The organism is Sphingobacterium sp. UBA5996 (genome assembly GCF_002429765.1).
Taxonomy (GTDB): Bacteria; Bacteroidota; Bacteroidia; order Sphingobacteriales; family Sphingobacteriaceae; genus Sphingobacterium.
In genome coordinates this window covers 1-57,671 of record NZ_DJAS01000001.1, presented here as the reverse complement: position 1 = coordinate 57,671, position 57,671 = coordinate 1, and the positions used below count along the sequence as shown (strand labels likewise).

Genomic DNA, 57,671 nt, shown 5'->3' with positions numbered 1-57,671 from the left:
GATAAAAGCCTACGGATTGGCGAAAGCAGCTGGACCTATTTTGAATTGCTGATCAAATACCTTATACCACTGAGTATGCTGAGCGTCGGTCTTATTATCTGGATCAGAAGAAGGGGGCGTTAATTATGGGATTATTAATAGACAAACAAACCCGGGACGATCTATCGATTTTTGCAGCCAGGGGTACCGCATCCATCTTTGGCCTCTATAACAAAACGGCTACCTCCGGCGGAGCCGAACTGCTGGAAGAATGGTTTCACTATCCGCTTTCAGATGCGCAGGCCATTGGCAGACGTACGGCTACCATTCAGCATTTTATGGATCAGCCCATGCTATTTCCCTTCCAGTCCAGCTGGTTTGACCAGGCTTTATTTTATTTGGACATGGCCGATGAACGTAGCCGCCTGCGGACAGGAAGTCTGACTTTGAAAGAACGCTTTCAGCAATTTGTTGGTGGCGATACCGATTACAAAAAAGTGGTTGCCGGCATCATTGCCTGCAGTAAAATTATGCACGCCTGGAAAGCGCTTATCCATTCCAGCGCAGGCCCCGAAGGTAGCTACCAGGAAGAATTAAAGCAATGGGCGCTCAAATTTGAGAACAGTGGATTAGAGCAGATTCCTTTGCTTCAAGAAAAAGAGCCGCTCAAGCGTGAGACAGTTATCCAGTACGACAATATCCTCCGCTTTGAGGAAAAAGATCTTTTGTTAGCTATTCTACGTGATATTTATACCTTCGATGTTTACCTCAGTGTCGCCCAGGTTGCCAATGAGCAGCATTTCGTCCTTCCAACAGTCGACAGCAGTATGGATCAACGCCTCATCTACGAAGGTGTTTTTCATCCACTGGTCAGGAATGCCAAAGGCAACGACCACTACATGGATCGTTTAAACAATATCACCTTCCTGACGGGCGCCAATATGGCAGGAAAGTCGACCTTTATGAAGTCTTTGGGTATTGCACTTTACTTGGCCCATGTGGGCTTCCCGGTGCCCGCAAAGCGTTTATTATTCAGTCCCCGGGACGGGATTTTTACCTCGATCAATCTGCCCGACAATATTGCAATGGGCTATAGCCATTTTTTTGCCGAGGTCTTACGGATTAAAAAGGTGGCGCAGCAGCTTGCCGAAGGTCGCAGGCTCTTCGTCATTTTCGATGAGATGTTTCGGGGCACCAATGTTAAGGATGCTTTCGAGGGCACCGTTGAAGTGGTCTCAAGGCTATACCATCACCCCAGATGTCAGTTTGTGCTATCCACCCATATTCTCGAAGCCGGAGAGCAGCTGATGCAATCGTATCCCGATATCAAATTTGTTTTTCTACCCACAAACATGGTACAAGGCAAACCGCATTACAGCTATGCGCTGCAACAGGGAATTTCGGCAGATAGGCATGGCATGATCATCATCGAAAACGAAGGCATCATTGATTTATTAACTTCTCAAAAACACAAGGGCGCATGAGTTTCATTATTGATAAACAAACACTTCAGGATCTCAATATTTCCGGAAAATATAAACGCGATTCCATCTTTTCACTTTATAACAAAACCGAGACTTTTGGCGGCGAGTTGCTGCTCGAAAAACTTTTCCTGCAGCCTTTTACCGACCCTGCGGCCATTGATAGACAGGCAGCGCTGATTTCATTTTTCAGAAGTTCGCAGCAGACATTCCAGATCAACCCCGATGATCTCGATATTGTGCAAAATTTTACCAATAGTTATTCCGATCAGCACTTTGCCCTGGCCCTTGCCCATGCGGGACGCCGCAAACTGCTGGCCGCGCTGGGTTTAAAAGAAGAAAAGAAATACCTGGAATCCGGCATTCGAGCCACCCTTCGAATCATGCTGCAATTAGCCAGTTACCTATCCGAACTTCAGCAGCAAGACAAAATAGGGCTGCTTCGGGGAAGCATCTTTGATCAAGCCTGGCTGCGCGAGGAATACACCCAACTCTCGCAGTTACAGCATAAAATCGAGTCGCATGCGGACAGCATCCCGCTTGGTCTAGCGGCAAGCTGTGATTATCAATTGCGGCACAAGTGGTCAAAAGAAATTCAGCAGAGTCTCTCAGCCATCTATCACATCGATCTTTATCAGTCCATTGCTTCTGTGGCCAACGCCAGAGGGTTTGTCAGGGCAGAAGTACTTGCAGCAGAACGACAACATATTCTACTTGAAAATGTTTACCATCCTACTATTCCCAACGCCGTGGGCAATGACCTCACGTTTGATGAAGGGCAGAATCTTCTCTTTCTGACTGGGGCAAATATGGCTGGAAAATCGACCTACATGAAGAGCTTTGGCATCGCCATCTATCTTGCCCATATTGGCCTTCCGGTACCGGCCAACCGCATGTCATTTTCTGTAAAAGATGGTTTATATAGCTCCATCAACGTGTCGGACGACATCGATATGGGACACAGCCACTATTATGCGGAAGTGCTCCGCGTCAAAAAGGTGGCCGAGTATGTCAACCAAGGTAAAAATATGGTGGTTATTTTTGATGAACTCTTCAAAGGTACCAATGTCAAGGATGCCTTTGAAGCCACCCTTACCGTCACACGCGCCTTCCAGCAGCACCACAATTGCCAGTATCTGATTTCTACACACATTGTTGAAGTAGGCCAGCAGCTGCAGCAAGAAGATCGTTCGGTTCAGTTTATCTATATGCCTACCGAAATGCGCGGCCAAGTGCCCTACTACTCTTATCGCTCGGCGGAAGGAATCAGCAGTGACAAACATGGTATGGTACTGATCCAAAAAGAAAACGTACTTGAATTATTAGAACACAACAGCAAATAGTTAAACATGCGAAACACCACCCTATTTTTTACACTTCTGGCCCTATCCATTGGAGCAGCAGCACCAACATTCAGCTATGCCCAAAAAGCAAAGCCAGTAAATTCCGTCAGTTTAAATAAGCCTATACCCCTTGACCCCGCTATTAAGGTAGGAAAACTGCCCAACGGTTTTCACTATTTTATCCTGCGGAACAGCGAGCCCAAAGAACGCGTGCTTTTTTACCTGGCCAACAAGGTCGGCTCGCTACAGGAAACCGACAAACAGCAAGGACTAGCCCACTTTTTGGAACATATGAACTTCAATGGGACAACCCATTTTCCGAAGAATGACCTTGTAGACTACTTACAAAAATCAGGAATACGCTTTGGTGCTGACCTCAATGCCTATACTGGCTTCGAAGAGACCGTATATCAGTTGCCTTTACCGACCACAGATCCGGTACTTTTGCGCCAAGGTATCCTGATCATGCGCGACTGGGCGAATGGTGCTTTACTTGAAGATGACGAAATTGATCAGGAGCGCGGTGTCATTCTTGAGGAGAAACGGCAGCGCGGTGGTCTTTCGCACCGCCTACAGGAAAAAACGTTTCCTTTATTGACGAATCAATCGCGTTATGCATTCCGAATGCCAATCGGAACCGATGAAGTGCTCAACAATTTCAAGCACCAAGAGATCCGGCAGTTTCATAAAGACTGGTATCGTCCCGAACTACAAGCGCTAATCGTCGTAGGCGATATCGACGTCAATGCAATCGAAAAAGAGATTGTCGCTCAATTTTCCGGATTAAAAAATCCAAAGAACGCCCCACGATCCAAAAGCTATCCAATTGCGCTAACCGGCAAGAACCAATTTTTAGCCTTTACCGATCCCGAAGTCACACAAAGCTCCCTGCAGATTTTATATAAACAAGAAGCGCGGAAAACGAGGCAGTTAAGCGACTATAAAAACGCATTGGCTAAAGATTTCTTTATTCAGCTCTGTAATATGCGTCTTGCCGAGCAAACGCGGAAATCGGCGACCCCTTATCTGGCAGCATCGCTGAGCAACAGTGCACTTGTGGGCAATATCGAAACCAACGGCATCCAGATTACACCGAAGCCCGATAGTCTGCAATCCAGTATCAATGCCGTATATTACACACTGGCCCAGATTGCCAAACACGGTTTTACCAACGATGAACTCGATCGGTTGAAGTCCGACTACCGCAGCATGCTCATACAGAGCCTCAAAGAATACGACAAAACAGACTCCAAATCCTTTATGGATCAGATTCTGGCTTACTACCTCAAAGGAGATCCCGCTCCTTCCTTCCAATTTCTGCAGCCTATCCTGCTCAATGCCCTGGAGGAAATCCGTATGAACGATATCCTGACCTATGGTAAAGAATTCGAAGTTCATCAGAACCGCGACATGGTGTTGGTTTATAATGACGATGTTAAGGTAGTGCCCAACGAGTCTACATTGAATGACTGGATCATCAACGCATCAAAACAGGAGGTAAGCGCCTATCAAGAAGAACGACTTGCAGAACAATTGTTACCCACTTTACCACAGCCTGGACAGATTGTCAGCGAACAGGATGATCAGAAAGTAGGCACGCAGACGCTTTTGCTCAGCAATGGTGCCAAGGTTATCCTCAAGCCTACCAATTTAAAAAACGATGAAATCCTGTTGACCTCTTATAGTCCTGGCGGATATTCCCAGTATGCACTTAAAGATTTTCAGTCCGCAACCAATGCTGTCGCTATTGTGACCAACAGCGGACTAGGTCCTTTTAATTCACTTCAGCTCTCGCGCTACCTCAACGGCAAGCATGCCACGGCCAGCCCTTTTATCAATGAAATCGGCGAAGGCATTAAAGCACAAGCTAACCGTGAAGATCTACAGACCGCATTTGAGCTCGTGTACGGTTATTTCACCGTGCCGCGTTTAGATCGGGAAATTAATAAGACCAATCTCGAAAAAACCAAGTTGTCCCTCAAAAACAGGCAGCAGCAGGCTAGTACCTTCTTTAGCGATTCTATTGCTGCAGTTTTGTACAACAACGATCCACGTAAGACTGCCCCCACCTTAAAAAAAATCGAGGAGATTGATTTTGACCGCTCTTTTGAAATCTATAAAGACCGATTTGCGGATGCGTCAGATTTCACCTTTGTAATCGTCGGCAATTTTGACCGTGCTTTTATAGATCCCTATATCAAGCAATATTTGGCCACCTTGCCCAGCATACACCGCAAAGAATCCTTTGTAGACAACGGCGTTTATCCGCCAAAGGTGGGTATCCAACGCGCCATCCATAAGGGAAAAGAAGAGAAGTCCACCGTGGCAATGGCTTATCTCGGTACTTACGAAGATTATAGCGAATTCAATAATCTGTTGATGGACGCCTTATCAAGCAGCCTAACCATCAAACTGACCGAACGACTACGGGAAAAAGAAGGCGGTATTTATTCGATCAGCGTATCTCCTTCCCTTGCGAAGAATCCAAGAAAGCGGTTTGGCATGAATATATCTTTCACCACGGCCCCCGGACAAGTGGATAAACTTGTGGCGGCAGCTCTCGAAGAGATTGAACTGATCCGTAAACATGGGCCATCGCAGGAAGATATTGATAAATACATTGCCGAAAAACTGCTGAGTAGCAGTCAGCAGCTGCAATACAATGGTTTTTGGTTGTCATACCTATTGAGCAGTTCCGTTGATCAGCTTGATGCGGCGCGTATTTTTAATGAGCGTGAGCAGATAAAGTCGATTACTCCCGCAAATGTGCAAGAACTCGCGCAGAAATACCTGGAGCCAAGCCATCTGTTTCAGTTTACACTTTATCCTGAGCAATAATTCGCTGTTGTTTGTTTCATTATATCAGTCATCGTAAGGTGACAGAGAGCCGTTTGAGAAATCTCAAACGGCTTTATTATACCATGGGGGTTAACTTATCCCCTTGTTATCCGCATAAGCCATGAGCATACTACCCTACTGCTGGTACCGCCCTGAGATTTGTATTCGAACTGTCCGTTTTCGAACAAATACCGTTCGCGTCCGAACAAGCCCTCTATTCAAAACCAACATGAACACCTCATTTACAGCGCATTAAAATATTGGCAGATAAATTGGTTAGCATAAATGCACAGCACGTTATTATGCTTTCAAATTATCTCAAAATTGCCTTTCGCCATCTTTCAAAGAATAGTGGTTTTACCGCAATAAATAGTATCGGACTAGCTTCTGGAATGACAGCTGCCCTGCTGATCATGCTATGGGTAAAGAGCGAATTTAGCTTTGACCGATTTTATACCGACAACGATCAGATCTACGCTGTAGGGATGAACGATGTGTGGGAAGGTGAAGCCGTGGAGCATTTTTATACCCCTAAACCGATGGCTCGGGCTTTAAAAACTGACTTTCCAGAAATACATACCATTACACGAGTGGATAAGGGCACTGGATTTCTGTTAACCCATCAAGAAACCAAACTCGCGAAAGAACCCGGTGTTTTCGTCGATAGCACATTCTTGAAAATATTTGATTATCAAGTGATCGCGGGCAATCCGCTCGAGGCATTAAAAAATCCCAATCAGATCGTCTTGACAAAATCTTTGGCGGAAAGATTATTTGGGCAGTCAGACCCTATCAATCAAACGATCCAATTGGACAGCACCCAGATTTCCACCGTATCTGCCGTCATTGAAGACATTCCAGACCATTCGTTTATGAAAGGAAGCACCTATCTAGTCCCTTGGACATTAATGGAGAAGATAGGCTATTCAGATGATTATTGGGGAAATAATTCCATCCAGACCTACATCAAGCTGAATAAAAATGTAAACGTCGATCAATTCCAAAAGAATATTAAGTATTTCCTGAGAAAGCACACAGACACCAAAGCTGTCAATTTTATTCAACCTATTGGCGATAAGTGGCTATACAGCAATTTTACCGAGAAAGGAAATCCAACCTCGCCACGCATTGTGCTGGTTCGTTCATTTATTGCCATTGCCTGTTTGATCCTGATCATTGCCTGCATTAATTTTATGAATTTAAGTACGGCCCAGAGTGAAAAAAGGGCGAAGGAAGTAGGTGTCCGAAAAGTTGTGGGTGCAAGTAAGAAACTGCTGATCGGACAGTTCCTTACAGAATCAATGGTGATTTCCTTTATTTCGGGCCTATTATCGCTATTGATTACGCTAATCACACTTCCCTATTTTAATGAATTGGTTTCGAGAGAACTCGTTATTCCTTTTGACGATCTTCTTTTCTGGGCCGCTTTTGCAGGTTTTATTTTCGTTTCCGGAATTCTTTCAGGAAGCTATCCCGCATTTTATTTGTCTTCCTTCCTCCCAACAAAAGTACTCAAAGGTAAATACCTCCATATTCAACAGACATTCAACCCGCGCAAAATCCTTGTTGTTTCCCAATTCTGTATTGCAATCATACTGATCGTCACAACGTTATCAATTCAGCACCAAATCAAACACGCTCAAAATAGGGAAACCGGATACAACAAAGATAGATTGGTGAGTATTGTCGATCAGGGAGACATCCGCAAAAATAGCTTACTGATAAAAAATGAATTGCTGTCATCCGGTATTGCCAAGCAGGTTTCAAGGACATCCGCACCACTCACGAAAACGATGAGTTTCAACTACATGGAATGGGATGGTAAGCCCAAAGACGACAACACTATTTTTGCCCGAATGGGAGCCGATGAAAATTTGGTCAAGACCGCCGAGCTCGAACTCGTTGCAGGGAGGGATTTTGACCTAACTCAATTTCCAACCGACTCTGGGGCAATGATTATTAACGAATCGGCGGCTAAAGTATTTAATTTCGACGATCCGATCGGCAAAACGGTTGTTGATGGCAGAAAATGGCATATTGTAGGCGTCGTGAAAGATTTTATTCAAGAATCGCCTTTCAGTCCTATTAGTCCACTGGTCATCCAGGGAGCTTCTGCAGGCACGCATGTTACCAATATCCGCATCCATGATCATGTGTCCACGTCCGATGCGCTTGCGGCAATGGAGAAGATCTTTAAAGAGTATAATCCCGACTACCCCTTTGAATATTCTTTTGTAGACAGCAAGTACGCCGAAAAATTTAAAGATTTTCAACAATTGGGCACACTTTCAACACTATTTGCGCTGTTGACCATTTTTATTTCGTGTCTCGGTTTATATGGGCTGACAGCTTACATGGCTGAAAGCAGAACCAAAGAAATTGGTATCCATAAAGTATTGGGCGCTTCTATTTTTAAGATTATGCGTATGCTATCTCAAGAATTTGTCCTGTTAATTCTTTTGTCCTGTTTAGTTGCCTTTCCGATCGCCTATTATATTGCCGATGACCTCCTCAGCGAATATACTTATCGCATTACTATCACCTGGGGCATCTTTGTTACTGCAGGAATGGGCGCGCTGCTAATAGCATTGCTCACCATCAGTTATCACGCTATCAAAGCAGCCCTCATCAATCCGGTTGTCAGTTTGAGAGACGAGTAAAAAAAGTGATCGGGGACTGTCTTTTCGATTTTTAATTTATATTTGTGTGACGAACAATTATTAATATTTCTGCTAAAACAATGAAAAGAAGCGTGCTATTTTTATGGATACTCGTAAGTTTGCCGATTTTGAACTTTGCTCAAAACTGCAATTGTGAGTCCAATTTTTTGTGGGTAAAAAAAACGTTTGAAGAGAATGATGCTGGCTTTCAATACATCATCAGCAAAAAGGGACAGGATGCCTATGCTTTACACAATGCCCTGTATCTTGAAAAAGTTAAAAAATTGCCCAACAATCAGGAATGTGCCCGACTGCTCAATCAGTGGGTCCGTTTCTTTCGTAATGGACATATCGGCGTAAATTATGTTGGAAAAACAACGGAAGTTAATAATCAGGCTACAAAACAAACCGAGCAGCCTATTGAAAAGGTCCAAAATCCGCTAAACGCCACAAAACCATTTTTCGAAAAAATCAATGAAAGCACTGCTTACATTCGGGTTCCAGATTTTGAAATAACCGAAAAGGATGCGATCGACAGCGTGATATTAGCCAACCGGAAGATCATCTTATCGACTGAAAATTTTATTATTGACGTTAGAAATAATCCAGGGGGAAGCGATGCGAGCTATAGCAGCTTGATTCCGTTGCTGTACACGCAACCAATAAGAACAGTAGGTGCCTTGTTTTATTCGACCGACTTAAACAATCAACGTATGCTGGAGCTGAGCCAAAACCCCGATTTTGATGAAGAATCGAAGCAGACATTCAAAAAATACTACGAGAAGTTGGCGGCACATAAAGGCGAGTATATTGATTTGTTCGATAAAAAAGTTAACATCACCAAGCAGGATACGGCCTACCCTTATCCCAAAAACATCGGGATCCTCATCAATGAAAATAACGGGAGCACAACGGAGCAATTTTTATTGTCCGCCATGCAAAGTAAAAAGGTAAAATTGTATGGTCGAACAACCAAAGGAATGCTAGATATCTCTAATGTCAATATTGTGACATCACCCTGTGGGGATATTGAACTGTACTATGGCTTATCTAAAAGTTTCCGTATTCCAGAATTCCCTGTAGACGACATTGGATTACAGCCCGACGTATTTATTGATAAGACCATTGATGCAAACGAATGGATAAATTTTGTGAGCGATCATCTTAATGGGAAATTTTAAACGGAAGAGCAATTTAAAAAAATAATGTGTATTCGACATGTTTAAGTTACGCGCAGAAAACGAAATTTTTGATAGCTTGCAACGGAAAAAAAGGTCGCTTATGCGACTGGATAAGTTAGCAATTTCAGATGCCATCTATCTTGACTTTTTAGCTCACTATGAAGGAATCGGGCTCACAGCTGATCTTGAAATTTTTGGTTACGAAGAAGCCCTAAAAGAAAATCGTTATTTATCAGAAATCAATTCAGATATTGCCGCAGCGCTGTGGAAAATCGGGAGAACAGGACAGGGAGACGAATGGTTTATCCATAAGGAAGATGGAAATATTCTATTTTACAATCATGATGGCGGTGAATATTCGAGCACTATATATTTTCAAGATCTGAAAATATCTTTTTTCAACTTCCTTCAAATGGCTCTTTTGTATCGTGATCTGGAAGAGCTCCTAAACCAAAACGATGATGAAATCGAGGAAAGTGCTCAGACGGATTTTGAAGAGCGAATCAATTCCATTCAACCCGGTCTTTATAGGCTATACCCATTTCAATATTTTTGAGGCGTTTTAAGCAAGCCCTGTGTAACCCTAGCAGGTCGTATGGAACACTGTGCCTGCGATGGTTATAGGGCCCTACTCGTTTAACTAAAGCGCACTATCAAAGTGCACTTTAGATCATGTCAGATTATAGCCTTCATTTTCGCTGCCTATTGTTCCATCGGCCGATCAATCGGCTGGTCACAAAACTAACCAGTGTACCCACCGCAGCCGTCAATACCGTCTGCAGCACATCGCCCAACGAGAAGCTTGCCAAGCTTGCAGATATTATGTTATTTGTTTTAAAAAATTCTTTAATAATGTAGGCAAGAGAATTTTTTTATTTGAGTGTAACATCCAAATAGACAGAATGTCGGCCATAGGTTTCATAAAAAGGTTTGAAAACCACATCATCTATTTTAAATTCAAGTGTTGACGGATTAACTTTAATCCTACTGCCAATATGTTTTGCTTCCAACGTGATCTTTCTCCACTGTTTTCTGGCTTCTGGCTCTTGTGCCGCCAATAAGATCGGCCCATAGAACAGACTTGCTATATTCGGCTGGTCCATTACCGGATCTAAATGAAATTGGAACGGCATCTTTAATTCGATCGTATCGCCATCATTCCATGTTCGGCTTATCTTTAGATAAGTTCCCGGTTCTATGTACTTTACCCCAATTTTAGCGAACATCGGCATTATATTAACAAATGTCTATATGACATTAAAAATATAGTTAACTTGCTCTAGATTGCTGTGAATTACAAGTATGCTGCCACAAAAAGGTTTTTCTTGCACTAAACGGTCACAGGTGTCAAAAAATTCGATAAAAAAATCGGGATGTCAACATGAGCTGAAGATTAGCATCGTTTTAGACATCCTTTGATTTAGAAATTAGAATTGTAAAACCTAAATTATTTTTGATTTGAAAATGGAGACAAACATATATCCCCTTAGAGGTGGACTTTATAAGAAAATATTTTTTTTATTTCTACTCTGTTGCTTAATTCACGTTAAAGCGCTACCTCAGGAAGTAGCAGAGGTTACGCATTGGATATCTGCCAACGATCTAAATTCGGATAGCATAAATACCTGGATCGCTTTTCGTAAAGATGTGCAGTTTAAGGATAAGCCCAGGCAAGCTTTTACAACGATTTCAGCAGATACAAAATACTGGATTTGGATAAATGGTAAACTTATAATTTTTGAAGGGGGATTAAAAAGAGGGCCTAATCCGTACGACTGCTATTGTGATAAAATTGACCTGGGGCCATACCTGTCCAAAGGAAATAACAAAATAGCAGTTTTATTATGGCATTTTGGAAAATCTGGATTTTCACATGTCAGCAGTGGAAAATCCGGACTATTTTTCCATATGCAAGCTGAAAACATGGAAGTAAAAAGTGACCAGAGCTGGCTTTCACGGATTCATCCCGCTTATCAAACTGCTGATAATCCACTTCCAAACTTTCGCCTAGCGGAATCAAACATCAGGTTTGACGCAAGAAATGATATTTCAGGCTGGCAAACTCAAACCATGGGATCATTGCAGGGTTTTTCAGCTTCCAGGATAGTTGGGAAAAAAGGTGATGCTCCCTGGAATCAATTAATCGACCGGCCTATTCCACAATGGAAAGATTATGGAGTAAAAAAGATCAGCTTCAAACGAGCGGCAGGAAGAGAAATTGATACAATAACTGCTATACTTCCTTATAACATGCAATGCACTCCGATATTGAATGTTTTTGATCGTCTAGGCGGTCATACTATTCGTATCAATACCGATCACAGTTATGCGGGAGGCACAGATAATATCAGGGCCGAATACATTACAAAAAGAGGAAAACAGACCTACGAGTCATTGGGATGGATGAATGGCGAAAAACTGATTCTCCTGGTGCCTAAAATCGTAAAAATTAAAACGCTCAACTATCGGGAAACCGGCTATGATAGTGAAAATCTGGGAAAATTCACCTGCAGCGATCCTTTTTACAACAGGTATTGGAAGAAAGCAAGCCGAACGCTATATGTCAATATGCGGGACAATTTTTTCGACTGCCCGGATCGCGAAAGAGCCCAATGGTGGGGAGATGTTGTTTTATTAATGGGTGAAGCTTTCTACACCTATTCACCTTCATCCCATGCACTTATGAGAAAAGCCATCGATGAGCTTTGCAACTGGCAGCGAGAAAGCGGTGTACTCCACTCTCCTGTTCCCGGAAACTTTAACCAAGAACTCCCCGATCAGATGCTGACAAGCATCGGTGACTATGGTTTTTGGAATTATTATATGCAAACAGGCGATTCTATTCAGATTAGGAAGGCTTATCCCGCCGTTAAGAAATACCTACAGCTTTGGAAAAATGATGAGACCGGTCTTACCGAACTTCGTAACGGCGACTGGCTATGGGGCGACTGGGGCGAAAATAAGGATATCCGTCTGATCATGGCAGGCTGGCATTACATTGCATTGGATGGAGCCACAAAGATGGCAGAATTACTTGGGCAAAAAGAAGATGTGCAACATTACCGAAATATGATGGTCAAAGTCAAAAATGGGTATAACCGTTGCTGGAATGGCCAGGTCTATCGCCATCCCACGCATAAAGGTAATGCCGACGATCGGGTTCAGGCTTTGGCAGTAATAGCGAACATTGCTGATAGCACTAAATACGAATCGATTCTGAAATGTTTCAAATCGCAGTATTATGCCAGCCCTTATATGGAAAAGTATATCATGGAGGCACTTTTTAAAATGGGCCAAGGACATTATGCGCTGGCAAGAGCGAAAGATCGCTTCAGCGAAATGGTGAATGATCCACAACGTACAACACTGTATGAAGGCTGGGGCATCGGAGAACGCGGGTTTGGCGGCGGTACCACAAACCACGCATGGAGCGGCGGCGCACAGATTGTATTGACAGAGTCCGTTTTTGGTATTAAGCCCATACTTCCAGGATATACCACTTTTGCTGTTCAGCCTCAGCCTGCAGGTATGTCCTCCGGAGATTTAAGCGTACCGACTGTGAAGGGAAACATAAGAACTTCCTTCAAAAATAACAAGACTGGTTTTAGGCTAAAATTAAAAGTGCCTAAAGGTTCCACGGCAATTGTCACGATGCCCAAAGGATCACCGATCTTACTAAACAATAAGGCAGTGATTGAGACAGAAGGAGCCGGAAATGATACTGGATATGCTACTTTTAAATTAGCTGCCGGAGATTACGATATAAGAAGAAAACTTCCCCTATAATAAGAACAGATAAGGCGCACCTAGCTGTGCGCCCTATTGTCTATAATTATCGTTTCCGCTTGACCAATATGCAAAGCAGCCTACTCGTGGCAAAACTAACCAGTGTACCCACCGCAGCCGTCAATACCGTCTGCAGCACATCGCCCAACGAGAAGCTTGCCCAAAGAGAACACAGTGTACCTCCGAGCGCTGAGATGCGCATATCATTCCACCTCATCCGCCCCACTCCTTTCTTTGGGTAACACAGGCGCTTCGGCTTCCTCAAGGGTAGGCATTGGCATATCCTGAGCTGTGCCACTTGATCGATGCCAGCCGACATCCAAATCAGCAATTGACTTTTCATTAGGAGGCTTATCCTCCTCCATGACGGTTTTCACGATACCCAGTCCTAACGCAATATATTTTAAAATATTTCCAGCCTTTCCAGGCAATTTAACGGGTGCGGCAAGAACCACCTGCAGCACCTGTCCTATTTTGTTTAAGATTTTTTTCATACTTACAGCTTTTTAAAATCACTCCCTGCTTTATTCGAGCAATAATCGAGGACAAAGAATTGAAAGCATGGCATTGCGACTGCCAATCCACCAATACCAACTTCGATAAATCAGCAGGTAAAGGAATAGAAAATATAGCGCTCTGACTGTCAAGATCTGACGGGATCTGGCGTACATATGAATCACTGTCTGAGCACAGCGAGATTGATTTATATAGCCAGAGAACTAAAAAGATGACACAAAAGAATGCAATTCGCTATTCCATACCTGCATTTATCGAATATTCAAATACACTTCATCACCTTGATCCCATAGGCTATACACCAACGCTTTAAGCTTTGCTAAAGCTTTTCCACTATAATCTCCTCGGCCTTCACCAGTTAAAGTCGTCACAGGCGCTATGCAGCCCTGCAATTCTTTCAATGCATTGTTGGCGGCATGGATCAGAATAGCTTCCCGTCCGAGCACGATTGGAATGCCAATCTGTTCCCCATGCTTGGGGTAGCGCCGCTTTTCGAGTTTGTACTGGCCTATGGGGATGCAACTGATCCGTGGAATGTTATTTCGGTCGGGCAGCTCAATCGTATGGCAGATCACCTCGCCCTGATAGGTGATGGTACCGTTGGTTCCCTGTGCGCCATATTTCCGTTGGAGCAGCAGGACATGTTTGTTTTTCATTTCGTGGAGTACCCTAGATAACGTGACCGTGAATACTTTTTACCTTTTCTGTCGCAGAACAGCAAGTAAACGTGAAAACTGTCGGCTTCGAAGCCTGCAGGGAGGAGCAAGATGACCTGCCCATCGTATCGTCTCCAGACCTTTTCGTTTATAAAAGCATATCCCTTTTCAACCTGATAAGCACAAAGGATAATCTGATCGTCCAATGGATATAGGTTATCGCTAGGAACTGTATACGTGACTATTATGCGATCTTTTTCGCGTGTTAGTATAGGCTTATTTGCTGGTGCAATGGAACCGTCGCTCAAAAGAACCAGTGCTGGGTCTACCACAGGCCCTTCGGCCTCATGCCTGATTGCGATACGCAACGTGTGACTCAAGGCCTGCCCGAATGGAAGCGACCTTTTTCGCTTGGCCTGTTCAGCAAAGCCTTTTTTGATCAATCCATTGAGCGGAGCCAAAAAGGCACACGCAATTTTAAATGTTTCCCGAACGCGCAGCTGCGCAGGAGTCGGCGCTTTTTTTACCATAATAAAAAGAGATAAAAAGGCTGAGCCAGATCGACTCAGCCCGTTAACATTAGATCAACTGTAGCTCGCCTAGATATACGCTTTTAGACACCTTCGTTTTTGAACGGTTGGACAAAAATAACCAGGTGTGTACCGAACCAGTCGTGAGATGGTCAGGCACCATAAAGGATACCACCCCCGTCTCCCGCGTACTTGGCTTGGTGGAAGAGATAAACTCATCCTTTTCGGGGTGGTAAGCCAGCACATAGACGAGATCGTCACCAAAGGTTTCGAAAACGTCGCTACCGCCCGTGGACCAGCTGTAGGTCAATTCGCCCGAATCGTAGGCAACTGCTACCGTTCCACCACCGTACAGGCCCCCGTCTGCAATGCTGATGTTGCCATAGTCGAGCGCATAGTTTGGATAAACGCCCGTAATGGCCCTGTTCAGATTAAATTGAAATGCCGCATTGATCGGTGTCAATTTTTCTGTGTTTTTAAGGCCGAAGCCAATTTTTAAAAAGAAGTTGATGGGCAGTAGGAAACGCATCAGCGTTTTGAATTTTTCCTGCTGCATCATCTGTGCTTCCGATGCGGGCTTCGTTCTTTTTTTGTAAAGCCCTTTAATGTAGTTGATACTCTTCCAGCTACTTCCGATTACTGAGCCGGCTTTACCCTTAAAGCCTCCATTTGCTCCATGTACAATAGTTCCCATGTGTTATCGTCAACCCTTTTTTCATACCGGTATTTCTGATTGACATAACAAACATAAAACACTTTAAATCAACAACAAATACCATCACAATGAATGACCGAGCGCTGACCGATAGGCTTCGTATTTTTGACTGATCATAGACTGGCTGCACAATCGGCTGCACAATCGGCTGCACAACTGGCTGCACACTAGAAATGTATTGTGCCGGAGGAATCCGGCAATCAAAACGAAGCGCATGGTGCGGGTAAGCAGGATAGTCTATGTCATTTTAGTACTGCATGGTAAAATGTTCTGCTGTTGTTTAGAAGAAGGATATGTTCTGATTGACAAAATTTGTTGAAATCTCCTGCTGCCGGATGATCTTTGGTAGGTACATAATAATGGGTCGCAATATCGTCTGCATTCCGCCAGAGCATGCAGTATGCCATTGGCCATTTCGTTAAGATGGGTTGCAAAATCGTAGTAAACCAGTTTGGATCGGTAATCCGTTCGAGACCCGTTTCGGTCAATGCCGCAATCTTACCTTTTTCCACTGCTAAAGCCGAAACAATTTCCATCTTCATTCCGGCTGCTGCTGGATCATTGGCACCATCAGGTCGAAAATCCCAATAATTGTCCATGCCTAGAATATCCACATATTCATCACCTGGAAATTGGGTAAGATATTCCGCCCGGGTGTAAAACTTACAGTCGGGGGAAAACGCATAGAGCAATTGGTGAACGCCCAGCTCTTCTCGCAGATAGTGAACGGTATAGCGCCATAACTGAACAAATTCTTCCTTAGTAGCATGCCCCTTTCCCCACCAAAACCAATCGCCATCAAACTCATGAAAAGGTCTGAAAATAATTGGAATAGCTTCTCCATTCGGCCCCTTACACTGCGCCAAGAAATCAGCTATCCGATCAAGATAAGATTGATAAACAGCATTCGAAGTGCCCCCGGGCAAAATTTGGCTCACGGCAAGCTGCGGATTACTTTTCCATTCGTAGGATCCACCGTTTACAGGATTTGACATGTGCCATGAAAAGGTAATAATCCCTCCTCTTCGATACATATCCTTCACCACCTTTACAAGCCTTTTGGTTTCACTTTCCCGATAGCCCTTATCCTCGTGTGTGAGTTGTTGAAAATCGAGCCCCAGCAGTGCTGGGTGACTGCCTGTTATTTCTTTTATATCACTCCGGTTGGAGTCTCCCCTCCAATATCGGCCATAACAAAGTGCATCCTGTTGGCCCAGAAGGACTTTTCCTTTTGATTGAACTGCTTTTAAGTAGTTGTACAACGCTACGGTTTCACTTGTGGCCATACGATCAATAGGTCCATTGGATTGCGCCAAAAGATTATTGAAGAGCATTGCGAACAGGATCAAGTAGAAAGTAACTTTTCTTTTCATCATATCATTCTAAAATTTTCGATCATTTCCAAACACATGCGCCCATTGTGGTAAGGGCACTTCCAGAATCCAGCTTTATCTTCTTTATCATTTACCTTTGCATTTTCAAGCCTACTCCAATACCATTCGCCCCTCTCCTTATCGATTAAATTTGACTTGATATAGGACCATATATTTTTCGCTTTTCCGGTATAGGACAAGTCATCCAATAGCCGTCCTAAATATGAAAAACCGACTACAGCTTCCGCCTGTACCCACCAGTGGCGCTCACGGTCCCAATGTCCGTTATTTCTTTCATAAGCTAAGCTATTATCTGGCAAAATACCCTCCACTGCCGCACGACCGATATGGATAACCACAGCTTTCACTTTCTCCAGCAGATCCGGATCACCGAGAACCTTGGCTGCTTCCAACAGTAGCCATGCAGCTTCAATGTCATGGCCAAAAGACTGTGCTTCGCCTTTTACCTGCCATGTTTCATCAAAAAAGAGCTGGAGATGTCCCGTAGCTTCGCTATATATCCTTTCCAGGAATAAGGTTATCAAATCAGCCTGTGCCTTCATCAGGTCTTCATCCATCCATACACGGAGTAGGTTGGTATAAGGTTCCAAAATATGCAGGTGCGTATTCATGGTCTTGGCTTCGTTTTCATCTTTCGCGCTGAGACGCATATCGGCAATGGGTTGCCAGTCTTCAGTAAAAGCTTCCCTGTACCCGCCTAATTCATCATCTTTGCAGCGTTCGATCTGATAAAATTGTTTTTTTGCATAGTCCAGTGCCTCCGGATAGCCCGTTGCACGGTAATATTCGGAAAACGCATAGAGTGCAAATCCCTGGGCGTAAGTTTGTTTTTTACGGTTTACTGGATGCCCTCGGAAATCAAGTTCCCAATACACGCCACCATACTGTTTATCCAGAAAGTAGTCCCTAAGATAGCAGTACGCTCTTTCTGCAATCTGCCGGTAGGCATCGCGCCGTAGAACACGGTAAGCAGCGGAAAATGTCCACAGGATTCTCGCATGCATCACCACTCCTTTGTTGGCATACCTATGCAATACATTGTTCCCGTCAATGCGGCCAAAAAAGCCACCATGCTCCGTGTCTACCATTTTGTCCATCCAATAGGGAAGGATATTATTTTCAATTTCTTCTTTAAAACCTCTCATTGTTTCGAACTTTTCTCTTTGGATCACATGCGACGCGCTGCAAGCTGTGCAGCAATCTCTTGCATTCTTTTCTCTGTCAGCGGATAAAGACTGATAAACACAATGGACAATACTGTTCCTATGGCCGGAAATAGGCTCAAAAACATTTTTATTCCACTCAGCGTCTCCTCCGACTGCAGCTGGTTGGCCTGAAAGCCAAAATAGCCAAGCAACCAGCCGGTTACTGCCGTCCCCAGCGCCCAGCCCAATTTTTGGCTCATCGACGACGAACTAAAGATTAGACCTGTTGCCCTATTGCCTGTATTCAACTCCGAATAATCCGCACAGTCGGCATACATAGACCATAGTAATGGAAACACTGTTCCAGCGCAGCTACTGATCACGATCTGCAGGCCAAAAATTCCCCAAATCTGGCTCTCATCGAGCCAATAAAATACGATACTACCTCCTGTTGCCACGAGCATAGCTAACATAAATGTATTTTTCTTCCCGATTTTATTGCTCAATGGAGCCGCCAAAACTACACCTATGATATTGGCGATCTGACCCAATGCCAGGTAAAGGCCACTCAACACAAAGGGAATATTCAGCAACACGATTTTACCATAATGCGCTTCGTGGACATAATATTTGAAATAATAAAGTGCTGCCCCATCGCGAACCGAATTGAATACCAAGGTTGAAACTCCTGCTCCCAATAAAATCCACCAGGGACTGTTGTTCAATAAATCTTTGATATCCTGCTTGAGACTACTTTTGGTATCCGCAACTGGCTGAACCCGTTCACGCGTCCAAGCAAAACAGAGCAGAAATAGAACGACGGCGCAGAGCGCAATTACCGCTGCAGCCATCACCCAGCCCTGCTGCTGGGCTTCTATATGCGCGTTGTAGCCACTAAAAAAATTGACCATCGGATTGAAGAGCAATAGCGTCACGAAACTTCCGAGATAGGCAAAAGTCATTCGGAAAGTGGCCAATACACCTCTGGTTTTGGGCGATGCACTCATTACCCCTAACAAAGAAGCATAAGGCACATTGATGGCTGAATAGACCATCATCATGATCGAATATGTCACATATGCATACAGCAGCTTGCCGCTTTCGGCAAGTGCTGGCGTGTAGAACGTAAACACCCCAATGACGCCAAATGGTACCGCTACATACAGCAGGTAGGGTCTGAATTTTCCCCATTTAGACTGGGTACGATCTGCCAGCACACCAATAACAGGGTCAAACAAAGAATCCCAGACACGCGTAACCAGAAACATGGTGCCCACCACTTTTGCTTCCATCCCGAAGATATCGGTATAGAAAAACATCAGGTACATGCTAAACAATTTCCAGAACATGGACGAAGCAGCATCCCCTAGCCCATAACCGATTTTTTCCTTTAATGTAATATGTTCCGTTTTACTCATTATTCTCGTTTTGCGATAAATTTAAACATTTTATTGGTTTAAGTTTTTCGAAATAATCTTTACCAGCGTCTCGACAGATGTTTTTGACCGCATGCCATCCGCTGTTGTAGACAAGCAATAATCCACTAGTTTTTCGATTGAAGATACGGCCACGTGCATGCGGGTATCACTAGAGGCATAATAAAGATAAACTGTTCCATCGTCATCGGCTATCCAGCCATTGCTAAAAAGTACATTTGAAACATCACCGACGCGTTCCTCGCCCATTGGTGCCATCAGATGGCCGGCAGGTTCAGCAATGAGTTTGTCCGGAGCAGCGAGATCTGTCAGATAAACATACAGGACATAGCGAAGACCAGCAGCACATGCGCGGACGCCATGCGCGAGGTGCAACCAGCCTTTCGGCGTTTTTATGGGTGCGGGCCCTTCGCCATTTTTTAACTCCTTGATGGTGTGATAATACCGATGATTTATAATTTTTTCTTCGCTTACAATCGCATTCTCCATCGTATCCACCAGTGCCCATCCGATTCCACCACCACTTCCAGTATCGATAAACCCATCCTGAGGGCGGGTATATAAGGCATATTTTCCGTCGACAAATTCGGGGTGCAGCACCACATTGCGCTGCTGGCTCTTGGCGATCAAATCGGGTAGCCTTTGCCAGTGCTTTAGATCTTTTGTCCGTACAATTCCCGCTGCCGCCACGGCCGAAGATAAATCGCCGGAAGGTGCTGCCGGATCTTTCCGTTCCGAACAGAAAATACCATAAATCCAGCCGTCTTCGTGCAGCGTCAAACGCATGTCGTAGACATTGGTATCAGGATTGTCCGTCTCGGGAAGATCGACCGGAAAATCCCAGAACTTAAAATTGTCGATTCCATTTGGGCTTTCTGCTATGGCAAAGAAAGACTTGCGGTCATTTCCTTCGACCCGTACGACCAACAGGTATTTATCGTTCCATTTGATCGCACCGGCATTAAAGGTTCCATTGATACCAAATCGTTCCATCAAAAATGGATTGCGCTGTTCGTTTAAGTCGTATCGCCAGAACAGCGGTGTATGCGCCGCCGTAATGACCGGATTCTGATAGCGTTGATAAATGCCGTTGCTGTCCTTCACTGGGTAGTTTTTTCTTTCCAATAGGGCAAAGTAATCTGCTTCAACGTCTTTAAGACGTTGTTCAAATAATGTACTCATGATTCGAATTAAATATAAAGTAAGTTCTTCTGTATGTTTGATTTATCTTTCTTTTCCAACTTGGAGGGTGCGTCTAAACAGGTCCAATCCAGCCTCGTAAAATGCATTCCCGGTGCTATGTCCATGCTGCGGAAAAGCCATCCATGATTTTTCACTTTTCACCTGATTGTAAGCGGCAAAATTGATGTGTGGCGGACAAACGTTGTCCTGCACGCCAATGCCCATGACCAATGGTACGCGGATTCGGCTGGCCAGATTTTTAATATCGAAATAGGAAAGCGTCTGGTACACCTTTTTCCAGCTTACCTCCGGATGTTGTGCCCGGTAATGATCCACATCCGATTTTGGCCAGGGTGCGATTTTGAAATAATCCTGAAAATCGGATAAAAAAGGAATACCAATGGCCACTGCCTTTACACGAGTATCCAACGATGCGGCGACGACCGACAATGCGCCTCCCTGACTTGATCCGCGCACAGCAATACGCTCCCCATCGATTTCATCCCTTGAGCTGACAAAATCCAGCGCACGCAGCACATCCATAAATGCCCCGCGATAGTAATACGTATTTTTATTGTCTATCCCGTAGGTAAACCAGGTACCGAAATGATTGGACTTCTCATTCAATGCCTGTCCGCGGATGGAAAGTACAAAATAGGCAAACCCATCCCAGCTTTGATTCGGAAAATAGGGTTTTGACCCATAGCCCATGTACTCCACAATGACGGGGTGCATTCCTGCTTTTTTAGGTTTAGCGTAGTAGCCCATGATCAGTTCATTATCCAGCGAGCGCATGGATACGTGGTACATCTCATAATCGAGCTTGGACTGCTCTGGAATCAGCATCAGTTGATAATCTGGCTGTACGCTAGCGAGCTGCGCTTTATTGGCCTTCCAGAATGTATCAAAATCTGCTGCTTCATCGTTCGGCGAAGCAATCTTTTCGGGCTCATAACCTACGTTCACCTGCTCTTCCAGCTTTTGGCCCCCATCCATCTCCACAGACACCTTGTAGCGGTAAAATCCCGGCTCGGCATTTTTTAACCCAAAGGTACCCATGGTAGCTGTCGCATGTGCGGGAATATCGATCTTCAACTCTTGCGATTTGACCGGTTTATACGCATCCGTGGTCACTACAATCCTGACGGTTGCAAGCAGTGATTTTTTACCTTTGTTTTCTATAGTCGGTGCTATGGCGATACTATCCTCACCCAGAAAAATATAATCGTCATCCTGTACATTAACTTTCAGCTTAAGTTTATCGACCGTTGAAGCGGGCTCTACCGTCATTACAGCTGCATTCAAGAAGCCGCCATTGGCGCTCCACCCATCAAAAAATTTGATGGCAATCACATTGTCACCGGTAAGATCAAGTGCTTCCAGGGGAACAAAATACCGACGTCGCTGATCAAAGTAGCCGGCAAAATTAGGCGGAAACTCCCCCGTTTTACCGACTAATATTCCATTGACATACACTTCTTCACAGGCTGCAAATTGACCGAGGTCGATTTGCACGCCTTCTGCCTCGGCAATTTTTTGCTGCATCGGCGCCGGAAAGACCAGTTGCTTGCGGTACCAGCCAAAACCCAGTTGTAACAGTTGCCCCTGCTCTTTGAGCGGTTTATCAGAAACCACGCTTGCCCAATGTTGATCCCGATAGTTTTTTGCGTTCCAGCTGCTGTCCTTGCCTTCACCTGCATGAAACTTCCAATTGGCACCAACATTATGGGCCATACTATTCTTAGCCTGCTGCTGCGCGTGACCTTTTAATGCTGCCGTACCATACAGCAGCATTAGCAGTGCAGTTTTTACAACGTTGCTCATTTATTGTTTCTTTTTAAATCTTGTCGCACCATTTTTCCCCAGGGTTTGAGCTGGCTTTCCGACCAGCCATATGCTGGCACCTGTTCATCCGCAATCATGGAGCAGCTTTCATTTTTGTCCGCGATAGACCAGGCTATCCAGCTGAGTTTATGGCGATGCATCCATTCCCTCCAGATTGCCCATTCCTCTTGGTCTATCGGTCCGTTACCGTCGGCATTCATCCCCGCACATTCCGACACAAAAATTGGAATACCTTTGGCCAGCGCATAGTCGGCACGGTCGCGAAGAAACTGCTGATGTGTACCTGCATAGAAGTGTACCGTATACATCAGGTTAGTAAATCCTTGGATGGGGTTATCGGCGACAAGATGGATATCCTGATCCCAGTTTGGGCAGCCCACCAAAATGATATTGTCTGGATCTATGGCCCGAATAACAGGTATTACTTCCTTTGCATAGGCTTGGATTTCGTCCCAGCTTGTCTCCGTGGGTTCGTTAAATATTTCATAAATGACATTTGGATAACTTCCATATTTTTGCGCTACGGTGCGAAAGAAGGCCTTGGCCTCTTGCGGATGTAGCTGATGTGCATGCCAATCAATAATGACGTATATGCCCGCGGCTATTGCTGCATCGATCACGGTATATAGATGCTTCAGCGCTGCCTCGGGATTTTGTAAGTACGCCTGATCAGGCTCTACACCAATAGCCGCGCGGACAACCTGTATATTCCAGTCTCTTTGAAGCCAGTCAATGGTCTGCGCCTGATAAAAGCGGGGCCACCAGTTGTGCCAGCCCAAGCTTACGCCATGGAGCGCCAGGGTATCGCCGTGTGCATCGAGTAGTGCTGTACCCGACACCCGGAGCTGACCGTGTTGGGCAACGACTGTTTTATCATCTGCTTGTGGACTGTTCCATGCCGATCGGCAAGCCAGTGCCAGCAACATAGTTACCAGCAGCATGGGGTAAACATATCTTTTCAACCGGCCTCCTATTTTTTAACAATACGAATATTAACGATACTAAAGTCGTCGTTAGTTTCAGCAGTTGGCTGAAAAACAAAGACAAAGTTGTTCCAGCCCATTTGCAAATACGATCCATTTGGCTGGCCATCATCTTTAAAAAATTCGATCAGCGGATGCCGTACCGTTTTCCATTTTCCATAGGTATTGAAAGAGCCGTTTGCTGCTAAATTCCACCGCATTTGGCTGCGTCCGCCATCCATAATAAAATTACCCACGCTAATTGGAGCCGTCGTTTTTGTATTGATTTCAAAATGTACTTCATAATCTTTGGGATTGGCAACTATCTGCGCATCCTGCATATCAAAACCCGACCAAAAGAATTGATTCCAGGACCATGCGCCTGAGCTTTGATGGAAACGTATAAATTTGGCAAAACCAGGTAACGGTTTGGGATCACCCGTAGCGGTGCCATCTGTTATGAAGTCCGATAAACTATTCATATCGACAATTTGAAGTCCCCTGTCGCGGTAACGAATACTTTTGGGTGTTTCCATCAAATCGCTGGACAGCGTCATCACAGCCCCTTCCGATGCGCCTGCCGGCACAACGAAATACAGCGAATCACTGGTGGCCCTAACTGGTTTGATACTCGTGCTATTAAACATAAACTGCCCATCCGTCTCATTCAATTTGTAGAGATCCATATATTTACCCAACACAATAGTGGTATCTCCCGGGCTGGCAAATTCATTAAAAAAGCCATCAATTACGACGTTGGGAATCTTAACCTCGAAGGGGAATTCGGTTGATCCCTTTTCTGTTACTACCGTAATTTTATTCGTGACAACCGCTGGTACGGCCCGGGGTACTGCCAATGTGATGCGCGAGCGGACGGCATAGATTGTTTTTAAGTCGACTTCCACATCGTTAAAGCGGATTGATTTTACCTGCGCCAGATTATCTCCCTGCAAGACAATCATCTGGGTCAGTTCGCCAGCTGTAATGGCCGTTTGGAGATCCGCTGCCGTAGAAATCTTCTGTACCGAAGGTGCCCCGTTTGAAGTGAGCTGATTGTCGTAGTTATCGTCGTATTTCACAATATCTTTCTGACAAGAAGCTCCCGCTGTCAGCAGTGCCAACAACGATAAGCTAAAATATGTAGATTTATTTATTTTCATAATTTACTAAGACTAGTGGATTAATTCCATCCTGGGTTATTGGTTGTAATATTCGTATTGACCCCTACCGCTGTATTTGGGATCGGGTACAACAAGTGTTTATCCGTTCTGCTTTTTAGTACGCCAACTTCATCTACCCCGCCGATCCTGTTCATGACGTCGAGATAAATGCCCCATCGAATCAAATCCCACCGGCGGTCTCCCTCGAGGGCAAGTTCCATCGCACGCTCTTCCAATACTGCCGATCGGAATGCAACCTGATTATCGATGTTGCCATCTCCGGTGAGGCGATGTGGCGTGGCATTACTACGTTCGCGCACCTGATTCAGTTTGGCCAACGCTGCGGCGCGTGCTGCTCCACTGTTTTCGACCTCATTGGCTGCCTCGGCATAGATTAGCAGGACATCGGCAAAACGTAAGAAATACCAGGCGGCATCTGTTCGTTCTATTTTATTGTCACTTACATCCGCATATTTTGTTAAATAGGCTAGGAAGTCTGCTGATTTTTCACTTCTATAATTTGCGCCATCGTTGAACGGAGCCTCGGGGGGCACAAAAGTACCGCTCGAATTGGTATATCCCTTTGCTTTACGGGTCCATTCTTCATTGTTGGGGTAATAAGAGCCCCCGCCCCAGCTGGCATCGCCGCCCTGTCTGATCCATCGATGCATCACTCCGCGCACAATCCGATAATCTTTGCTTTCAAAGAGTTTATACCAATGGTCCCGCATTCCCCACCATAGTCCGGTTTCAATGTTGCCTTTGGCATTATAAGTGCCGGTATAGCCAGCAGAGAATTGTACTCCGTAGTTTGCATTGCCAGCCACCGACTGCAGCGTCCAGATATTTTCGCTGCTGTTGCGGTTGGCTCTCAAAAACACCTGGTCATAAGGCAATAAGGCATAAGCACCATACTTTCCGTTGATGACCTCAAGGGCTTTATCACGCGCTTTGGTAAAATATTCTTGTGCATTCAAACTCGCATAGCCAGCGAGCTGTTTCTTGCTCACTGTAAATGTCGCCGGGCTGGTAAATACTTTTTCAGTTCCGTTCATCGTAAAGGGAACTCCGCCCCGGACATTTACATTACCTGTCGCCAAGGCACCCGATCCCATTGTCACATACACCTTTGCCAATAACGATGCTGCAGCGCCAGCAGAGGCTCTCCCCGGCTGAAAACCGGCATCTGTATTTTTATACATCATGGTCTCGGCCTGGCTGAGCAAGTCAATGATATGTGCATACACAGTCGGTATTGGCTGACGCGGTTGATTGATGTCCCCACCAGCATTGACGGTGATCGTGTGAATGGGCACTTCCCCAAATGCACGTACCAACAGAAAATAGGCATATGCTTTTAGGAAATTCAATTGTCCGATTGCATTATTTTTTACTGGTTCCGACAGTGTCTTCATCGGGGTAATATTTTCGATCGCCAGGTTAGCGCGGTGAATGAGATTATAGGGTCCTTCCCAGGTCATTTTGGTATAATCATTATTCTGGAAATTGCCGGCGCCCAAATTGCCGAACGACCAATCGGGTCCCGACATGTAGTCACAATCAAACTCGAGTGCCGGAGGGAAAACGTTCCAGCGAAACATATCATCTAAGAGTTTGCTGTAGGTACCCGCTACCCACTGATCCGCCCCTGTTTCAGAATCAGGAATACTTTCGGGTTCGATAAAATCAAATTTTTTCTCCTCAATCATTTTTGCGCAGCCCCCGATAACCGGTAATCCTAACAGGGCCAGTAGTGCATACGTTATATAGGTTTTATTTTTTTTGGTCAACATAATCATCAGCGTTTAGGAATATTAAAAATCAGCTTTTAAGCCCAGCGAAAAATTTCTACTCGTCGGATACGAATAGATATCTACCCCTTTTCGTGAAGGGTCGCCTGCGAAAGCGTTCACATCCGGATCAAACCAGCTGTATTTTGTAATCGTAAAGAGATTGGTCGCACTCGCATAGATATAAAGCGCGTTGAGACCTTTGAAAGGATTATTGAACGTGTATCCGACATTGACATTTTTGAGGCGCAAGTAAGACCCATTTTCGACGTACCTGTTGGAGGTCAACATGGTCCGTGTATAGCCCGCCACCGCCTTTGGCCAGCGCGCATCCTGTGGGTTTTCAGCTGTCCATCGGCTATCGTATAGCTTTTGGGGAATATTGCCAATATTTCCCATTTTCATATCCATCAGGTTGGCATTCAAAATATCGTTCCCTACAGATCCCTGCAGGAAGATGCCCAGCGTAAAATTCTTATACTTCAAGTTATTGGTCACACCAAAAACAAAATCGGGATTGACATTGCCAATGACCGTGCGGTCTGCAGTCGTAATTTCGCCGTCGCCATTCAGGTCGCGGTATTTGATTTCTCCAATTTTGGACGTTACCAGACCGTTACTTTCATTGGCATACACTTTTTCTGCTCGCACCTCTGCCTCATTATCATAAAATCCGTCTTCCACATAGCCAAATATTGTTCCGATCGGATAGCCATTGCGCTGCAAGAAGATGTTGTCTGCATTGTACCACAGCCTGTCTGAAAAGGCGTCTGCATTTAACCCCTGTACTTCATTGCGATTGAAGGAAATATTGGCATCAATATTCCATTTGAAGTGATCACGATTTATCGCTGCAAATTTACCTGTCATTTCGAGCCCTTTATTGGTGACATTGCCAGTTGAATTTATCCACATATTCTTAAAACCAACATCGCTGCCGATTGGAATATTCTGCAGCAGACCGTTTGTCTTTTTGTAGTAAGCATCTACTGTCAATTGAATCCGGTTATTTAAAAAAGCCATGTCTACCCCAGCATTAAATTGATCCGTTACTTCCCACTTCAGGTTGGGATTGAGCGCGCCCCGCCAGTCCACCTCAGCAAAACCACTGTTGAGACTTCCATTGATGGGGTAATTGGCCACTCCCAACACCGCTTTTGTTTGATACGCATTTACGCCTTGATTACCGGTCTGCCCATAGCTTACCCGCAATTTGAGGTCATTGAAAAAATTCAGGTCTTTTATAAACTGTTCGTCGGACATGCGCCATGCCAATGCTCCAGACAGAAAGTTTGAAAACTGCTGCCCTACAGTTAGACGGCTGGAGCCATCCCGTCTTATGGAAGCTGTAGCGATATACTTACCCTTATACGAATAATTTGCGCGTCCCAATAACGAAACCATTGCTGTCTGTCCACGATTACTGATGAGCGCCTCCGGATTCAATGCTGTTTGCATATTAAATTCTCCTGTAATATCGTTCGGAAAATTGGTGGCGCTCATGGATTTGCCGCCATAGTCTGCCCGTTCATAGGTAAAACCGGCGACAGCGTTTAGATTATGGTCCTGTTTGAACGTTTTATCGTAGGTTAAGATCGATTCGGCCGTCAAATTTTGATACCAGTTATCGCTCTGCCCGCCCATTCCATTGCGAGGTGTACGCCCTTCCTGGGTATTTCGGTTATAATAGGTATTGCGGTTGTTGTTGGTATAGCCAAAACCAAAATTCTGGCGAAAAGTCAAATTGCGTAAAATCTTTACACTGGCATAAGAAGAGGTGAATATCATATTTGATTTGAGCTGATCTTTTGCCGTATTGACATACACCCCAGGATTAGAGGCCAGCCAATTGAGCTGATCGGACTCGATCGTGGACATGTTGGGACCGTACGTTACCGGGAATAGCAATGCCGAACGTATAATCCCGTAATCGTAGGCATTCGATTTAGCGAAGTTATTTGTACCGTTGGTATAGTTTATATTTGATCCGAGTTCGAGCCAGCTGCGCACCTTTCGTCCCACATTAGCGCGAAACGCAATACGCTTATAGTCTGACCGTTTGATGATGCCCCGCTGATTGAGGTAGTTACCCGATATCATATGCCATCCTTTATCACTTCCACCCGAAAGGCTCAAATTATATTCTTGTTGCAAGCCATTTTGATAGATTTCGTCCTGCCAGTCGGCACCTTCCACCATCGAGGTGTTTCCATGTTCGTCTGTGCGCAATCCCGGTGACAGAAAATCTTCAGGGAATGGATTATACGTACCGTGGTCAAAGCTGCCCTGTTGCGGATAAGACCATATTCCAGCATAAGGAAGTGTGGAATAATTCAGCCCTTCATATTTCTCACTATTGATGGCCTGTTCGTTGATGTAGTTGGCATAGGTGTAGGGATCGAGCATTTTGATCTTTTTGCCCAATTTCGAAACACTTAAATTTGACGTAAACTCGACCTTGTCGACGCCATTTTCGCCTCTTTTGGTGGTGATGATCACCACGCCGTTCGCGCCTCTAGACCCATAGATGGCGGTAGCTGAGGCATCTTTAAGCACCTCAATCGATGCGATATCATTGGGGTTAATGGCGGCTAATGCATTTGAAGTCTGCATATTATTGCTATTGGCCGAGCTAGCTGGTGTAGACCCTGTTTCAAAAGGAATGCCATCCACAATGTAAAGTGGCTGCGAACTGGTCGTAAAGGAGTTGGTCCCCCGGATGGTAATGGATACACCAGCACCTGGAGCCCCATCGTTCTGGTTGACTGTGACACCCGCCATCCGTCCCTGTAGTGCCTGATTGATACTTGGCGCCGGGTTTCCGGCCAGGATATCATCGGCTTTTACCTGGCCAACCGATCCCGACATGTCCCTCTTTTTTATCGTTCCATAGCCAATAATGACCACCTCGTCCAACACATCAGATTTGGGATTTAGGTATACCTTGATTGACTGCCGCGCGGTGACTTTTACCGTGCGTGTCTCCATACCCAGAAACGATATATACAGATTGTCTCCTAAACTGACCTCAATTTGGTAATTGCCCTTTTCGTCTGTCAGCGCAGTTTTTCCTGCGCCGTTGCGCACCGTTGCTCCGGCTATCGGTAAATTGGTCTGTTGGTTTATTACCTGTCCCGATAGCTGCAGTTTTTGGGCAAAAGTAAGCATCGGAGTAAGGCCAGCAACCATACAGGCATAAAAGATTTTTTTGATCATTTTTGAGTTCCCTTAAAATTGGTTATTTAAATTGCTTTAACTACTTCCAAAACTAACAACAATGGGCACTCAAGGCTAATACTTTTTTATCTTCTTCTCATGCTATTTAAACCAATAACAGCATTTATAACTTTTTAAAGTAATGTATAACCTATATTTTTTTAGCCGTATGTATACGTTCGGCTCACCAATAGAATTTAGAATTGCGGTATTTAGTCCGGAAGTCTGTAGGGGTTGCGCCTTTCTTTTTCATAAAGGTGCGGTTGAAATTGGATAGGTTGTTAAAACCCGACAATAATGCAATTTCGGCAATGCTGTGTGTTGTATCCACCAGCATCCGGCTGGCGTGGCCCAGCCGAATATCGTTTAAGGTATCGACAAAAGTTCTGCCGGTCCGTTGTTTTAGAAATCTACTTAAAGAAACAGCGGTCATCCCGATCAGATCGGCGGCTTCACCTAGCGACACTTCCTGCTGATAATTTTTGGAGAGGTAGCGTAATACTTTTTCAACGCGTCGGCTATCGTGCTGCCCGATACTGCTGTGAAAAGAACGACTGCAGAGTTCGCGCATGTGTACATCTTGTGATAAAATAAACAGGATATCATACAAACGTACCACAGAATGGAAGCCATCTTTTTCATAGGCGAGCTTTTTGATCGATTCCTGTACCGCTCGAATGGTTTGCAGACTGAACGTCACACCATACACTGCCTTTTCTACCAACTGTTTGATGGAACGGAATTGATTTTTGTTGAGTAGCGTTTCACCCAATAAATCCGGCTGAAACTGTATGGTGATTTCGGAAATATGTGTGGACTGACATTTATGGTCAAACCAACCGTGCTCGAGGTTGGCATTGGCGATCAGTGTAAGTTCGAGGTCTCCGATTTCCTCTATACTATCTCCTACGATACGTTGTGCGCCAGCCGCATTTTCAATGAAATTGAGCTCAAATTCTGAATGGACATGAATTGGAAAATCAAAACATGACTTCTCTCGGGCAAATACCATGAAACAGTCTTTATCAGAAAGTGGTGTAACTTCGCGTAATATCATTGGTCTACTTGTTAGTCTATAAGGTTATCGTCGCCAATTATAAATGTCGTTTATTTTTTCGAATAAAAAAATAGGTAGTGCCGTTGCGATTTTATAGGCCGCTTTAAGGCACATTTCCTTTTGTTAACCGCAACACAACACGTTGAATTCGTGGTAAAAGCAGCAAAATAACAATGACGACCAGTACGCCCGTTAGCATCCAATCGTAATAATCGCGGGTAGCACGGGCCAATATTTGATGCCCTATCAGTTGATTAAAATAGCCTGTAGCTACTGCTTTTGCGGTAGACATATCGTTGCCGGCATGGATATATTGACTTTGAATATCCAATATCGTTAGCGGCAATTGCGGGTTGGTTTCTGTCAGTGCCTCCCGCACCTTCTCCCGAACCCCAGATTTTGCAACTAATTGTAGTTCGTTATTTAATGCCAGGCTTAGGGTAAAACCTGTAAACCTGGCCAATATCCCCACAAGCGAGGCATTAATGGCAATTTTGGGCGGTGCTGATGAAGTGGTAAAGGAAACAATCGGAACAAATAACACCCCTGTGGCTACACCATAGATCAATAGCGGGAGCAGAAAATCGACCGTCTCTCCCTGTACCGACACAAATAGGATCATATAGGCATAATAAATCGCCATGATTCCAAATCCAACAACAATCAGACGGATCAGATTATACCCCATCAGCACAAATCGGGAAGTAATAAACATACTCAGCGTGGTCCCCACGATGACAGCTGTCCATATCGGAATGGTGCTCAATGGATCATTGCCTAAAATTACCTCCAGGTAGCCATAAGCAAGCCCAGTGCTTCCTTTGAACAGGTAGAATGTAACAAGTAGGAATATCCCCAACACAAAATTCTTGGCCTTAAAGATCTGTAAATTGATCAAGGGTCTTTTGAGTTTTGATGCTCTGACGATCAAGAGTGAAAGAATAAGTAAATCACCGATACCAAGCATCCTCATGAGTGAACTATCCAACCATCCCAATTGCCGCCCATAGACCAATATGTATCCCAATAGCAGGATGAAAGAAACATAAAACAGATAGCCGATCCAATCCACCTGATACGGTGGAATCTTTTTGCTAAACCGGGCTTTACTGTTCATGGTTAACAACACCACCCCTGCCAGGATCATGAGCATGACAATAAATCCGTAGAATAGCCAGTTAAAATCAAAGAAATACAGCATCACACTGTTGTAGATGGCATAGAACGGCACAGCAATTTGTATGCAGCCGTAAAGAAGACTATACGCAATTACCCGGGCGCGCACAGCATGCAATCTTGGAAAGATAAGCTGTAACACAATTCCCGACATCAATGCGCAGGTAATCCCCTGCAAAAACTGGCAGATAACAAACACGGTCCAATCTTTAAAATGAAAGCAGACCACGGAACATAATGCATTTATAGCCAGGGCAATCAGCAAGTATTTTCTGGGCGCAAAATATTTGACTATCCGGAAGTCGAGTGCCAGGAACGCTACGGTAGAACCATAGATAACGACCATGCCATATTGTACATCGGTGGGCTGTATGCCGTAAAATCCCATTGCCGCAACCGGACTACCGTAGAAAGCGAAACTAAATAAACAGGTCATCAGAATGGCAAATATGACGGATCGCGCCACCCACTCAGCTACCCAGGATCTGAAAATCGGTATGTTATGTGCTTGCATCATTCCGCTTTTAAAACATATACATTGGCATTCATTCCGGCAGAAAGTTTTCCTAACTTTTCAGGCGTATCGGTTAATTTAATCCGAACCGGAATACGTTGCGTGATTTTCACAAAATTGCCGGTTGCGTTATCCGGTGGAAGCAGCGAGTAGCGTGAACCCGTTGTTGGCGAAAGCGACTCGATGGTACCCTTGAAGCGCTCATTCGGAAAGGCATCGACCTCAATAGCTACGGCTTGCCCGATGGTGAATTTGCCGATCTGTGTTTCCTTAAAATTGGCCATCACCCACTTTTCCTCGGCCTTGTTCACCAAAAAAGCCAAGGTTTGCCCGGGCTGTATCAGTTGACCTTCCTGAATCGTCTTTTTACCGATCTGCCCGTCAAAAGGTGCTGCAATAACTGTATATCGAATATCCAGCTGCTGCCTTTGTAGCAGGGTTTCCTTCATTTTTATCTCTGCCTGTATCGCCTGCTGCTGTGCGCTAAAATCATTCAATTTGGATTCGGCTACCTGCAAAGCTGCATTCGCCTGATCATAATCAGCTTGTGCAATGGATAAAGCGGTAGTGACATTGTCAAATTTTTGCTGCGTGGTCGATTCATCTGCCAGTAGATTTTTATAGCGCCCAAATTCTCTCTGCTGCTGCTGCAATCTGGCTTTAGCGCCGGCCAACTGCGCTTTGATCACCGCAATACTTTTACGTTGCGTCTCTTCGCTTGCGGCCAATATGGGTAATTTGGCCTGTGCACTCCGCAGTTCTGCCGATGCAGCATCTTTTTTCAGTGCGTACTCGTCCAGTTCAATGACGACGAGCGTATCCCCTTTTTTAACCAGCTGATTGTCTTTATACGCTATCCTACTGATGTATCCGCCCACTTTGGCGTTTATGGGCGAGAGATAAGCATCTACCTGGGCATCGTTGGTCTGCTCATAGCGGTACCCTTTTAAAAAATAGGTAGCTGCCCAAACTAGGATGCCTACGAATAATGCAATGCCCAATCCTTGGGTTAGGCTGACCACAATTTTGTCTGTTTTATTTTTGTTCATGATCGTTGATTAAAGAATTCCTACAATGGCCAATAGTCTGATATGGCTTACTTTTACGTCTGTCTGTGCGGTTGTTCGGTTAAATTTTGCTTCCAATAGCGCATTTTCAGCCTCCATAAGATCGGTCAGCAATGATTCCTGATTTAAATAACTGCTTCTGATCACACGGACGGTTTCAGTCGTTTGGATGATTTGCTGTTCGGCCGTTTTGACACGTTCCAAAGCTTGCTGCTGCTGCAAATAAGCTTCTTTTACTTGCAGATAGATTTCATCTTTTTGAATGTCTGCTTTTTCTTGGGCCTCCCTACTAACCACCTGGGCATGCGCGATTGCATGTTTACTTTTAAACAGGTTGTCAATAGCGTACTGCACTTTGATCCCTGTCTGGCCAAATCCCCACAGGTCATTTGAATACGGATAGAAGGAAATCTGTGGATAGGTGTAATTATAGTTCGCGTACAAAGAAACTTTGGGCAATACCATCGCTTTCATCTGCCTTACGTTCAATTCGCTCCATTTGATGTCACTATGGGCTATTTTGTATGCCGGGGATTGGTTAAACGCCAGGTCTACATACGCGGTGTAGTGATCATCTTCGAAGGCATTTAATGCAGCACTGTCTGTATGGGTGATTGCCAATGCAGCGTCGTTTGCACGCCCCATCAGTATATTGAGCCGTTGTTTGGCGATTTCAATCTTCTTCGTCAGATCGGAAAGGTTGAGTTCCAATTGCGACAATTTCACCGAGATTCTCAGCACATCACTCTTTAGCACAGTACCGTTGTTATGCAGACTTTCTATTAATCGCTTTTGCTTTTTCTCTGCTTCGATCTCGGCATCAAGAAAATCGTAGAAATGCAAAAACTTATAGAGATCGAAATAAGCAACAGCGACGTCTAATTTTACGCGATGCTTTTGCAGATCTGCTTCGTATTGTTTTCGTGTCGCCTCTTCCTTTTTCAGGGCGATATTCCTTTTGTCCTTCCCGCCATTGTACAGATTGAAGTTTAGGTTGTACCCCAGGCCATAGCCATAGCCTTTTACAGGCACATCCTGTGGCGCAGCGAACAATCCATCGTCATAGATCAGAAATTTAGAATTGAGTTTTACATCGGCACCAACCGATAGTTCGGGCAACAAACGGTCTTTAGCTTCCAAAATTGCTAGTTTACTTTGCTGCAGATCGAGGTCGGATAGTTTGAGCTGCCGGTTATTTTTCTCGGCCACGGTCCACATTTCTTCCAAACTTAAGGGTTCGATTTTTTCTGTCTGCTGCGCGTAAATAGCGGGCGCAATGAACAGCAACAGTATGCCGAAAATAGGCTTGGCTTTTAAGCAGTTTTTGAGCATCTTTTTCAGTGCATCAAAAACGAATGTTAAATCGCATAGCGGCATCAGCGGACTGGCATAGGCGCAAGCCAGCCAATACCGATACGTTTTGTCAGTTTCTTCCGATGGAAGCGGCGAAATTCGTTTATCGGGTTTTATGATTTTTTGTTCCATGTTGATTTTATGAAGATTAACACCGCAAAATTATCCAACACCGTAGACCAAGTTTTTATATAATTAGCCTAATATTTACTAAATTTGGCCACATGGATAGGCTTAGCGAATTAATCAACCGTGTGGATCAACATCCCGATTCCATCCTTGTCATGCGACAGCAGACCGAACAGCGCCTGCCTGCGCATCAGCACGACAAGGCGCAGTTGCTGATGGTGTATGGGGGCATTGCTTATCTGCAGACCGACGAAAAGGATTTCTATATTCCTTCCAATCATTATATCTGGATTCCAGCACACTATCCGCATAACCTGATGTTTAATACGCAGGATCTTTACATTATCAATATTTACTTTCCTGCACAGAAATCGAGTTCTTTTTATGATGAGCTGGGTATTTATCCGGTGAGTAAGCTGCTGGCCGAGATGCTCTTATTTAGCGAGCAATGGCAGGGTGATTATTGCGTTGGTTCATGGGAATTTGAGTTTTTGACCACACTTAAAGGCGTACTATCACAGGAAAACCTTAAAAAATTCTCCATCCAACTGCCGACAACAGACGATCAACGGCTCAATGCTATTACGGACAACATTAGAAATCGGTTACATGAGGATCTCAGCCTGGATACCATTGCGCAGCAATCGGGCATGAGTGTGCGCAGCCTGACCCGATTATTCCAGACCAAGCTGCATATCACTTTTGTTCAGTATTTAAAAATGCTGCGGATTATTCGGGCCATGGAACTGATCAAAGATACCGATCTGAACATGACCCAGATTGCCTATGCCATTGGCTATTCAAATATAGCTGCATTTAGCAACAACTTTCAGCAACTCACCAATATGAGGCCGACAGAATTTAGACTAAAAAAGCGCTAATTCTACTGTTAACTCCCTATTCACTTGTTACCAACTCCCAGCATTGATCGGAATTTTATCGGGTTCGCCTCGGGTCTTGTTCGAATTTGGGCCGAGGTGCACCCGATGCCCGTACGATGAAAATTGCTGTAAAGGCAGGAATTGGTTGGGAAAAGGTCGGGAGAAAGTGACCAATTGCCTAAAAACGCCGCCCCAGGCGGGGCGGCGCTCCAATCAGCTCCATTTCAATAGGTAAAAATGTAGGGAAGACCGTACTACAGGCCGCGGTAATGTTGGCGCAGCCGCTCCACATCCACATCGCGGTAGTAGCGTTTGTTGTGTACGCGCCTGGCGATGCAGATGTGCCCATCGCGCTGCAGGCGATAGAGCGTTTCGGTGGAGATGCCCACATGCGATTTGACATATTCGGCATCCCGCAGCAGCACATTTTCCTGTTCCAGCTGCTCCTGTAGGTCGAGGTATGTTGCGAGCTGACGCTTGACGGCCAGGAGTTCCAGCAAGATTAATTTTTGGGCATAGGCCTGCCCTGGACTTAATAGTAAGCCCCTGAGGTATTGTTTTTTGGGCATTGTTATTAATTTAAGGTTTATAAAAAGTGTATAACCCATACACCCATCAGGCGTATTGGCGTAATCTTAGCAGCCCCATCGTACTCACGCTAATATCAAGATCGGTACGTTCAGGGAATAAAATCTTACGATTGACAACTTTCCTGGCAAAGTTAACACTCACAATAAAACCGCGGTGTACGCGCACGAAAGTACTTTTTGGCAGCATCGTTTCCACCTCGTCCATCGTGATGCGGTAGTTAAAATCGTCCTCTGCCTGCCGCAGGTGAAAGATTGCATAATTTTTACTGGATGATACCGCCAAGATATCAGTGAACAGTACAAATCGATACATCTTCTTAAAGGTAAACCACTTCCCGATGGGTTCAATCTGGAAAGGCATGTTGATGTTTACATTTTTCTGATAGAGCGCGCGCTCGAAAGCGACAAAGAGATCGGGAAACCGCACCGGTTTGATGAGGTAGTCGGCCACCGCGATTTTGATGGCCTTGTAAGCATATTGATCTGAATGGGTACATAGAATAACGGGCGGTCTTTTTGCCTGCGGCAGTGTCTGATACAGATCCATCCCCGACATCTCGGGCATCTCCACATCCAAAAGCAATACATCCGGGGGATTGTCCATAATGCTGTTAAAACCATCAATCGGTTTTGTAAAACACCGCACATCACCTACCTCATTGATCTGTCGGAATGCGCTTGCTGCGATACGGATATCGTAGGGATCGTCGTCAATAATCATTACATCGTATTTTGCCATTACCTGGGTTTATAAAAGTTAGTTTAACATTAAAATAGGGTGAACTGTCGGTCACTTCCATTGGTTGTCTTCAATCGTATTAAAAATATTCCTAGGATCATCATATCACTAATATTTTAAGCTAAGATAATAATTAAACATAAACATATCAAGTTATAATTATTAAACAATTTTTTACTTTCGTCATTAACTAAATTTTAAGCCAAAACGACACTACCATGGACAACTACCCACCGAAAGCCATAACAACCTGATTAACAATAAATTTTACCGCCTTTATTTGGTCATTTAAGTACAATTTTTGCAGTCTATTATCCCCTTTTCTTTAGCAGCGAAAAATTTATCATTTAACTTATTTTTGTGCCCATTTGTTAGGCATTTCTTTGGACCATCGCGTGTCAATGCTACAAATATGTGCATTACATTTTACCTATAGAAGTAATGGGAAATAAAGTAATTTCTAGGGACGAATAGATTTATCGTATAATAGTTCAGTTACACGATGTATATTCATCCCTGTATACGCCCTATTTAACCCTATTGAAAACCTTTATTTCCCAAAAATTGCTATCCCGGTATAAGTTTGATAAATTGCTGCTTTATGACCTAGAGGTAAAACGACCAAAAGCTAAATTATGAGGAGAAGTAAACATGCGCAGCTCAACCCTTTTTTTAAGGATATCCTTCCCCAGTGGCAGGATGACATCCCCGAGCTATCATCGCTCTTGGAAGAGGAAAAATTCGTTAAGGGTGAGCACCTTATGAACGACTGGGGCGATCTGTATCTGATTGCCGAGGGGCTTTTTGGCAAATATGAAAAGACCTGTCCGGTACGCTATGCCGTTGCTGGCGAATCGCTGATGATCCCCAATCAAAAGCACAATTATCGCTTTGTTGCACTGAGCGATTGCCTGACGTTCCGCACCTCGTTCCGTCAACTGGAAGAGATCAATGCACACAACCCAAAAGTTTTTTACCTGTACGCCCAACTCAAGGATCAGCAGCTGCGCTATCTTGACTATCGGCACAAGCTGCTGTCGCTGCATAATCAGGACAAATATGATTTTGTTTTTGATCATTATCCCGACCTCCTTGCTCACATTACACAGAAGGAGCTCGCCCAATTTATGGGCATCAGTATGGAGCTGCTGCGGCGGATGATGCGGGATAGGGCGTATTAAGCTTCACGCCGATGGAAGTAGCGCAATTCATATCGCTTTAACTCTAATTTGAGGCTTACAGTCTCAAATTAGCGACCTAGCTTATCCTCTTTACTTATACTTCATCCTTAAAAATTACCATTCTCGGTGATATTTATCCTAATTAAACTGAAATAAACTCTCCTTAAACAGGGATACTTCACACAAAAAAAGCGCAATCGATTGATTGATTTATTTCCTTCTTTTCCGAAATATTATTAAATACATTTACATCAATCAACTGTCGAATGGAACAATTATAAGCCAGATACAGTACTATTTTTTGCCGCTAAATACTAGAATATACCTTTCTTATTTCATTTTAATCCCAATCAAAATAGGATTAATCTGTCACTGCTGCCCATTAAGGAATTAAATACTTTACAAGAAATTTTTCAAAAAAATGAAAATAACGGTTAAAATATCAATTACTTTCTTCGTGTCGGTTTTATATAGTTGCAATACTGACATCTTAGAACCATCACACCTAAAAACGGTTCAGATGGATAGTTGTCATTTTAATATTATTCAGATACCTAAAGAGTCCACTTTTGATTACAATAAACAAATAGATCCTCAAAGTATTGAATTAATCCCATTGGAACAAAATAAAGACAACGTACTAACAGTAATAACAAAAATTTTCATATTGGATGGCTCAATTATTATTTACGATAAGAATCTTGAAGCAATAGCAATCTATAAAAAGGATGGAAAGTTTGATAAAATGATTGTACCGAATAAGGAGATAAAAAATATATTTAATATGACCATTAATTGCAATACCAAACAAATTCTTATTCACGATGAAAAGGAAAAAAAGGTATATCATTTAAACATGGCCGGTGATTTAATTGATACTTCCGATATGACATTCTTTTTTGAAGATTTTGCTACTCTGGAAGACGACTCTCGTCTGACTTTTGCTTCTATTTACAATGACAAAGTAAATTTTTTCAAGCATGTCAAATCATCACTATTCAAAGGCTCACTGCAAAGATTAGAGTCCTATGTCCCGGACTTTAAAATGATAAAGCATCTTCGAGATGAATATGTACCAAAAAGGATTCTTTACTCTTCTAAAAGAGAAATATTTTATACCCCACTTTTTTCAAATGACATTTATTCTATAAAAAAAGATAGTATAAAATTGGTTTATAAGCTTGATTTTGAAGGTGAAGGAATAGAGCAAGTTATAAAAGGTAAGACTACTTCAACATTTATCAAGGAATTTAATTCCCACAAATATTACTCTTTTGACGGGGCTATTTGGTCTACACAGAATAAAGTATTTTTAGGTATACAAAAAAATGGGTACAATGGATATTTCCTCGATAAGAAATCGGGCAGATTAGTTGGAGGGCAAATTTCCATGACAGTGAATTTCGATGACCGGGCAATTTTGCCAAATTTCAGTTATCCTATTGGAGTATCAGCGGATAAGTTTATCAGCATTATTACCCCACCTTATAATTTAAATGCAAATTATTCTGACCAGCTGTTAACAGTGTTGAAAAATAATCCAAATTCACCGTTATTATTGCTATATAATGTTAAATAAGGCGAGTAATCTTTTCAGACCCTGAAATAGTTTACAATAAATCATATTTACCATTATTTATTAATCAAATAGCACCTACCCTATTAGCTCGACAGCGCTTCGAGCATGGTATATGTTTTAAAGATACTGAGGAGAAGCGCAAACAAGAGACAGTACCAGAGCACATCAATTTCCTTGGCCAGTTTGATCGCAAAAACAATGATAAACATGAATGGGCAGACCGCTATAAAAATAAACATAGCTGTTGCTATAGCTTCAAAAATATCCTCATCGTAATTCATCAGCAAGAGCATGATGCCGACGTAAAGCAGCCATACCACCAGTGGGGACAGAAACCATATCAGCAGTTTCCAAAGCAAACTGAGCTTTAGGGTTTTAGGTATTGCTGTGCGCTTATTCCTGTACAATAGGAAGCACATCGCGGCTACCGCTAAAGTCAGCATCGCCAATTGCACATAGGTATTGAAAATAGTATCGGCACGTGTGTTTACCTTGGAAGAGGACTTGAGTTTATCCCCGCTATACTGCTTTACCTGCGTTTTCTCGCCGTTGACAAATGTCTGTACCACCCTATCGTTACTGCTACTATCTTGGAGTGTCCAGGTAGCGTCTTCCAGTCCCATCTTATAAAATCCTTCGATGAGCCGCGTATTACCTTTTGTTCTTATCAATGGTCCATCGAGGCGTCCGCCGTTAAATCGCAACGAATCCGTCCCATCCTCCGTGTGGATGGTGAGCTGGGTGATTGTTCCAACAGGAATACGCGTTGCACTGTCCCCAATAATGCTTAACACGTCTTGATCGAGCTGTTGGATATTTTTATTTTTATTGTAATCATCGCTCCGGGCAGGCCTGTTGGTATATAGATAATCTATTTTAACAACAAGCAGCGAATCTTTTTTATAAAATTGAAATCCATAGGAAGGATCAAAATTTTTGAGTGTGGGATGCTTTAGTAAGATATATTGCGGTTGCTCAAAGGCTTGGATATATCGCGGCTGGGTGGTGGCACAAAAAGCGAACATAGCGACCATACCGATCAAGTAAGTACTTACGCGCAGCATGAATGCGGGTGGAATGGCAGACCGTGATCCGCTCTTCGTATACAACCAGGCCAAGCCGATCATGGGTAATGCCATGAGATCGGACAGATCGACTGTTCGTCCTACACCAAAATAGGGATTCATCCATTGGATGAGCCCCGTGGAATATTCGCTTTTCCAAAAGGCAAATAGTACTGCTGTGGCTATAAAAATCAAGGCTTTCCGTTTGGGAAAGATAGCCGACCAGAAAATAGGGAAAATAAAAAGCCCACTAAAATCGGAGAGCTTTCCTGTCAGCGCATTGTGGAATGCTCCTTTTAAATAGAAGTCGTTCACGAGCAGCAGCACCAGAAAAAGAATAAAAAGTGGCGAAGCGAGAATCCTTAAGCGTTCATACATAATTTACGTTACCTTTTGTATTGATACCCATTCTACCATTTGGTAACCTTCTTCATCACGATATGGTTTAAGAGGCAGACCTCTTTTTTACTGCTGCTGCTGGGAATACGCTAACGAAGGCCGCATGCTAAGTCCAAGTTATGCCCAATTTTTTGGGTTTGCTACACCAATTTTTTGGGTTTGCAATCGCAAAACATCGTATCCAAAACCCCAACATTTACCAGGAATTGTACTGCAACTTTGTAATAGCAGGTCGGAGAAAGCAGGTCAGCATCCTAAAGCTTGGTTGAAGCAAGTCAAAGTACAGCTGAAAGCGCTATCTGAAATGCCCAATAAGAAACACGATTATGAGACAGTACAAAAGAAAATTTGCGCTATTCCGGCAATGTCGATAAGCAGCAAGGCTACCCAGGAAATCCGTCTGTTGGGTGCAGGTGGCTCCGTAGAAAAACAAACAAAAGACAACAACTCAAAAGCTTCGTGATGACAGGTTCGAAGCGCTAAAAAAGTAACCTGTCGCATAACCGAATTACGAATTTAAAGCACTTAAGTGCATACAAAATTATGATTACATTAAAAAACGCGCGACTACTTGTCGCCACCTTATTCGCTTTATTTGTAGGTGCATTTTTCGTTGTTAAAGCAATGAACAAAGCAGATAAACCTAACGTTTCCAAAGCAACAAACATATGGTACTTCCAAGGAAGCTCACTCGCTGAAGCCCAAGATGCCGAAAATTATTCGCAGACACCGCATCCTAGCTGTAACATGGGAACAGCACTTCCTTGCGAAGTTCCTGTTGATAACGCTCCGGATCAATCGTCTCTACAAAATTTTCTAGACGGAAAAACTGGTGCTGAAATACGCGATAATTACGCTACTTCAAAACGGAATTAATATGCTTCATAACATTGATCAAAACCCACGAACTATCGTGGGTTTTGTTGTATTCCTGTAAGCGTAATGATATCTTCAGGAATTGCAAGGGCGTATCGCTTATCGTTCGGTGGCAATACATACTCCTTTCCCTCAATTAGACGTCGCATATAGATACCCTTTCCTTCCTTGTTCAAGCGTTTTACATCCATCCAACGCAATCCGCGCATCAACAGTTCTTTTCGTCGCTCTTTCAAAACCAGCAGCAAGGCATCATCAGGATTGTTAACCTGGCTTAATGCGCCATCTGTATATCCGGTTTTCCATCGCTTACTTAATAAGTCTTTCAGTACCTGCATACCTTCCATATAATTCCCATTCCTAATCCCCGTTTCAGCTTTTACCAACATGATTTCATTGGTAGAAATTCCACCAAAAGGCGTCTGATTACCTGTATATCCACCACGAAAACTAACCGAGCCATCTGTATTTCGTTTAAAAAACAGCTCTTTTCGCAGATCACCTTCACCATATTCTTCATATAGTCCCAGTGAGATTTTCGCGATATCAGGTGACATAATAGCCGGCAGTCCGATCACAGAAAAAGAAATGGTTTCGGCATTAAACTGCGCAAATGGATACAATGCTGCGGTATTAAGCTGATTATAATCCAGCAGGGTATTAAAAAGCTTAAGACAGGCGGTTGCGGCTACCTCCGCCTTGTCATATTGCCTCATCCAAAGATATGTTCTAGCCAACAAACCAAAGGCTGCAGGCTTTGAAGGCCTGGTCACCTGTTTGGCTGTAATAGGTAGTAATTCAGCCGCTTGATTGAGATCATCTACTATCATCGTATAGGTTTCCAATACCGAACCTCGTGTTGTAGGGATATTGAAATCAGTCGATTTACGGATCGGTAGCCCCAGTTCGACGCTAGCTGTTTCCGTATCGAAAGCCGGCACGTACAACGCAGCCAACTGTAGCATCGATTTGGCCCGGAGATAAAGTGCCCGCCCTTTGATATCATCATACAAAGCGGCCCCCGCGGCATTCCGATCCATCTTATCTAACCCTTCCAATACGGTATTCGCTCCATAGATAGCTGCATATCCATAAGACCAGCTATTACTTTTCTCCTCAAAAACATAATCCGCCTCCCAACTATACAATCGTCGGTCAGCATCGATAGTCAAAGCCTTATAGTCCTTGTCCAAGAGGTAATAGTCGTCGGTACTCACTTCACCTGCACTGGGATCCGAAAAAACATTCCGTTGGGCATTATCCAAAATAGACTGTAAATCTGTCAAGGTGGTAGGAACGACGAGTTTTTTGTCAGACTTCTCATCGAGGATTTTATTGCATCCACATAAGCCTATGGAAAGTAAAAATAATATATATCGTATTGCGATCTTTTTCATCCTATTCATATTTAAAAATTAAAAACTCGATTTTAATGCAAGCGTATAACTTCTTGGTGTGGGTATACTTGGATTGATATAATAAGCGTCGGGATCAATATGATCTTTATTAGCCCTCCAAATGATACCTATATTGTTTATATTAATGGAAGTGGTGATACTTTTTAGGTTCAGTTTCTTCACTAAGCTGCTTGGAAGCGCATAACTGAGGTTGATATATTGGAAGCGGATGTGATCCCCCTTACTTATCAGCGGTTCGCTTCCACCATAGAAGGCATCGCGTTGTACGGAAGCAGGATAGACAAGTGATGGTACGTCCGTGAACATTTCATCCCCCGGTTGTTGCCACCTTTTTGCGTAATCATCATTACCCACCCAATTAGAAAATAAATTTTGATAATTAATAGACTGCTTTCTAAAGTAGTACCCCATTTTGTACGACACCGCCATATTTAGGGTAAAGCCTTTTACGGAAAAAGAATTCAATAAAGAACCAAAATGTGTCGGTATGGCCGATCCAAAATAAGCAAGATCTGACACCGTTGTACCGCTGCCCACCAATGCCCGGTAGTCTGTACTCAGCTGATCGCCAATATATCCCCTTGGATTGCCATTTTCAGGGTCCAGTCCGGCCCATCTATAGGCAAATATACTATACACAGGTTTACCCGTAATCCCAGAAATGGGTACCGATGCCGATACGAAGCTGCTTCCAGATTGCGAGGACAAATAGTATTCCGTCACTTTATCCTTAGCGATACTCATATTTAACGTACTCTCCCACTTTAAATTCCCCTTTATCAGGTTGACAGAATTCAGCTGCACATCCAAGCCCTTACCGGTCATGGAAGCCGTGTTGCGCACTAGCGAAGATATCCCTGTCGTATAGTCGAGCGGTGATGTGCCGAATAGATTTTTGCCCTGCTTCCTATACAGATCGATGCTCCCGCTTAGGCGATTGTTAAGCCCCGAAAAGTCAAGTCCAAAATTAAGTGTGCGCGTTGTCTCCCACCGCAGCTGAGGATTGCTATAGTTAGCAAATATGGAGAAAGGATCGCCGGTATAGGGTGAATTACCACGATATTGTATTGTGGTAACCGCACTCATAGCCGGATCAATATTTCCGCTTGAACCCAATGTAGCGCGCAATTTGAGGAACGGAAATGCTTTAAGTCCATACCAGGCTTCATCCGACATTTTCCACGCGAGTCCGGCAGACCAGAATGGATTCCATTGGTCATTGGTGCGCAGCCCAAATAGATTAGAAGCATCCCTTCGGGCACTGAGTGTAACAAAATAGCGCGCGCGATAATTATACGCCATGCTGCTAAAAAACGAGAGGAAATTCCGTTGATTTTCAGCAATCCCTGCATTATCAGGAATAAATCGGAGTATGCCTGTAACCAAATCCCGGTATTGATTTTTATAATCCACTGTACCGAAAGTCAGTATGTCTTTATTAAAACCATATAACCTACTCGAGTTGGATTTATCATGGCGTAGCAGGACCTCTCCACCGACCAATGCTGTCAATTCGTGCACTTTCCATTTGTTCAGATAAGCTGCCTGCCCCCTAAAATTGTTGGAAGTTGTGGAGGCATAGCCATTGTCGACGACGCCACCTACCGGAATGCGATAATTCAACTTGTTATCTGTCCCGATTTCGGTAAAGCTATTCACCAGATCGCGTGCATAGTAGCTGTTTTCATCGTTGAGATTTTCGGTCAGCAAGCGCTGTTTTTCAAACTGATATTTGGCCGACACTGTCAATCCAGAAATTGGACGAAAGTCTATCCCCGCATTGAACAGAATATCATCAACATTTCGCGTTAGCCGCGCATGTTTATAATCCGATAAAGGATAGTAGTTCCAGTCAAGTAGTCCATAGTTATTCACTAGGCCCTCGGTAAACGACTGACGATAGGTCTTTGCTATCGGCAAGGGATTACCAGATTCGTCAACCAGTGCAGTATAGGGCAATATAGTGAAGGTATTTTGCTTTAGATCAGCAAACTGCGGTCTACCACTCGCAGTCTGCTTATTTGTATAGATCATTTCGGCGCTCAGTTCTAGCGATTCTATTGGTTTGTAACTGATATAGTTCCTTAAATTTAGGCGGTCAAACGTAGCACCCACAGCATCTTTATTCCGGTCATAACCGGCAGACAACACATTGGAAACCTTTTCTCCACGCGCACTTAAAGACAACATATACTGTTGATTGCGTGCGTTTTTGTAGATATGCTTCGCATAATCATTTCTCACATCGCGATCTCTCAGCTTGTCAATATCCAGGTTAGCTTTGGCTCGATTGCCCTGTTCATGCAGATCATTGTATAGCAGGCGTTCCACTACTGGCGAGAGCAACATTTTATTCGTGGAATTTATCCACGAATTATAATAGCCCTTTTCATAAAGCATCGTCTCCACATCGATAAAGTCTGTGCTCGATATTCTGGGTAAGGCGAATAAGTCCGGCTTACTACCCAACGAACTATTTGCGCTGAAGTCGATGCCAAAGGACTGTCCTTTTTTGGGCTTTTTGCTTGTAATCACGATGACGCCATTTGCCGCCTTTGCTCCCCATATCGAAGATGCTGCAGCATCTTTTAGTATGGTAATGCTTTCAATCGTATTGGGGTTAATATTATCGAGGTCACCATTGTAAGGAAAATTATCCAGTACAATCAGTGGTTCCTTGGGGCCGCGGATAGAGCTTATACCCCGAACTGTTATGCGGCCGGCAGCATTTGTGCCTCGGTCTACCATAATACCATTGCCTACAGCCTCCAATCGATCCAAGATATTGGTACTCACCTGCTGTGCCAACAGGTCTGTCCCTATTTTTGTAAAGGATCCCGTCGTCTTTTCTTTGGACAACACTTCGTAGCCCGTATACACCTGCACTTCATCCAATATGGCTTCATTTTTCTTCAGTTTGAAGATAGGCTGATCTACCAAGTTCTGAATACGCGTGCGAAATGGCATAAAACCCATATAAGTAATGTTAAAGACCGTATCGTTAGGATGTATCTCCAATGAGAAAACACCCAATTTATCCGTCTTGGTTATAAGCTTACCGTTAACTGAAATTGTTGCACCGCTAAGCGGTGTCTCATCTACGTCGGCAATTACCTTTCCTTTTATTATTTTTTGGCCTAAAACGGTTGTCCAGCACAATGTGAGCCCTAGGACAATTAGGCTAATATATGTTTTCATAAAATCGATGTTAATTGTTGGTGGTGTCACTATCACTAATTACAAGCGCATTCATGCGCCGAATCGTCTGTTTGAGCGCCAATCCATAGTTGGAAAGTTCCTGTTGCAGGGCGGCAAACGAATCTACTTGCCGTTCAAATAGGATATCAACATTCGATTTGATACCCGTCTCATTTTGAATGGGCAAATGGAAAAATTCCAGTTCCTCGGCACGGGCGACAAAATTGCTGATCGGTAGATTGATCAAGGCAGCCCCCTCCTTTTTGAACAACGTATTTTTAGCCTTGGCACCTTTGGAATGCAATAGCTTCGCCTTTACGGAGTCAATTACAATCAGCGCATAACAATCCGTTTCCACCTTTTCGACAGTTCCTCGATATCCAGAGTAGCTATTCAAGGAAGACAACATATCCGCGTAGAGCGATGAAGCCTTTGTCGGCGGGTTAATAAAATCAAAACTATACGCGTCAGCTTTTATCAGGCTTGGTTGTTTTACCCTGATTTTCCTCCGTTTGGCAGAGTAACGATCATTCATTCGATCAAAAATACCGCGTGCTATCCCCTCATAAATATCCAGTAAAGAAAGGTTGGTAAACGATCGTCCAATTATTTTCCCATCATCGTACCTGAAATTACCCCCTTGCGGGTAGCCACGAAACGTTCCTTTTGTGAATATAGCATAGTGAATCAGCGGATTGGATGCTGGATAATATTCAGATAAGAACAAGGGGGCCTGCCTATCCAAATCGTATTTGTTCGATACGGGAGCAATTCCATTCTTTAAGTAATCTCGTATTGAAGCTGTTGATACCGCTTCGCTAGATGTCACTGCGACCACTTTACCCTCACCGATCCAAACATAGTGGGGAATCATTTTATGTGGGAAATATGATGCTAGCATCTTATTACCGACAGCGCTGAGCAGGTGTAAATTATTCTGAGCACGTTTAGCGAAAAATGTATTGACTTTAGCTTTTGAATCTTCTGTAGCTCCAAGCAGCAAGACGTCAGATCCAAACTGCTGCTGAATCTTCGCCAATTCATCAAACTTTTGGATGCAGCTGCCACACCAGGTCGCCCAAAAGTCTAAAAGTATAAGCTTTTTATTGCTATAGTCACCAAGTCTTATAGACGAGTAGCCTTGTGGGTGATTGGTTACTTCAATAGGAAGATTGAATAAACTTTCTGGCAGACGGTCGCCTACCTTTAATGGAGAAATGACGAGCAACCCTTCCGCCCCGCTGTCCTTGCGGGGCGTTTGAGCTAATAAACTAAACATATGAACTATAAGGAACAGGATTAGAATTGCCCTTATATGAAACATTCCTTTTGAGGTCTTAGGCATCGGTATAAGGGTACATACCGACGTGATCTGCCGAAGACTATATACTATACAACTGTGGGAGTACTTTTTATCCCACGCGCAGTGCACTTTTTTTAAATTATTTTTTACATCATCTTTTACGGATGCTTGTTGAGCTACCTTATCCAATAAGGCAGCCATCAGATTAGATCTGTTTGTCATCTGCTTATTGTTTAAAATTGCTTATTCACGCGGTCAAAAAATTCATGAATCCTTTTTCTGATTATAAAATCAGTATCTATTTTATCTGAGGACTCGGCAAATAACAACTTTAGATCATCAATTTTGATCTTTCGGTAGTGTACCATAAAATAAGCGATCATTAGGCGAAGTAAAACGATAAAAAATTCGTATTTCTTATTCTGATCGGTTACATCTATATAGTCACTTTTCATAACAAAACTTTCATACACTTCTTTGATATGCTCATGGCATTCATCAATAGAATAATGGGCCCAAAAGTCCCTGATTGTTTTCAATGGATCATATCCTTCAAGATATATATCATAAAATGCTAGCTCAAATGGTAGCAGATCTAAATATTTTTGGTTCATTTATAGGTTCAATAAAGATGACTTCAGCCCTACTCCATATTTTGAAAAGAGCATAGCTTCCCCATTTGCAAATTTTTTGCATTAAAAAAGGGTTGTCATTTGCAGTTTATTTTAAAAACTACATGTATAACAAATAAAAAATTAACGAATCCGCAAAACGCCAAAAAGTTAGTTACAAGTCATCAATAGGGGTCGTTATGGCGCTTCCTCTCGGAAAGAAATAAAATCCCGATCTATTAATATAGAATTACAATACAGCGTTATAGTTTTTAAATTTGCTGTTTAAAAATAAAAATGCTACATTTAAGGTGTCTAAAGTCTCGCAAGAGCAATTTTATTAATTACACAAAATTAAAGGGTGTAGTGTGTCTGATACAGATCGGGAAACCTAGTCTAAGGGCCTTTCTAGTGTATACCGATTCGGCACGAACTATAATGCGGATGCCGCTATCCCCTATTTTGGTTTATATTGTTTAACCTGATTATTCTGGAGCCCGAATAATCTTACTAATTAGAATTAAATTGGGAAACCGAATACTTACTTCCTTGAGGTAAGTCTGGCATTTTTGGCGGTGTTTAAATCGTTTTGTCATAATCCATTTGGCTATAAATACGATCACACTCTAAGAAGTTCGGGAAAGTGAAATTGGATTAAAACCAATAGAGCGATACCCAAAGCATCTGAACTGGCACCGTCAAGAGCCACCATAATCGAGATTATGGGTCCACAGAAGACTTACATGAGCATCGCTCTATTGAATTAAATATATACAAAGATAATAAAATCCAATAGAACGCGAGCTCACGATCTACTCATGTGGAATTTGACGGTTTCGTTCATGAGTGACAATCGTAAGAGAAGCTCAATGGCCTCTCAATTATGTCGCTATAATAACTATCACAAATATAAGGACTATATACGAGAAATGGAAATTTTAAAACCAAATATCGTATAAAAACATACCGTAATTATGAACACACCACTAGGGGCGTATTTAGATGAGCTTAAAATAAATAAATCAAAATTATCAAACATTACTGGAATTACTCCAGATAGGATCAATGCCTTGAGCCATGAAGCCACCGCAATACCTTATACAGATGAAGTATTTCCAATAATTTATGTCGCAAATTATCTTTCTGGCATACCCGAAGATAAATTCAATTCAACGATAGATCGAATATATCCAATAAAAACAAAAAATCTTCTAATTAATAAACTAAAGGGTCTATCTCCTGCTGCTCAGCTTTTTGGAACCTATACTTTCCAGAGAAAGAATGTTGAAAAGGAGACGAATATCCCAACAGGTAAAATTTCTAAATATGTAAATGACAACAATAAGAAAGCCCCAATTGAAGAAGTTTTAAACTTTGTTCATAGCCTAGGGCTAGACCCCTTAGTCACTTTAACGAAATATTATGGATTAATTGACTTAAAATCAAAGATTTAAAAGAATTTTAGGAAAAACTAATAGAGGATGAAATGACAAAGAAATTATCTGGAGTAAGTATGGGACAGGTTGATTTTGGAATTATACCAATAGAGGGATTTTCCGGTGGTATTTGGGAAACCGACGAAATAATAGTTGGCGGTAATGAAACAGACAACTTTTGCTATGTCCTTCTATTTCCTTCAGATGAAGACGGCCATTCTTCTGGGTGCAGTGAAAGTAAATTTCAACTTTGTTTTGCTTTTGCCGGACATTTACATCAATGGAAATTTGAAAAAAATACTATTGTCTATTATTTCATAATTGGCAATAGCATCGTTCATAAGATACCGATTTTGTCTCATACGCCAATTCATCTCTTAAGACAGTTTCCATCTATAAATCTAACCAATTTTGAATTCGATAAAGTGAAATATGAATTTACTAGAATTCACGAAGAAATGAATAGGCTTGATATGCTTGAAAGAATTATTTTTCTACGTATAGATATCATTTTCGATGAGACATACAGGTTTATTGAGAAAAGGTATGCGAATAATACAAATGCTTAGAACATTAAAACAAAAATACATTAACAAATAAACTAAAAACTATGTTATCAATCGGATTATTAATGTACGTTATTTACGGAGGATTTATTGCCATCTGTCTTTTCGGGCTGCACCTTGTTCTATCAAGTCTCCTCGGCAAATATCTAATAGCGAAACGCGATCACACCGCAGCACTGCGCGAACAAAATGAAATTTTAAGAGATATTGTGAAAGCTGTTAAACCTAGCGACAATAATACGCCTCCCTCTAACATCTAAGGGTGAATTCAATTTTCATCTATCTAGAGGACAAAGGCGAGCAATTATGGTGAAAAGTTATTACAATGAAAAAAAAGCGTAATCCTAAATGGCAGCGAGACGAGCTGATTCTAGCGTTGGATCTATATTTTTAGATTAATAATAGAAAAGCGCGTACAAAAAAAGTGTAAACACCTACTAGCAAATAAATGGAAAATCAACTGGCAAAACTTATGAGCGCATCTGTCTTAAATGGGAGAACGGAAAAGATTTTCAAAATGGCAAGACCCTTTTTCTCATTCGATTAAAGAACGATTTAGCCGAATAAATAATTTTTTCCCAAAAGCTAACGAATGGCTAACAAAAATAAAAAGGTGGTTGTCCACTTTTGATGATAGTACCATTTTGAATGCGCTTCAATTTGAAAATGTGCTGGGAGAAAAAAGGACGATTGAGCGAGTATACCTTTTTGTGCTTGCAAGAAATCAAATTAATTTCACAGGAATAGAAATGGATGAAACTGCTGCGTGGGGTTCCTGGTATCAACTAATAGAAGCTTATTCCACCATACAAACTACATTAAACGACCCTATTGAGGATATGTTTGTTCGACTCAATGCCTCTTCTCCACAAGAGAGAATCAAACGAGAAAAGACTCCGGATTTAGGAGATTTTTGTATCGATTTTGGCGATTTAAAATTGACAAACTGAAAAAATTAAAACAATATTTTGTAGAAAGAACATTTTTAAACTTTGCAAACTATTAAGACTGTTATCTAAATAAAAGTTGATATAATAAAAAAAATACAAGACTGATTACCAGAACAAAACAAAAAAAAATTTGTCTATTTAAAAACAAAAATGTATTTTTTATCCATGTCTAAGAATACCTATATTGATCTGTTTGCTGGTTGTGGCGGTCTTTCACTTGGCTTTTTTAATTCTAAAGAATGGAAAGCACAATTTGCTATTGAAAAAAGTCCCGATGCTTTCGAAACACTTCGTTACAATTTAATAGATCAACATAATCATTTTGACTGGCCTGAATGGCTTCCGATCAAAAATCATGATATCAATGATATTATTAATAATTATGGTGACAAATTAAGATCGCTTCGCGGATCAATCGACTTAGTTGCAGGAGGGCCTCCATGTCAGGGGTTTTCAACTGCTGGGAGACGTATTGAAAATGATACAAGAAATAGATTAGTAGAATCCTACGTTAGATTTATTCGTTTAGTCCAACCAAAACTAATTTTCTTTGAGAATGTCAAAGGTTTCACTCAAAAATTTGATAAAAACAAGGTTAAAGGCCGAATCTACTCAGAATATGTCAAGAATTCCTTAAGACGTGTAATGAAAAAGGAGAAGTTCCTGGGTTATGAAGTTTATGGTAAACTTGTAGACTTTTCTGAATTTGGCGTACCTCAAAAACGAACTCGATTTATTTTAGTTGGCATTAGAAAAGATGTTGTTTCAAAATATAAACCTTATGACTTTTTTAAGCTTTTAATTTCAAATAAGAAGACTTTCGCAGATTCAAAAGGAATAAATCATACCAACAATCTAGAAGATGCTATTTCAGACTTGTTAAGGATCCAAGAAACAGATTGTCCCGATTCGAAAGGATTCAAATCAGGTATTTATAATAAAGAATCATCGAGTTATCAAAAACTTATGCGGAGAGGTTATTTGGACAATGTCCCTGATAGCCATCGTTTTGCTAAACATAGCATCAAGACAATTCAAAAGTTTGAATATTTATTGAAATATGCTGAGAAGGGAAAGTCTCTATCCAAGGAAATAAGAGAAAAGTATGATCTGAGAAAAAGAACAATTATACCATTGAGTGGCCAATCTCCCACCCCAACTATTACTACGCTTCCAGATGATTATATCCATTATTGTGAACCACGCATTTTTACCGTAAGAGAGTATGCCCGCATACAATCATTCAATGACTGGTATAGATTCCGCAATAAGTATACAACTGGGGGCGATAGACGAACACAAGAGGTTCCAAGATATTCTCAAATAGGTAATGCTATCCCCCCACTCTTTGGTGAACAGGCTGGTTTAGTTCTTCACAAGTTATTAGAATTATGAAGAATGAGCTTAAATTTAAGATTAGTTCGGCCTTAAAGAATATTATTGGGCGTGACTTAATAACAGACGATTTTATCGCTGTATTTGAATTAGTTAAAAATTCTTACGACGCACATGCAAAAAGAGTTGACGTAATTTTTGAAGACATATATTCACAGAATGGAAAAATAATTATAAAAGATGATGGAAAGGGCATGAGCTACAGTGATATAGTAGACAAATGGTTATTCGTAGCCCGCTCTTCAAAAAAAGAAGGCGATGAAGAAGACAGTTATAAAAATTACAGAGATAAAATAAAGGTTAAAAGAATATATGCGGGAGCAAAAGGGATAGGTAGATTTTCTTGCGATAGATTAGGTAGTGAGCTGTATCTTGAGACTTTAAAAGATGAGGAGAACGCACATGTTGAAGCCCTTGTAACAGATTGGAATAAGTTTGAAGAAGATAGTAATAATGAATTTATAAATATCAGTGTGTTACATGAAACTCTAGGAAAAAGTTCCTTTGATGTCGCTAATGGCACTGTTCTGGAAATTTCAAATTTACATAGTATATGGAATAGAGATAAATTCGAAGCACTCAAAGATTCTCTTGCTAGGCTAATCAATCCATCTGCAATTCAACATGACGACTCTTTTAAAATTTTTTTAACAGTCGAAGATGAGATTGATGCTGATGAAAAACAAATTGAAAAGAATAAAAGGAAATTTAGAAAGGGTGAATTAGAAGAATCTGAAATAAGTAATTTTCGAATTATTAACGGAGAAATCAAAAATCCTATTTTTGACACATTGCAATTGAAAACAAGTTATATTGAATCAATCGTATCAGAAGAACTGATTATTACCACTCTATACGAAGGAGGAGAACTAGTTTACCAAATTGAAGAAGAGAATAATTACACTAATTTTAAAGATATAAAATATTCAATTTACTTTTTAAATCAGTCTGCTAAAACCACATTCACTCGCAGGATGGGGGTACAACCTGTAGAATATGGTCATGTTTTCGTTTACAAAAATGGAATGCGAATTTATCCTTATGGAGAAAGAGGGGAAGATCCTTTTAATATGGATGTAAGGAAAAGCCAGGGGTATGCCAGAAATTTGGGGACGCGTGAAGTTTTAGGGTTTATTTCAATATTAGGAGATAATGATAATTTAAAAGAGACTTCAAGCAGGGGGAATGGCTTAATTAAGACTAGTTCATATTTTATATTAGAAAAACACTTCTATGAAACTTTAAAAAAATTAGAGAAATATACTATCGATATCACAGATTGGGGAAATTTTTTATCAGAAGATGACTACATTAATATTAACAATTCATTCCTAAAAAATGAAGGACAAAGTAATGAATACATTTTCGATGTTAATCAAAATCTAAGTAAGTTAATTTCTTCAATATCAAATTCAAAAACTGTAAAAAGATTTGTAATATCACCCGACATTCTTGAAATATTGGAGTTAAAAAGCGATGAGTCTGCGCACGGTTCCTTAAAAAAAATCTCCGAAAAGATTGATCAAGAAAATTTTGACAAAGAGGAAATAAAACGATCAATAAAAGATGTTGAAAAAAAACTTTCTCATCTCAAATTACAAAAAGAGGAAGCGGAGGAAGAAGCGCTCCAAAAACTTATAGAAAATGAAGAGTTAAAAAATGAATTAGACCGAGAAATTGCTGTTAAGCTATTTGACAAGAGCTTTGAAGGAAGGGAGAAAGAGGATTTATTTGCACTTCAACATCAGATAATTCACACAGCAGGAAACATCACTTGGAGTTTAGATTCGTTAATTGATTCAATTCATGCTGAAAAACCTAAAGAACTTTTAATAGAAGATATTAAAGATATTAGCATGGAAGTTCAACGGATTGTAAGCGCCTCTAGATTTGTTACTATGGCAGGTTTCAATACCCAAGCCGAAAAAATTACCAAGGATATTGTTTCTTTTATCAATGAATATATATTAAATATATACAAACCTGTAGATTCATTTATTCATAATAAGAGGCCCATAAAAATAATAGTTGAAGAAACTAGTTTATTTAAGGAAATAAAATTTCGCCCTTTCGAAATTACAGTTATTATTGATAATCTCTTTTCAAATAGTCGTAAGGCGGGCTCAACTGAAGTTATAGTTAAATGGATTAAAATGTCAGATTTGTTGATATTATCGTTCCAAGACAATGGAAACGGAATCCCCGAAGAAATTAAAGATAGAATCTTTGACTTCAGATACAGCAATACAGACGGATCTGGCATTGGCTTGCATCATGTAAAAAATATTCTTGAAAAGTATAACTCTGAAATACATTATATCTCAAAGTCTAAAGGAGCTGAATTTCAAATTAAAATACCATTATGAAACTTAATTATAAAATAATTTGGGTTGAAGACAAAATTGAAACTAAACCCTTTTCTTCACTTAGGAAAAGTATCCAAGATTATTTAGAAGAAGAATTTTTTGATGTGCAACTGGATATTGCGGAGGATTTTGATGAATTCAAAAAACAATATAAAGATAACCAAACATATGATTTGATCATAACAGATTTAAATTTAAATGAAAGTCATGGAAATCAGGTAATCGATTATATCAGGGATGAAAAACATGCCTTAACAGAAATTTTCTTTTACTCTGCAAATAGTGAGTTATTTACTACAAAATTAGCCAACAGTAGTAGAATTACATTCTACCAATTAGATGGACAAGACTATCATAAGAATTTACTTTCCTCAGTACTTGAAGTTATTAGAATCACTATCTCCAAATTTCAACACATAATTAGTATGAGAGGAATGATTATGCATGAAACTAGTTCATTAGATATTAAAATGGAAGAAATCGTTCGGAAGCAACTTTTAAATCCGAATCTTGAACAAGAAATCCAACCCGTATTAACATCGATTTTTGACAACATTTTCAAGAATGCTCAAGAGAAGTATAAAAAAGCTGAGGCTAGAAAAGCAAAAGATATTTTAAGAGACAATGTATTATTCAACTCTTCACAAAAGGTCTTCGCTCTGGGCGCAATTCTAGATATAATGAAAGAGGACAACTTTGCAAACAAGTACAATGAAGAAGTTATACTTATTAGAAATCAATTTGCCCATTGTGAACTCCAAATGAGTATAGATGGAACCGAATACTTTAAGATTAAAGATAAAGAAGTAAAATTTGACAAAGATCTTTGTAAGAAAATCAGAAAGGATTTAAATTCCTTTAGATTGAAATTAAATGCTATTGAAGAGTTAATCACCTAATCAAACCTAACCTAATATTTTTAGCTTATATCACAACAAACTAAAGCGAAAAATCAATAAAATCAACCCTTTAATATTAAATTTAACCTAATAATTTTCTTTTAACGCTTGTGGATAAATTTTTACATTAACCAACAAAACTGATATCATATAACAACCCCATCGAGATAGTGTATCCCATTATCGAGGACTTAAACTTTATATATTGTATATTTAAATGACGGCAAATTACGACTACGAAAATAACAAGATCTATGTTCCCCGCTTTGAGGAAGCTGCTGGTTTTTATACCAGTCGTAAGCGAAGCGGTATGATGTCCAAAATCAAAAGCCGTAATTCCAAACCCGAACTCATTCTCCGACAGGCTCTATGGTCAAGAAATATCCGATTCCGCCTGCACGACAAATCACTTCCGGGAACTCCCGACATCGTAATCAAAAAATACAAACTAGCGATATTTGTGGATGGCGAATTTTGGCATGGATTCGACTGGAAAAACAAACGCGAAACCATCAAGTCCAACCGCCTTTTTTGGATTCCCAAGATCGAACGCAACATGCAAAAGGATATTCGCGTCAATAGAGCCTTGCGAGACATGGATTACGTCGTATTTAGATTTTGGACGCAGGACATTCTTAAGAATCTTCCTACTGTGCTAAATCAGATAGAGCTATTTCTAGAAACTAGAAAGCTTTGGAAATAAGTAAATCATTCTTTAAATACATTCTCCCGATGCCAGGCTAAGTTTTGCTGTGATGGATAATAGGATTGTGTTATGGGAAGAGAAATTTCTCTTCCTTTCAATTTTAATAGGCTATAAGGATGATCCTCCAGCTCATCAATATGGTCGGAAACCATAATGGTATAACTTTCATCTATACTGACCAGACCCCTATCAAATGCACGGTGCAAGTTTGGGCACAGTGCTATTCCATTGGTAACCTTATCGTCATGCGTAACTGCGAAAGGCACGATATGGCACGCATCAATAAAGTTGTACTTAAAGGTAGACCGCATCCGCATACCTGTCATCGCACAGGTGTCCTGATAAAGCTGCGGGATATAGCGTTTGAACAAACCGGATCTGACGTATCCGTCCTACGAACTAC

Annotated in this window: 48 protein-coding genes (1 of these 48 running past the window's edge); 21 read left to right on the top strand and 27 right to left on the bottom strand. The window is 42.1% G+C overall.

Annotated elements, in window-relative coordinates:
* The 7 genes from B3E00_RS00240 to B3E00_RS00210 all read left to right on the top strand — a co-directional run.
* A protein-coding gene (locus B3E00_RS00240; protein ID WP_293888674.1) for a Gldg family protein crosses the window boundary here: on the top strand, positions 1 to 123 show its final stretch. It extends 2,175 nt beyond the left edge of the window; only the last 123 of its 2,298 coding nucleotides appear in the window; its start codon lies off the left edge, out of view; its stop codon occupies positions 121 to 123.
* Positions 124 to 125: 2 nt separating this feature from the next.
* Positions 126 to 1,463: a MutS-related protein gene (locus tag B3E00_RS00235; RefSeq protein WP_293888673.1), complete on the top strand. Its 1,338-nt coding sequence runs from the start codon at positions 126 to 128 to the stop codon at positions 1,461 to 1,463.
* Positions 1,460 to 2,803 carry a MutS-related protein gene (locus B3E00_RS00230; protein ID WP_293936151.1) on the top strand — a complete coding sequence of 448 codons (1,344 nt, stop codon included), beginning with the start codon at positions 1,460 to 1,462 and terminating at the stop codon, positions 2,801 to 2,803. Before B3E00_RS00235 ends, B3E00_RS00230 begins: the two co-directional genes overlap by 4 nt.
* 6 nt (positions 2,804 to 2,809) lie before the next feature.
* Positions 2,810 to 5,641 carry a M16 family metallopeptidase gene (locus B3E00_RS00225; RefSeq protein WP_293936150.1) on the top strand — a complete coding sequence of 944 codons (2,832 nt, stop codon included), beginning with the start codon at positions 2,810 to 2,812 and terminating at the stop codon, positions 5,639 to 5,641.
* 260 nt (positions 5,642 to 5,901) lie between these two features.
* A complete protein-coding gene (locus tag B3E00_RS00220; RefSeq protein ID WP_293936149.1) occupies positions 5,902 to 8,301 on the top strand; it encodes an ABC transporter permease in 2,400 nt (799 codons plus the stop codon).
* Positions 8,302 to 8,381: 80 nt separating this feature from the next.
* Complete coding sequence (locus B3E00_RS00215; RefSeq protein ID WP_293936148.1) at positions 8,382 to 9,482, top strand: S41 family peptidase; 1,101 nt, start codon at positions 8,382 to 8,384, stop codon at positions 9,480 to 9,482.
* A 37-nt stretch (positions 9,483 to 9,519) separates the two neighbouring features.
* Complete coding sequence (locus tag B3E00_RS00210) at positions 9,520 to 10,038, top strand: hypothetical protein (RefSeq protein WP_293936147.1); 519 nt, start codon at positions 9,520 to 9,522, stop codon at positions 10,036 to 10,038.
* A gap of 316 nt (positions 10,039 to 10,354) precedes the next feature.
* On the opposite strand, the gene B3E00_RS00205 is transcribed toward B3E00_RS00210, so the two are convergent.
* Positions 10,355 to 10,708, bottom strand: a complete 354-nt coding sequence (locus tag B3E00_RS00205; RefSeq protein WP_293936145.1) for a beta-L-arabinofuranosidase domain-containing protein — start codon at positions 10,706 to 10,708, stop codon at positions 10,355 to 10,357.
* A 238-nt stretch (positions 10,709 to 10,946) separates the two neighbouring features.
* On the opposite strand from B3E00_RS00205, the gene B3E00_RS00200 reads away from it, so the two are divergent.
* On the top strand, positions 10,947 to 13,268 hold the full coding sequence (locus tag B3E00_RS00200; protein ID WP_293936142.1) for an alpha-L-rhamnosidase C-terminal domain-containing protein: 2,322 nt from the start codon (positions 10,947 to 10,949) through the stop codon (positions 13,266 to 13,268).
* Positions 13,269 to 13,314: 46 nt separating this feature from the next.
* Here B3E00_RS00200 and B3E00_RS00195 read toward each other — a convergent pair whose 3' ends face one another.
* The 18 genes from B3E00_RS00195 to B3E00_RS00110 all read right to left on the bottom strand — a co-directional run bounded on the left by B3E00_RS00195 (position 13,315) and on the right by B3E00_RS00110 (position 35,114).
* Complete coding sequence (locus B3E00_RS00195; RefSeq protein WP_293936139.1) at positions 13,315 to 13,485, bottom strand: hypothetical protein; 171 nt, start codon at positions 13,483 to 13,485, stop codon at positions 13,315 to 13,317.
* Complete coding sequence (locus tag B3E00_RS00190; protein WP_293936136.1) at positions 13,472 to 13,762, bottom strand: hypothetical protein; 291 nt, start codon at positions 13,760 to 13,762, stop codon at positions 13,472 to 13,474. Before B3E00_RS00190 ends, B3E00_RS00195 begins: the two co-directional genes overlap by 14 nt.
* Before the next feature lie 273 nt (positions 13,763 to 14,035).
* Positions 14,036 to 14,440, bottom strand: a complete 405-nt coding sequence (locus B3E00_RS00185; protein ID WP_293936134.1) for a DUF5675 family protein — start codon at positions 14,438 to 14,440, stop codon at positions 14,036 to 14,038.
* Positions 14,437 to 14,970 carry a DUF6266 family protein gene (locus B3E00_RS00180; RefSeq protein WP_293888658.1) on the bottom strand — a complete coding sequence of 178 codons (534 nt, stop codon included), beginning with the start codon at positions 14,968 to 14,970 and terminating at the stop codon, positions 14,437 to 14,439. The genes B3E00_RS00185 and B3E00_RS00180 overlap by 4 nt, the downstream gene beginning before the upstream one ends.
* Before the next feature lie 49 nt (positions 14,971 to 15,019).
* Positions 15,020 to 15,664, bottom strand: coding sequence for a DUF6266 family protein (locus B3E00_RS00175; RefSeq protein ID WP_293880513.1), 645 nt, complete (start codon positions 15,662 to 15,664; stop codon positions 15,020 to 15,022).
* Between the two features lie 263 nt (positions 15,665 to 15,927).
* Positions 15,928 to 17,061, bottom strand: coding sequence for a glycoside hydrolase family 26 protein (locus tag B3E00_RS00170; protein ID WP_293880515.1), 1,134 nt, complete (start codon positions 17,059 to 17,061; stop codon positions 15,928 to 15,930).
* A complete protein-coding gene (locus B3E00_RS00165) occupies positions 17,058 to 18,224 on the bottom strand; it encodes an AGE family epimerase/isomerase (RefSeq protein ID WP_293936132.1) in 1,167 nt (388 codons plus the stop codon). The genes B3E00_RS00170 and B3E00_RS00165 overlap by 4 nt, the downstream gene beginning before the upstream one ends.
* Positions 18,225 to 18,247: 23 nt before the next feature.
* The gene (locus B3E00_RS00160) at positions 18,248 to 19,642 is read right to left on the bottom strand and encodes an MFS transporter (RefSeq protein ID WP_293936130.1); all 1,395 of its coding nucleotides are present in this window, start codon (positions 19,640 to 19,642) and stop codon (positions 18,248 to 18,250) included.
* A 30-nt stretch (positions 19,643 to 19,672) separates the two neighbouring features.
* Positions 19,673 to 20,842 (bottom strand): glycosidase, encoded by a 1,170-nt coding sequence (locus tag B3E00_RS00155; RefSeq protein WP_293880521.1) that lies wholly within the window; start codon positions 20,840 to 20,842, stop codon positions 19,673 to 19,675.
* Positions 20,843 to 20,884: 42 nt separating this feature from the next.
* The gene (locus B3E00_RS00150) at positions 20,885 to 22,666 is read right to left on the bottom strand and encodes an acetylxylan esterase (protein WP_293936128.1); all 1,782 of its coding nucleotides are present in this window, start codon (positions 22,664 to 22,666) and stop codon (positions 20,885 to 20,887) included.
* Positions 22,663 to 23,649, bottom strand: coding sequence for a glycoside hydrolase family 5 protein (locus B3E00_RS00145; RefSeq protein WP_293880525.1), 987 nt, complete (start codon positions 23,647 to 23,649; stop codon positions 22,663 to 22,665). Before B3E00_RS00145 ends, B3E00_RS00150 begins: the two co-directional genes overlap by 4 nt.
* 8 nt (positions 23,650 to 23,657) lie before the next feature.
* The gene (locus B3E00_RS00140) at positions 23,658 to 24,809 is read right to left on the bottom strand and encodes a glycan-binding surface protein (RefSeq protein WP_293936125.1); all 1,152 of its coding nucleotides are present in this window, start codon (positions 24,807 to 24,809) and stop codon (positions 23,658 to 23,660) included.
* 20 nt (positions 24,810 to 24,829) lie between these two features.
* Positions 24,830 to 26,602: a RagB/SusD family nutrient uptake outer membrane protein gene (locus B3E00_RS00135; RefSeq protein ID WP_293888650.1), complete on the bottom strand. Its 1,773-nt coding sequence runs from the start codon at positions 26,600 to 26,602 to the stop codon at positions 24,830 to 24,832.
* A gap of 21 nt (positions 26,603 to 26,623) precedes the next feature.
* Positions 26,624 to 29,815 carry a SusC/RagA family TonB-linked outer membrane protein gene (locus tag B3E00_RS00130; RefSeq protein WP_293936123.1) on the bottom strand — a complete coding sequence of 1,064 codons (3,192 nt, stop codon included), beginning with the start codon at positions 29,813 to 29,815 and terminating at the stop codon, positions 26,624 to 26,626.
* 184 nt (positions 29,816 to 29,999) lie between these two features.
* Positions 30,000 to 30,872 (bottom strand): helix-turn-helix domain-containing protein, encoded by an 873-nt coding sequence (locus tag B3E00_RS00125; protein WP_293888647.1) that lies wholly within the window; start codon positions 30,870 to 30,872, stop codon positions 30,000 to 30,002.
* A gap of 103 nt (positions 30,873 to 30,975) precedes the next feature.
* Positions 30,976 to 32,565, bottom strand: coding sequence for an MFS transporter (locus tag B3E00_RS00120; RefSeq protein WP_293936121.1), 1,590 nt, complete (start codon positions 32,563 to 32,565; stop codon positions 30,976 to 30,978).
* The gene (locus B3E00_RS00115; RefSeq protein WP_293936118.1) at positions 32,562 to 33,611 is read right to left on the bottom strand and encodes an HlyD family secretion protein; all 1,050 of its coding nucleotides are present in this window, start codon (positions 33,609 to 33,611) and stop codon (positions 32,562 to 32,564) included. Before B3E00_RS00115 ends, B3E00_RS00120 begins: the two co-directional genes overlap by 4 nt.
* Positions 33,612 to 33,620: 9 nt before the next feature.
* On the bottom strand, positions 33,621 to 35,114 hold the full coding sequence (locus B3E00_RS00110; protein WP_293936115.1) for a TolC family protein: 1,494 nt from the start codon (positions 35,112 to 35,114) through the stop codon (positions 33,621 to 33,623).
* Between the two features lie 92 nt (positions 35,115 to 35,206).
* Here B3E00_RS00110 and B3E00_RS00105 point away from each other — a divergent pair, with 92 nt between their 5' ends.
* Entirely contained in the window at positions 35,207 to 35,992 is a 786-nt protein-coding gene (locus tag B3E00_RS00105) for an AraC family transcriptional regulator (protein ID WP_293936112.1), read from the top strand.
* A 254-nt stretch (positions 35,993 to 36,246) separates the two neighbouring features.
* On the opposite strand, the gene B3E00_RS00100 is transcribed toward B3E00_RS00105, so the two are convergent.
* Together B3E00_RS00100 and B3E00_RS00095 are read right to left on the bottom strand one after the other, a co-directional pair.
* The gene (locus B3E00_RS00100) at positions 36,247 to 36,561 is read right to left on the bottom strand and encodes a MerR family transcriptional regulator (protein ID WP_293936109.1); all 315 of its coding nucleotides are present in this window, start codon (positions 36,559 to 36,561) and stop codon (positions 36,247 to 36,249) included.
* A 46-nt stretch (positions 36,562 to 36,607) separates the two neighbouring features.
* Positions 36,608 to 37,321: a LytR/AlgR family response regulator transcription factor gene (locus B3E00_RS00095; RefSeq protein ID WP_293936107.1), complete on the bottom strand. Its 714-nt coding sequence runs from the start codon at positions 37,319 to 37,321 to the stop codon at positions 36,608 to 36,610.
* 635 nt (positions 37,322 to 37,956) lie between these two features.
* Here B3E00_RS00095 and B3E00_RS00090 point away from each other — a divergent pair.
* Both B3E00_RS00090 and B3E00_RS00085 read left to right on the top strand, forming a co-directional pair.
* Complete coding sequence (locus B3E00_RS00090; RefSeq protein ID WP_293936105.1) at positions 37,957 to 38,502, top strand: hypothetical protein; 546 nt, start codon at positions 37,957 to 37,959, stop codon at positions 38,500 to 38,502.
* Between the two features lie 520 nt (positions 38,503 to 39,022).
* Entirely contained in the window at positions 39,023 to 40,081 is a 1,059-nt protein-coding gene (locus B3E00_RS00085; RefSeq protein WP_293936103.1) for a 6-bladed beta-propeller, read from the top strand.
* 83 nt (positions 40,082 to 40,164) lie between these two features.
* Here B3E00_RS00085 and B3E00_RS00080 read toward each other — a convergent pair whose 3' ends face one another.
* On the bottom strand, positions 40,165 to 41,523 hold the full coding sequence (locus B3E00_RS00080) for a hypothetical protein (protein ID WP_293936100.1): 1,359 nt from the start codon (positions 41,521 to 41,523) through the stop codon (positions 40,165 to 40,167).
* A gap of 124 nt (positions 41,524 to 41,647) precedes the next feature.
* On the opposite strand from B3E00_RS00080, the gene B3E00_RS00075 reads away from it, so the two are divergent.
* The gene (locus B3E00_RS00075; protein WP_293936098.1) at positions 41,648 to 42,007 is read left to right on the top strand and encodes a hypothetical protein; all 360 of its coding nucleotides are present in this window, start codon (positions 41,648 to 41,650) and stop codon (positions 42,005 to 42,007) included.
* Between the two features lie 80 nt (positions 42,008 to 42,087).
* Positions 42,088 to 42,420, top strand: coding sequence for a hypothetical protein (locus tag B3E00_RS00070; RefSeq protein ID WP_293936095.1), 333 nt, complete (start codon positions 42,088 to 42,090; stop codon positions 42,418 to 42,420).
* Positions 42,421 to 42,452: 32 nt separating this feature from the next.
* Here the strand turns inward: B3E00_RS00070 and B3E00_RS00065 are convergent, their stop codons facing one another.
* Genes B3E00_RS00065 through B3E00_RS00050 form a run of 4 tightly spaced genes read right to left on the bottom strand, consistent with a single transcriptional unit; the run spans position 42,453 to position 48,953 of the window.
* On the bottom strand, positions 42,453 to 43,817 hold the full coding sequence (locus tag B3E00_RS00065; RefSeq protein WP_293936092.1) for a RagB/SusD family nutrient uptake outer membrane protein: 1,365 nt from the start codon (positions 43,815 to 43,817) through the stop codon (positions 42,453 to 42,455).
* A gap of 18 nt (positions 43,818 to 43,835) precedes the next feature.
* Complete coding sequence (locus tag B3E00_RS00060) at positions 43,836 to 47,036, bottom strand: SusC/RagA family TonB-linked outer membrane protein (RefSeq protein WP_293936089.1); 3,201 nt, start codon at positions 47,034 to 47,036, stop codon at positions 43,836 to 43,838.
* Positions 47,037 to 47,046: 10 nt separating this feature from the next.
* Positions 47,047 to 48,561 carry a TlpA family protein disulfide reductase gene (locus B3E00_RS00055; RefSeq protein ID WP_293936086.1) on the bottom strand — a complete coding sequence of 505 codons (1,515 nt, stop codon included), beginning with the start codon at positions 48,559 to 48,561 and terminating at the stop codon, positions 47,047 to 47,049.
* 11 nt (positions 48,562 to 48,572) lie between these two features.
* Positions 48,573 to 48,953: a hypothetical protein gene (locus B3E00_RS00050; RefSeq protein WP_209575224.1), complete on the bottom strand. Its 381-nt coding sequence runs from the start codon at positions 48,951 to 48,953 to the stop codon at positions 48,573 to 48,575.
* 971 nt (positions 48,954 to 49,924) lie between these two features.
* Here B3E00_RS00050 and B3E00_RS00045 point away from each other — a divergent pair.
* The 8 genes from B3E00_RS00045 (at position 49,925) to B3E00_RS00010 (ending at position 57,265) form a co-directional block, all read left to right on the top strand.
* Positions 49,925 to 50,404, top strand: a complete 480-nt coding sequence (locus B3E00_RS00045; RefSeq protein WP_293936081.1) for a hypothetical protein — start codon at positions 49,925 to 49,927, stop codon at positions 50,402 to 50,404.
* 32 nt (positions 50,405 to 50,436) lie between these two features.
* A complete protein-coding gene (locus B3E00_RS00040; RefSeq protein ID WP_293936079.1) occupies positions 50,437 to 50,955 on the top strand; it encodes a hypothetical protein in 519 nt (172 codons plus the stop codon).
* A gap of 41 nt (positions 50,956 to 50,996) precedes the next feature.
* Positions 50,997 to 51,212, top strand: a complete 216-nt coding sequence (locus B3E00_RS00035; RefSeq protein ID WP_293936077.1) for a hypothetical protein — start codon at positions 50,997 to 50,999, stop codon at positions 51,210 to 51,212.
* Positions 51,213 to 51,443: 231 nt separating this feature from the next.
* Complete coding sequence (locus B3E00_RS00030; RefSeq protein ID WP_293936074.1) at positions 51,444 to 51,902, top strand: hypothetical protein; 459 nt, start codon at positions 51,444 to 51,446, stop codon at positions 51,900 to 51,902.
* Between the two features lie 165 nt (positions 51,903 to 52,067).
* Positions 52,068 to 53,297, top strand: coding sequence for a DNA cytosine methyltransferase (locus B3E00_RS00025; protein ID WP_293936072.1), 1,230 nt, complete (start codon positions 52,068 to 52,070; stop codon positions 53,295 to 53,297).
* The gene (locus B3E00_RS00020; protein ID WP_293936070.1) at positions 53,294 to 55,663 is read left to right on the top strand and encodes an ATP-binding protein; all 2,370 of its coding nucleotides are present in this window, start codon (positions 53,294 to 53,296) and stop codon (positions 55,661 to 55,663) included. Before B3E00_RS00025 ends, B3E00_RS00020 begins: the two co-directional genes overlap by 4 nt.
* The gene (locus B3E00_RS00015) at positions 55,660 to 56,562 is read left to right on the top strand and encodes a response regulator (RefSeq protein WP_293936067.1); all 903 of its coding nucleotides are present in this window, start codon (positions 55,660 to 55,662) and stop codon (positions 56,560 to 56,562) included. The genes B3E00_RS00020 and B3E00_RS00015 overlap by 4 nt, the downstream gene beginning before the upstream one ends.
* Positions 56,563 to 56,779: 217 nt before the next feature.
* Positions 56,780 to 57,265, top strand: coding sequence for a very short patch repair endonuclease (locus B3E00_RS00010; protein ID WP_293936064.1), 486 nt, complete (start codon positions 56,780 to 56,782; stop codon positions 57,263 to 57,265).
* A 5-nt stretch (positions 57,266 to 57,270) separates the two neighbouring features.
* On the opposite strand, the gene B3E00_RS00005 is transcribed toward B3E00_RS00010, so the two are convergent.
* On the bottom strand, positions 57,271 to 57,639 hold the full coding sequence (locus B3E00_RS00005; RefSeq protein ID WP_293936061.1) for an HNH endonuclease: 369 nt from the start codon (positions 57,637 to 57,639) through the stop codon (positions 57,271 to 57,273).
* Positions 57,640 to 57,671: the final 32 nt, after the last annotated feature.

What these genes read in the sequence shown, in the direction of transcription:
- B3E00_RS00160 (WP_293936130.1), bottom strand. Translation starts at nt 19,642, where the DNA reads ATGAGTAAAACGGAACATATTACATTAAAGGAAAAAATCGGTTATGGG.
- B3E00_RS00050 (WP_209575224.1), bottom strand. Translation starts at nt 48,953, where the DNA reads ATGAACCAAAAATATTTAGATCTGCTACCATTTGAGCTAGCATTTTAT.
- B3E00_RS00060 (WP_293936089.1), bottom strand. Translation starts at nt 47,036, where the DNA reads ATGAAAACATATATTAGCCTAATTGTCCTAGGGCTCACATTGTGCTGG.
- B3E00_RS00030 (WP_293936074.1), top strand. Translation starts at nt 51,444, where the DNA reads ATGGGAGAACGGAAAAGATTTTCAAAATGGCAAGACCCTTTTTCTCAT.
- B3E00_RS00090 (WP_293936105.1), top strand. Translation starts at nt 37,957, where the DNA reads ATGAGGAGAAGTAAACATGCGCAGCTCAACCCTTTTTTTAAGGATATC.
- B3E00_RS00020 (WP_293936070.1), top strand. Translation starts at nt 53,294, where the DNA reads ATGAAGAATGAGCTTAAATTTAAGATTAGTTCGGCCTTAAAGAATATT.
- B3E00_RS00200 (WP_293936142.1), top strand. Translation starts at nt 10,947, where the DNA reads ATGGAGACAAACATATATCCCCTTAGAGGTGGACTTTATAAGAAAATA.
- B3E00_RS00170 (WP_293880515.1), bottom strand. Translation starts at nt 17,061, where the DNA reads ATGATGAAAAGAAAAGTTACTTTCTACTTGATCCTGTTCGCAATGCTC.
- B3E00_RS00215 (WP_293936148.1), top strand. Translation starts at nt 8,382, where the DNA reads ATGAAAAGAAGCGTGCTATTTTTATGGATACTCGTAAGTTTGCCGATT.
- B3E00_RS00165 (WP_293936132.1), bottom strand. Translation starts at nt 18,224, where the DNA reads ATGAGAGGTTTTAAAGAAGAAATTGAAAATAATATCCTTCCCTATTGG.
- B3E00_RS00115 (WP_293936118.1), bottom strand. Translation starts at nt 33,611, where the DNA reads ATGAACAAAAATAAAACAGACAAAATTGTGGTCAGCCTAACCCAAGGA.
- B3E00_RS00150 (WP_293936128.1), bottom strand. Translation starts at nt 22,666, where the DNA reads ATGAGCAACGTTGTAAAAACTGCACTGCTAATGCTGCTGTATGGTACG.
- B3E00_RS00040 (WP_293936079.1), top strand. Translation starts at nt 50,437, where the DNA reads ATGACAAAGAAATTATCTGGAGTAAGTATGGGACAGGTTGATTTTGGA.
- B3E00_RS00125 (WP_293888647.1), bottom strand. Translation starts at nt 30,872, where the DNA reads ATGATATTACGCGAAGTTACACCACTTTCTGATAAAGACTGTTTCATG.
- B3E00_RS00100 (WP_293936109.1), bottom strand. Translation starts at nt 36,561, where the DNA reads ATGCCCAAAAAACAATACCTCAGGGGCTTACTATTAAGTCCAGGGCAG.
- B3E00_RS00210 (WP_293936147.1), top strand. Translation starts at nt 9,520, where the DNA reads ATGTTTAAGTTACGCGCAGAAAACGAAATTTTTGATAGCTTGCAACGG.
- B3E00_RS00110 (WP_293936115.1), bottom strand. Translation starts at nt 35,114, where the DNA reads ATGGAACAAAAAATCATAAAACCCGATAAACGAATTTCGCCGCTTCCA.
- B3E00_RS00010 (WP_293936064.1), top strand. Translation starts at nt 56,780, where the DNA reads ATGACGGCAAATTACGACTACGAAAATAACAAGATCTATGTTCCCCGC.
- B3E00_RS00235 (WP_293888673.1), top strand. Translation starts at nt 126, where the DNA reads ATGGGATTATTAATAGACAAACAAACCCGGGACGATCTATCGATTTTT.
- B3E00_RS00180 (WP_293888658.1), bottom strand. Translation starts at nt 14,970, where the DNA reads ATGGTAAAAAAAGCGCCGACTCCTGCGCAGCTGCGCGTTCGGGAAACA.
- B3E00_RS00075 (WP_293936098.1), top strand. Translation starts at nt 41,648, where the DNA reads ATGCTAAGTCCAAGTTATGCCCAATTTTTTGGGTTTGCTACACCAATT.
- B3E00_RS00085 (WP_293936103.1), top strand. Translation starts at nt 39,023, where the DNA reads ATGGATAGTTGTCATTTTAATATTATTCAGATACCTAAAGAGTCCACT.
- B3E00_RS00130 (WP_293936123.1), bottom strand. Translation starts at nt 29,815, where the DNA reads ATGATCAAAAAAATCTTTTATGCCTGTATGGTTGCTGGCCTTACTCCG.
- B3E00_RS00175 (WP_293880513.1), bottom strand. Translation starts at nt 15,664, where the DNA reads ATGGGAACTATTGTACATGGAGCAAATGGAGGCTTTAAGGGTAAAGCC.
- B3E00_RS00225 (WP_293936150.1), top strand. Translation starts at nt 2,810, where the DNA reads ATGCGAAACACCACCCTATTTTTTACACTTCTGGCCCTATCCATTGGA.
- B3E00_RS00095 (WP_293936107.1), bottom strand. Translation starts at nt 37,321, where the DNA reads ATGGCAAAATACGATGTAATGATTATTGACGACGATCCCTACGATATC.
- B3E00_RS00195 (WP_293936139.1), bottom strand. Translation starts at nt 13,485, where the DNA reads ATGAGGTGGAATGATATGCGCATCTCAGCGCTCGGAGGTACACTGTGT.
- B3E00_RS00135 (WP_293888650.1), bottom strand. Translation starts at nt 26,602, where the DNA reads ATGTTGACCAAAAAAAATAAAACCTATATAACGTATGCACTACTGGCC.
- B3E00_RS00230 (WP_293936151.1), top strand. Translation starts at nt 1,460, where the DNA reads ATGAGTTTCATTATTGATAAACAAACACTTCAGGATCTCAATATTTCC.
- B3E00_RS00105 (WP_293936112.1), top strand. Translation starts at nt 35,207, where the DNA reads ATGGATAGGCTTAGCGAATTAATCAACCGTGTGGATCAACATCCCGAT.
- B3E00_RS00070 (WP_293936095.1), top strand. Translation starts at nt 42,088, where the DNA reads ATGATTACATTAAAAAACGCGCGACTACTTGTCGCCACCTTATTCGCT.
- B3E00_RS00205 (WP_293936145.1), bottom strand. Translation starts at nt 10,708, where the DNA reads ATGTTCGCTAAAATTGGGGTAAAGTACATAGAACCGGGAACTTATCTA.
- B3E00_RS00015 (WP_293936067.1), top strand. Translation starts at nt 55,660, where the DNA reads ATGAAACTTAATTATAAAATAATTTGGGTTGAAGACAAAATTGAAACT.
- B3E00_RS00190 (WP_293936136.1), bottom strand. Translation starts at nt 13,762, where the DNA reads ATGAAAAAAATCTTAAACAAAATAGGACAGGTGCTGCAGGTGGTTCTT.
- B3E00_RS00045 (WP_293936081.1), top strand. Translation starts at nt 49,925, where the DNA reads ATGAACACACCACTAGGGGCGTATTTAGATGAGCTTAAAATAAATAAA.
- B3E00_RS00185 (WP_293936134.1), bottom strand. Translation starts at nt 14,440, where the DNA reads ATGAAAAACAAACATGTCCTGCTGCTCCAACGGAAATATGGCGCACAG.
- B3E00_RS00025 (WP_293936072.1), top strand. Translation starts at nt 52,068, where the DNA reads ATGTCTAAGAATACCTATATTGATCTGTTTGCTGGTTGTGGCGGTCTT.
- B3E00_RS00035 (WP_293936077.1), top strand. Translation starts at nt 50,997, where the DNA reads ATGTTATCAATCGGATTATTAATGTACGTTATTTACGGAGGATTTATT.
- B3E00_RS00120 (WP_293936121.1), bottom strand. Translation starts at nt 32,565, where the DNA reads ATGATGCAAGCACATAACATACCGATTTTCAGATCCTGGGTAGCTGAG.
- B3E00_RS00055 (WP_293936086.1), bottom strand. Translation starts at nt 48,561, where the DNA reads ATGACAAACAGATCTAATCTGATGGCTGCCTTATTGGATAAGGTAGCT.
- B3E00_RS00080 (WP_293936100.1), bottom strand. Translation starts at nt 41,523, where the DNA reads ATGTATGAACGCTTAAGGATTCTCGCTTCGCCACTTTTTATTCTTTTT.
- B3E00_RS00140 (WP_293936125.1), bottom strand. Translation starts at nt 24,809, where the DNA reads ATGAAAATAAATAAATCTACATATTTTAGCTTATCGTTGTTGGCACTG.
- B3E00_RS00065 (WP_293936092.1), bottom strand. Translation starts at nt 43,817, where the DNA reads ATGAAAAAGATCGCAATACGATATATATTATTTTTACTTTCCATAGGC.
- B3E00_RS00155 (WP_293880521.1), bottom strand. Translation starts at nt 20,842, where the DNA reads ATGAGTACATTATTTGAACAACGTCTTAAAGACGTTGAAGCAGATTAC.